This is a genomic window from Stenotrophomonas sp. STEN054, assembly GCF_056854535.1.
In genome coordinates, this window is sequence record NZ_JBXFWG010000019.1 from 1 (window position 1) to 51,607 (window position 51,607).

A 51,607-nucleotide genomic window follows, 5' to 3' on the forward strand; every position below is an offset into this window, starting at 1 on the left:
GGGTGTGAGCGGCATGGATGCCGCGACCAAGCCCCCATGGATGGGTTTACGGCGTCCCCCTCAACCGGACCCGCCCCGCCATCCCTCGGAATGCAGGCTTTTGCTTCTGAAGGTGCCGGCCAGCGGCCGGCACTACCGCTTCTGCAGGTGCAGGGCTGCAAGCCCTGCAGGAACACTCCATATCGCACTCCCGGCCGATTACTGCACTCCAGCCGCCCGATAGTGCACATCCCCTCACGCCCGTCGGGCGGATGATCCGAAGGTCTGCCCCCCACGGCACCCCAGAGTTCCTTCCATGTCCCACGTCAGCCCCGACGCACTCCCCCAGTACACCTCGGCGGAGAAACGCCACCGCGTGTTCGCCATCATGTCGGCCTCATCCGGCAACCTGGTGGAATGGTTCGACTTCTACGTCTACGCGTTCTGCGCCATCTACTTCGCCAGCGCGTTTTTCCCGGCCTCCAACCCGACCGTGCAGCTGCTCAACACGGCAGGTGTATTTGCCGCCGGCTTCCTGATGCGGCCGATCGGCGGCTGGCTGTTCGGCCGCATCGCTGATCGCCTCGGTCGCAAGAAATCGCTGCTGATCTCGGTCAGCATGATGTGCGGCGGCTCGCTGATGGTCGCCTGCCTGCCGACCTACGCCACCATCGGTGCGATGGCACCGGTCCTGCTGCTGGTTGCGCGCCTGATCCAGGGCCTGTCGGTCGGCGGCGAGTACGGCACCACCGCCACCTACATGAGCGAGGTTGCCCTGCGCGGCCAGCGCGGCTTCTTCTCTTCCTTCCAGTACGTCACCCTCATCGGCGGCCAGCTGCTGGCAGTGCTGGTCATCGTCATCATGGAAGCGCTTCTGAGCGAGGCCGAGATCCGTGCCTGGGGCTGGCGCATCCCGTTCGTGCTCGGCGCCGTCGCCGCCGTGGTCGCGCTGCTGCTGCGCCGTACCCTGCACGAAACGCAGAGCGAGGCCGTCCGCGATGACAAGGACGCCGGCAGCCTGTCCGCGCTGTTTCGTGACCACAAGGCTGCCTTCTTCACCGTGCTCGGCTATACCGCCGGCGGCTCGCTGATCTTCTACACCTTCACCACCTACATGCAGAAGTTCCTGGTCAACACGGTGCACCTGCCGATCAGGACCGCCAGCTACGTGATGACCGGCGCGCTGTTCCTGTACATGTGCATGCAGCCGCTGTTCGGCATGCTGTCCGACCGTATCGGCCGCCGCACCAGCATGATGCTGTTCGGTGCGCTGGGCGCGCTCACCACCGTGCCGATCCTGATCACCCTGCAGCACGTCAGCACCCCGTGGGCGGCGTTCGGCCTGATCGTGCTGGCGCTGGCCATCGTCAGCTTCTACACCTCCATTTCCGGCATCGTGAAGGCCGAGATGTTCCCGCCGCAGGTGCGCGCGCTCGGCGTCGGCCTGGCCTATGCCATCGGCAACGCGATCTTCGGCGGCAGCGCCGAGTACGCCGCGCTGGGCCTGAAGAGCCTGGGCCACGAGCAGCTGTTCTTCTGGTACGTCACGGTGATGATGGTGGTGGCTTTCCTGGTGAGCCTGCGCCTGCCGCGCCAGGCGCGCTACCTGCACCACGACCACTGAGGAGCAGGTGAGGACAGCGCTGCCGATCTGCGGTACAAGATGACCGTTGCTACCTCGATCCATGCCGATGTCCTTCCCCTCCGACGCCGATCTCCATGCCCAGGCCGCCGCGCTTGGGCAGCGCCTGCAGCAGGCCGCGCTGCAACTGGTCACCGCTGAAAGCTGCAGCGGTGGCTGGATCGCCAAGTGCATGACCGATATCGCCGGTTCCTCGGCGTTCTTCGACTGTGGCATGGTGGTCTACAGCTACGAAGCCAAGCAACGCCTGCTGGGCGTGCGCGCGCAGACCCTGGAACAGTTCGGCGCGGTCAGCCGTGAGGCCGTGCTGGAAATGGTATCCGGCGCGCTGATCAATTCCGGTGCCGGCATCGCGGTGGCGGTGACCGGCATCGCCGGGCCCGGCGGCGGCAGCCCGGACAAGCCGGTGGGCAGCGTCTGGATCGGCTGGAAGCGCCGCGGCGGCTACGCCCGTGCCGAGCTGTTCCAGTTCGAGGGTGACCGCGAAGCCATACGGCGGCAGACCGTGGCAGCGGCATTGCACGGCATCGACGCCCAGCTGTGACATGCTGGCCTGGTATGGAACCGGAGTAGGCACCGATGTGGGAGACGCTGGGTACCGTCCGTGACCTGGGCCGGCTGCAGGAGATCGCGGCCGTCCTGATCCGCTACGGCTTCGGCGACGTGGTCCGGCGCATCGGCCTGGCCACCGTGCTCGAGCGCGCCGGTCGCCTGCTGCACTGGAACGAGGAAAGCCAGCAGATGCTGCGCATGACCGCACCGGTGCGCGTGCGCAGCGCCCTGCAGGATCTCGGCCCGACCTTCGTCAAGCTGGGACAGGTGCTGGCCACCCGCGTCGACCTGCTGCCGCCGGAGTGGATTTCCGAGCTTTCCGAACTGCAGAACGCGGTGCCGGCGCTGCCGTACGCGGCCATCCGCGAGCAGCTGGAATCCGACCTCGGTGCATCGCCATTGCAGGTATTCGCCTTCCTCGATGAAACCCCGATGGCGGCCGCCTCGCTGGCCCAGGCTCATCGCGCGCGGCTGCATGACGGCCGCGAGGTGGTGCTGAAGGTGCGCCGTCCAGGCATCCGCGACGTGGTGGAAGCCGACCTGCGCCTGCTCGCGCGCCTGGCCGAGATCGTCGAGGCGCGGCTGCCCGACCTGCGCCGCTACCGCCCGGCCGAGGTGGTCCAGCAGTTCACCGTTTCACTGCGCCGCGAGCTGGATTTCGCCGCCGAGTGCCGCAACGCCGAGCGCATCAGCCGAAATTTCCAGGGTCGCGACGACATCCTGATTCCCGAAGTGCACTGGCAGTGGACCTGCGAGAGCCTGAACGTCCAGGATTTCGTCGACGGCATTCCCGGCCGCGATCTGGCCGGCGTGGATGCGGCTGGGCTGGACCGCCGTGAGCTGGCCCGGCGCGGTGCCGACATCGTGCTGAAGATGGTGCTGGAGGACGGCAGCTTCCACGCCGATCCGCACCCCGGCAACATCATCTACCTGCGCGACGGCCGCATCGGCGTGATCGATTTCGGCATGGTCGGCGCGCTGTCCGAAGTGCGCCGCTTCCAGGTCGCACAGTTGCTGCATGGCCTGGTCGAACAGGACCCGCAGGGCGTGGCCGACGTCCTGCTGGACTGGGCCGGTGGCGTGGATGTCGATGAGAACCGGCTGCAGCACGACATCAGCCAGTTCGTCGACCAGTACCGTGGCGTGCCGTTGAAGGACCTGCGCATCGGCCTGATGCTGGGCGATATCACCCAGCTGCTGCGCAGTTACAGCCTGACCCTGCCGGCCGACCTGGCGCTGATGATCAAGGCCTTCCTGACCCTGGAGGGCATGGGCCGCCAGCTCGACCCGGATTTCGACATGGCCAGCGCCGCCCGCCCGTTCCTGGAGCGGGTGGTGCTGCAGCGCTACGCCCCGCGAGCGCTGCTCAAGCGCGGCCGGCGCAGCCTGCTGGGCATGATCGACTTCGCCGGCGAACTGCCGCGCGACCTGCGCAGGCTGGTCCAGGCCGCGCGCCGCGGACGCCTGCAGCTGAAGGTGGAGACCAGCGCGCTGCAGGGCTTCGGCGACCAGGTGAACCGCGCCGCCAACCGCCTGGTGATGGGCATCGTCACTGCCGCGCTGATCATCGGCTCGTCCATCGTCATGCACAGCGTCGGCGGCGTCTCCAGCCGCTGGCTGCTGGCGCTGGGCGTCTGCGGCTTCGTTGGTGCCGGCTTCTGCGGCGTGTGGATCCTGTTCTCGATATGGAGAAGCGGTAAGCACGCGTAGGCAGGTGCACGAAGTGCGCCTGTCGCGGTTCCAAAGGAACCACATAATTGCGAAGCGATTCTGCTAGCGCCGGGCCATGCCCGGCGACGATTGCCCATTGGCGAGCATGGGCTCGGCACGACAGAACCCGCCCAGGCACTTGCACAGCTGCCAGTTAGTAGTAATACTACTAATCATGGACCTGACCGACACCCAGCAGGCGATCCTGCAGTTGATCGCCGAGCGTATCGAGAGCGAAGGCGCACCGCCGTCGCAGACTGAAATCGCCCGCGCTCTCGGCTTCAAGGGCGTGCGCGCGGCCCAGTACCACCTGGAGGCCCTCGAGCAGGCCGGTGCGATCCGTCGCATCCCCGGCCAGGCCCGCGGCATCCGCCTGGTGCAGGCGCCGCCGATCGAGAAGCTGGCCGAGCCGGGCCTGCCCGACAGCGTCCTGCGCCTGCCGGTGCTGGGCCGTGTCGCCGCCGGCCTGCCGATCGGCGCCGACATCGGATCGGACGACTTCGTGGTGCTGGACCGGGTGTTCTTCTCGCCGGCACCGGATTACCTGCTGAAGGTGCAGGGCGATTCGATGATCGACGAGGGCATCTTCGATGGTGATCTGATCGGCGTGCACCGCACCCGCGACGCCCACTCCGGGCAGATCGTGGTGGCCCGCATCGACGACGAGATCACCGTCAAGCTGCTGAAGATCGCCAAGGACCGGATCCGCCTGTTGCCGCGCAACCCCGACTACAAGCCGATCGAGGTCCTGCCCGACCAGGATTTCGCGATCGAGGGCCTGTACTGCGGCCTGCTGCGGCCCAACCGCTGAGCCCCTGGCAGCAGCCCTGTTCCACCAGCATTACCCCGCGGTCTTTTGTGGCGATTCTCTGGTTCCACTGAGGTTGGTACGGATGTCCGATAATTCTTTTCTGAGCGCCGGGCAGAATCTCAGCCTGTGCGATACATCCGACTTAAAGTGAACCCATGGCAAAGAAGACCCCGAAAGACAGCACCCCCAACGACATGACCTCTGCTAGGAGCAACACGATGGACGAGAACAAAAAGCGCGCATTGGCTGCTGCTCTGGGCCAGATCGAAAAGCAGTTCGGCAAGGGCTCGGTGATGCGCATGGGCGACCGCGTGGTCGAACCCGTTGAAGCCATCCCGACCGGCTCGCTGATGCTCGACATCGCACTGGGCATCGGTGGCCTGCCGAAGGGTCGTGTCGTTGAAATCTACGGTCCAGAGTCGTCGGGCAAGACCACCCTGACCCTGCAGGCCATCGCCGAATGCCAGAAGATGGGCGGCACCGCTGCCTTCATCGACGCCGAGCACGCGCTGGATCCGATCTACGCCGCCAAGCTGGGCGTGAACGTGGACGACCTGCTGCTGTCGCAGCCGGATACCGGTGAGCAGGCGCTGGAAATCGCCGACATGCTGGTCCGTTCGGGTTCGGTGGACATCCTGGTGGTCGACTCGGTCGCCGCGCTGACCCCCAAGGCCGAAATCGAAGGCGAAATGGGTGACCAGCTGCCGGGCCTGCAGGCCCGCCTGATGAGCCAGGCCCTGCGCAAGCTGACCGGCAACATCAAGCGCTCCAACACCCTGGTGGTCTTCATCAACCAGCTGCGCATGAAGATCGGCGTGATGATGCCGGGCCAGAGCCCGGAAGTGACCACCGGCGGCAACGCACTGAAGTTCTACGCCTCGGTGCGCCTGGACATCCGTCGTATCGGCGCGATCAAGAAGGGCGACGAGATCATCGGCAACCAGACCAAGATCAAGGTCGTCAAGAACAAGCTGGCGCCGCCGTTCAAGCAGGTCATCACCGAGATCCTGTACGGCGAAGGCATCAGCCGCGAAGGCGAGCTGATCGACATGGGCGTGGACGCCAAGCTCGTCGAGAAGGCCGGTGCCTGGTACAGCTACGGTGAAGAGCGCATCGGCCAGGGCAAGGACAACGCCCGCGGCTACCTGCGCGACAACCCGACCGTCGCCGCCAAGCTGGAAGCCGAGCTGCGCGAGAAATTCCAGCCGTCCGAAGCCGCCCGCGAGGAAGGCGACGACGACGGCGACGACGAGTAAGACTTGCTGTGGGGCAGGGCGGTGCCGTCAGTGACGTCGCCCTGTCCCGCAGGTTCGAACCGCCCACGGACGGGCAGGGTGCCAGGGACGGCGCCATCCTTGGAGTGAGCAATGTCCGATGCCGACGCCCCCACCGGCCGCAAGCGCCGGCCGCGCGAACAGACCCCCTTACAGCGTGCCTTGGGCCTGCTGGTACGGCGTGAGCATTCGCGCAAGGAGCTTACCCGCAAGCTGACCGCACGCGGTATTGAAGGCGAGGCCGCCGAGACTGCCGTCGCCAAGCTGACCGAGGCCGGCTGGCAGGACGACACCCGCTTTGCGGAGAATCTCGTCCGCATGCGGGCCAATACCGGCTATGGGCCCATCCACGTCCGTGCCGAGCTCGGCACCCATGGGCTGGACAGCGCGGCGATCACCGCGGCGATGGACACCTACGAAGGCGACTGGCAGGAAAATGCCCGCGATCTGGTCCGCCGCCGCTTCGGCGAGGACGGCCCGCAGGACCTGCCGCAGCGGCGCAAGGCCGCCGATCTGCTGGCCCGGCGGGGCTTCGACGGGGACAGCATCCGCCGCGCGACCCGCTTCGACCCGGATGACTGAGACTGGCGGCGCCGGGCCTGATACCCTTTAGTTTTTCGGCGGTCCATTACGACCCTGGCCAGTGAGGCCGGCGGTTCGGGGCTGCCGGCCCGCACACTGCCAGCCCCCTCAATGAACGCACCCGCCAAATTCACGACTTCCCAGATCCGTAGCGATTTCCTTGAGTTCTTCAAGGGCAAAGGCCACACCATCGTGCCGTCGGCGCCGCTGGTGCCGGGCAATGATCCGACCCTGCTGTTCACCAACTCCGGCATGGTCCAGTTCAAGGACGTGTTCCTGGGCGCGGAAAAGCGCAGCTACGTGCGCGCGGCCGACGTCCAGCGCTGCCTGCGCGCCGGTGGCAAGCACAACGATCTCGACCAGGTCGGCTACACCGCGCGTCACCACACCTTCTTCGAAATGCTGGGCAACTGGTCCTTCGGTGATTACTTCAAGAAGGACGCCATCGCCTGGGCATGGGAACTGCTGACCCAGGTCTGGAAGCTGCCGGCCGAGCGCCTGCTGGTCACCGTCTACCAGACCGACGATGAGGCCTACGCGCTCTGGCGCGACATGGTCGGCATCCCGGAAGAGCGCATCGTGCGCATCGGCGACAACAAGGGCGCCCCGTACGCGTCGGACAACTTCTGGCAGATGGCCGACACCGGCCCCTGCGGCCCGTGCACCGAGATCTTCTACGACCACGGCGACCACATCGCGGGCGGCCCCCCGGGCTCGCCGGATGAAGATGGTGACCGCTTCATCGAGATCTGGAACCTCGTGTTCATGCAGTTCGACCGCCAGAGCGACGGCACCCTGGTGCCGCTGCCGGCCCCCTGCGTGGATACCGGCATGGGCCTGGAGCGCCTGGCGGCGATCCTGCAGCACGTGCACACCAACTACGAGATCGACCTGTTCCAGGCGCTGATCCGCAAGGCGTCCGAGCTGACCGGCATGGCCGACCTGGAGAACAAGTCGCTGCGCGTGATCGCCGATCACATCCGCGCCTGCTCGTTCCTGATCGTCGACGGCGTGCTGCCGTCCAACGAAGGCCGCGGCTATGTCCTGCGCCGCATCATCCGCCGCGCCCTGCGCCACGGCTGGATGCTGGGCGTGCGCCAGCCGTTCTTCAGCAAGCTGGTGCCGACCCTGGTCGAGCTGATGGGTGAGGCTTATCCGGAACTGCCGGCCCAGGCCGATACCGTGGTCCGTGCGCTGCAGGCCGAAGAGGAGCGTTTCGCTGAAACCCTCGACGCCGGCATGAAGATCTTCGAGGACGTGGCAGCCAAGGCCAGCAACGGCGTGATCCCCGGCGTCGACGCGTTCCGCCTGTACGACACCTACGGCTTCCCGCTGGACCTGACCCAGGACATCGCCCGCGAGCGCGAGCTGACCGTTGATACCGACGGCTTCGATGCTGCGATGGAGCAGCAGCGCGAGACCGCGCGTGCCGCCGGCAAGTTCGGTGGCGGCGTGACCCTGCCGGCCGAGCTGGTGGCGACCCTGACCCCGACCCTGTTCCTGGGCTACGACCGCCTGCAGGCCGACGGCCTGACCGTGCTGGCCCTGCTCAAGGACGGCCGCCCGGCGCAGTCGGCAGACGCCGGCGACGCGGTGATCGTCATCACCAACCAGACCCCGTTCTACGCCGAATCCGGCGGCCAGGTCGGTGACACCGGCGTGCTGGCCGGCAACGGCGTGCGCTTGGTGGTCAGCGATACACAGAAGTTCGCGGGCCAGTTCCATGGCCACGTCGGCATCCTGTCCGAAGGCGGCTTGAAGGTCGGCGACGAGCTGTCCGGCCAGGTCGATGGCGAGCGCCGCAGTGCCACCATCCTCAACCACTCGGCCACCCACCTCCTGCACGCCGCCCTGCGCGAAGTGCTGGGCACCCACGTGCAGCAGAAGGGTTCGTTGGTCGCACCGGACCGCCTGCGTTTCGACTTCTCGCACTACCAGTCGATCAGTGCCGAAGAACTGGCCGTGATCGAGCGCAAGGTCAACCAGCAGGTGCGCGCCAACAACGCCGCCGAAGTGCACAACATGGGCATGCAGGAAGCGTTGGATTTCGGCGCGATGGCCCTGTTCGGCGAGAAGTACGGCGAGAACGTGCGCGTACTGAAGATGGGTGACTACTCCACCGAACTGTGTGGTGGTACCCACGTCAGCCGCACCGGCGACATCGGTCTGTTCAAGATCACTTCCGAAGGCGGTGTCTCGGCCGGCGTGCGCCGCATCGAGGCGGTCACCGGCCAGGGCGCCCTGGACTATGTGGCAGCCGAAGAGGCACGCCTGGCCGAAGCGGCAGAACTGCTGGGCGGCAGCGCCGCTGATGTGGTCGAGAAGATCCGCGCCCTGGGCCTGCGCCAGAAGCAGCTGGAGCGTGAGCTGGAAGCCGTGAAGGCCAAGGTCGCCGCCGGCGCTACCGCCGATCTCTCCAATCAGGCCGTCGAGGTTGCCGGTGTGAAGGTGCTGGCCGCCCGCCTGGAAGGCTTTGACGCCAAGGCCCTGCGTGATGCCATGGACCGCATGAAGCAGCAGCTGGGCAACGCCGTGATCGTGCTGGCCGGCACCCAGGACGGCAAGGCCGCGCTGGTCGCGGGCGTGAACGGCAGTGCAATGGGCAAGGTCAAGGCCGGGGAACTGTTGTCCCATATTGCCAGTCAGATCGGGGGCAAGGGCGGCGGACGCCCGGACCTCGCCCAGGGTGGTGGCGAGGACGGGCCCGCCCTTGCTACCGCTCTGGCCGCGGTTGTCGAATGGGTCGGCCCCCGCCTGTGATGTGAACCCCTGCCGTCCCCCTCCTTGTAGGAGCGGGACGGCTGACGGTACCATTGCGAAATCTTTTCCCTTTGTCGTGGGGACGCTTCTTGACGGAGCGTCAAGCCGGTGGGGGATACCCTTCCACACGGTTCCATGGAGACTTACTAAAATGTTGATCTTGACTCGCCGCGTCGGCGAAACCCTGATGATCGGAGACTCGGTGAGCGTCACCGTGCTCGGCGTCAAGGGCAACCAGGTGCGCATCGGTATCACCGCGCCGAAGGACGTTGCTGTGCATCGCGAAGAGATCTACCAGCGCATCCAGCGTGGTGATGAAGCCGGCAGCACCGGAAGTGAAAATTCCGGCGAATAAAAGCTTTACCTTCGCGTCTGATTAACGTTATGATTCACGCCCCGCTGAGGTGCACTGCACCAGACGCGGAGAAAACCCCGGAGCGATGCCCGAGTGGCTGAAGGGGCTCCCCTGCTAAGGGAGTATAGGGTCAAAAGCTCTATCGAGGGTTCGAATCCCTCTCGCTCCGCCAGATACTCAAAAAAGCCCCTAGAAATAGGGGCTTTTTTGTTGTCTCAGTAATTCCTACCCGCCCACCTACCCATCCACTTACAGTGGCCGATTCTGGGCGATCTGCTGCCGAACCCAGCCCTGCACCTCGGATTGTATCCACAGTGCGCGCCGGCCGATGCGGATAGAGCGGGGGAAGCGGCCAGCCTTGATCTCGCCATAGATGAAGGTCGTCCCCATGCCCGTCATCTGCCGGACGCGATCCAGCGACAGCAGTTCTTCCATTCGCTCAGCGGCGCCCATGATTGCCTTCCGCGCGCTGCCGCTGTGTCGACTGATCGACCAGGCTGAGGTTGAACTGCACCACGTTGTCGGCCACTTCCTGCGCGCCCGGCGCCCGCGCGCTGCGGGCCGGGCGGTTGATGCGCCGCCACTCGGCCAATGCCTTCTCGGGATCCTGGCTCTTGCAGGTCGCCCTGCAGGCGCATTCGACCAAATGGCCGCCGCCGGCGGCCGGCCCGCGCAGGTCGTGGATGTGGCGCGCGCGGTGGCCGGCGGCGCAGTTCGGCAGGCCTTCGGGATGGCTGATGTGTTTCTGCGTCATGGCTTCTGGCACTCCAGGATGTGGGCTTCGATCTTTTCCAGCAGGAAGGCGGCTTCCCTCGCGCGGCGCTCCCTGTCGTAGCGGCCAACCGGGTGAGGCCCTGCATCGCGAAGCCATTTCAAGGGCTCGACCAGCCAGCGCGGGTCGATAGGGAGGCGGGTGCGCGGGTCCACGGGTTTGACCATCGGATTGCAGTCGGGGCCGGCCCAGTCCTCGGGGTCGCCGCACCTGGTGCACACGCCGGCCTTGAACGCGTGGTCGCGCTCGGGCTGGATGACGCGCGGGGTTTCCCACAGGGCCCGGACGACCCAGCGGCGAACGCGGGCGTGATAGACGTGTTCCGGGGTCGCGGTCATCCAGCAGCCGGGGCGCGAGTCGCCTTGGTGCCGGTACTCCCAGCGGACGGGCGGCTGGGTATACAACTCCTGCAGCAGGGTGTCGCTCCACTCGCGTACCTGGTCGGCCGAGATCGGCGCGCCGGCGGCGCCCAGGCGACGCATGGTGGCGACGACCGCGGCGACGGGCGAGGATGCCTGGCAGGCGTCAGCGGCGGCCGCTGGGGTGGTGGGGAATGCGGTTGCGTTCAAGCTACGTCTCCAAAAGACAGGCCGGGCTGGACGGCGCGGCACCGCGCCTCGGCAATTGCTGCGTACTCGGGATCCAGCTCGATCCCGACGAACTGAAAGCCCTCTGCGATGGCTGCGCGGCCGGTACTGCCGCTGCCGGCGAATGGATCGAGGACTAGGCCTCCGGCCGGAGTGACAAGACGGCACAGGTAGCGCATCAGGTCCGTTGGCTTCACCGTGGGGTGGTGGTTTCGATTACGCGCACGCCAGTTTGCGGTCTCACGATCCCGCATCGTCGCGTTGACGGATACGGCCGGCGCCGAGGAGGAATCCAGACCGTCGTTGCGGTCCTCGCGCGTGGCCTTGGCGCAGTAGAAGAACCGGGCAGCGCTGCCGCTATCCAAGCGGCGTGCACCAGGGCGCATCTTGAAGCCGACCGATCCACGGTTGGAGCTGTTGGAGCTCGCTTCGCCGTCGCGCGGAAGCGGCCCGCCGACGTACACGGTCGCGAAGCGGGCACTATTCCCATCATTGCTCAGGTCAGCTTTCTGTCCCGGCGCTACAGGGAAGGCTGCGAGGACTTCCTCGCTACCATCGTGGATGAGGTTGGCGGGCCAGCGGCCACAATCGCTTCCGCCATCGCCCACCAGTTCACGATTGCCCAACCGCTCCGCGGATCCGAACCCGCCGCCGGGAATTCCTTTGCTCGTTAGCTTGCCCATGGGCCGGCGAGTACTTTCGACACCTACGCGGCAAGAATCGATGTTCAGTCCACCAGTGCCGTGCTGGCGCCAGTTCGCCTGGACTGTACCGGTCAGCGGCTTGCGGGCCACGGTGATGGGCTCCATTGCGGGCTTCAGGGCGGTTCCGCCCCATTCGCCGTTGTGCGACTTCGGAAAGCCCGATCCGTAGACCCAGGCGATCATGTCGCGGATCTCGAAACCGGCATCCTCGATACGAACGGCCATGCGGTGCTGCGTGCGCGTGCCCGCGAAAGCCAGCAGGTGGCCGCCCGGTTTTAGCACGCGCAGGCACTCGGCCCAGATATCGGTACTGGGCACGTCGCAATCCCAGCGCTTGCCCATGAAGGACAGGCCATAGGGGGGATCGGTCACGATGGCGTCGACCGAGTTATCGGCCATCCCGCGCATCACTTCCAGGCAGTCTCCGACGTGGATCATGCGCGTGAGCCTGTTAGGCAGGCGGCCGAGCAAGTACCAAAGCTCTCCTGACGCAGCCACCGGGCGCTGGATCCTCGTGCGCGCGCGGGGCCTGTCTCAAGGGCTGAAGGTCGTGGCAGAATCCAAATCCTTACGTGAGGAGATGACATATGGACGTGGCTTTTGCCGCTGCTGGCGCCTTTCTCAGAGGTTTGTGGGATTCCGCCTTCCCTTGCGTCCCCGGATCGGGCTGCTCCATCGAGTGGGATACGGTCGCTGCCATCGCAAGCTTCTTTGTGGGTCTGTTTGCTTGGATTACGGCGAGAAGATCGAGCCGAATCGCTGAACGTGCCGTGGAAATCGCAGCTCAGCAACATCGGGAAATGGAAATCCAGCGCGTCAAGGCGGGCGAAGTTCTTGGACATATGCTTGTCGCCGAAATCGGTGCATTGCCTATGTCGATTCACGGCATACGTGGTTTGATTCAACGCCTGATGCTCACGGCCGACAGTTCCACCTATAGCGTTATGACGATCGACGGGAAGTTGACCAGGCAGCTGAGACTGCGTGTCGCAATCGATGAGATGGCAAGCTCCGAAAACTCCATAGGTCGAATCCACAACCTTCCTGATACCGTTGCGCATCAGCTCGCCCGTTTGCTTGGCCACTACCGATTGCTGCAGTCGGCGGCAAAGCACGTGCTCGAGCGCTGCGATGACGAGGACTACGATTCCGTGACATACGAGCGCGGCATGAACGACTGGGTGGAGCTCGAGCGCATGGCTAATACGGTGTTCGATGTTGCAGTCGAATGCGCAAATGCAATTAGGCAATACGTCGGCATGCATACCGTTGAGTACAGTGCTGACGGAAGGATTGTTCTGAATTGAAGTCACTTCATCGCAGGTCCAGCACGGACCGATAGACATTCCCTTACCCATTGCGCACCGCCTGGCTGTCGATCAGGGCGCGTGCATCGGCAAACTGCTGCTTCACCGCACGGCCACTGGCGGCGACTTCCTCGCGGGAATAGCAATCGACCGACGCGCAAGCCACGGCCAAGCCTTCTGCAGCATCCAAAGCGGTGCGAACTGCTGTCAGATCCGCGGCCTGCGTAGTCGCATCGGCACGCGCCGCTTTCCAGAACGGTTCAGCCCAGTGACCAGCCGGCGGCGGCGTGTGGCCCTGCGCGCCGACCATCAACGTGCCGGTGATTGCATCGCACACGCGGGCGCGGATACCTGCCGGGTCGGCATCGAGCGAGTAGGGAAGGTCCACGGCCTGCGCGGGCGGGGCGACGAGCGCTTCGCCGTCGGTCAGCTGGTCCAGCAGCCATTCGAAGGCACCGTTAACGCTACAACCGCATTGGATCAAATCCTTGGCTTGGTCCAACAGGTCTTCGTAGTCGATGCTCGACACAGCCCCTACTGCTTGGCGGGCGGCGAGGGCGCGAGCATAGGTCAGCGCTTCGGCATGACGCAGCCTCGGCTCCGGGTAAAGGTCATGCGTCGGCTTGCTGGATTCAAGCGCGGCGATGATTACTGACAGCGCATTCCCTTGACCGTCTGGGGAGGCCTGGGCGGCGCTACCCGGCAGCGGCGTGTCGAAGTGCAGCGCGTTCTTGGCCTCCTGTTTCGCCCGGATCCGCGCTATCACCTCCGGCTGGTTGATGCGGTCCAGTTCGGCCTGCCCATCGGCCTGCATGCTCAGGCCGGCCACGATGCAGTAGGCGGCGAGGGTGACCATGACGCCGCCGACTTCCTGCGCCGGCTCGCCGACTGGGCGGCCGAACACGTAGTTGACCAGAGTGGAAACACGCGCGCTGTCGTAGCCGTGGGCCTGCAGCAGCTCTAGCACTTCTTCCAGCAGACGGTCGCCGCGCTCGGTCATGTTGCTGGAGAGCGACGGTGGGAAGCACTGGCCCATCCAGGTGGCCACGTCACCCTGGAAGCTCTGCGCAGGGTCCGTGAGCGCATTGCACGACGTGTGGCTGTCGATCAGCTGTTGCCTAACGTGCGAGCTGACCGCATCGCGCTTCCGCTGGCTCAGCGCTGGCGCGTGAACGTTCAGCGCCACATGCACTGCCTCGTTCAACTCTTCCGCGCGTCGATGCGACCACCGTTCGGGTGGCGTGGTCGGCGCAACGTGGGCGCCATGCTTGTTCGTGTTGTCGCTCATGCTCGCGGCTCCTTTGCGCCGTTGATCTGCTGGCCGCCGAGGGCGGCGCTGAATTCCCAGCGCTCTGCCTCGCGGGTGTAGTAGGCGGCGCGCTCCTGGCGCTCGCTTTCGGTGAACTGCTTGTCGGTCAGCGCGTGGTCGGCGGCTTCGCGGTTGGCCTTGGCCATGCGGACCGGGTCGTCCTTGAAAATGTCGAGCTGGTTGCGCATGCGGTTCCCTGGGATGGGTTGCCGGCGAGTGGAAGTCCGGCCGGCGGCGGAGCCCGGTTGCCCGGGCGGGCGGTTGCTCAGTGCGTGTCGTCGGTGGGCATTGCCCGCCGGCGGCGCTCGTCGGTGCGGCGCTTCATTTCGGCCCGGTAGGCTGGCCAGCAGCGTCGGATTTCGATGACGCATGCCCGGCCGAAGTAGCCGATGCCGAAGCAGGCGACGAGGAAGATCGAATCGGCGCCGGTGTAGAAGGCGCGGGCGAGGATGCCGACCAGCACGCCAACGATCACGGCGCAGTAGAAGGGCAGGGCCAGGTGGTGCATTACTCGGCCCCGCACAGGAAGCCCGGGCTCGCTTCTTCCAGCCAGACGCGCATGCTGGTCATTTCGCCGGTCGGCTGCTCGTTGTGGTCGTAGTCCGGCGTCGGCTTGTCCAGTTCGGCTTCGCTGACTTCGCGCGGGTAGCCGTCCTCGCAGGGCTCGCCAAGATCCTGCTCGTAAAGGCGGGCGGCATCCTCGATGGTCGCGGCGGCGTAGATGGTCGGCATGTCGTCGACGTAGAAGGCTTTCAGGTTGCTCACGGCTTCTGCTCCTGGGTGATTTCGTAGAACGTGCCGCCGGCGGCGCGGCCGACTTCAACGTGCATGTCGGGACCGCTGGCCAGGTCGACGCCGATCAAGATCGGCGCCGGGCCGGCGGGCGAGGGGATGTGCGGGATGCCGATCTGCATCTGCGCGAAGAAGTCCTGGTCGGTCACGGCGCACCTCCATTGGCGTGCTTAGTGAGGAACGCCTGGACCTTCGGGGCGAGGCTGTCAGGCAGATCGAAGCAGGCAGAACCAAGCCACAGACCGGCCGGGGCGTTGGTTACGGGATCGTTCGGATCCACGCGCGGCATCTGGCCAGGCTGGACGCAAGCGAAGGCGATCTGTCGAGACGCCTTTTTCTTCCCGGCGAAGGTATGGAGCGACATGCGCCAGGAGTTATCGCTGGATCTGGTGAGGACAAGGTTTGCGGTGAAGCATTTGGCGGTGAAGTCGACACGGACGCTCATGCAGCACCGCCTTGGGCGCGCAGCATGCGGCGCAGGCTCTTGCGCACGTCGGCGATGGCGCGGCCGGCGCTGGCGCGCTGATCGAGGACGGCGCGCGCTGCAACGTCGGCGGTGGCAGTGACCAGGATGGGCGAGAAGCCCATGGAGTTGGCTGCCATGGCGGCCAACTTGGCCGCGCCGGCGGCGCGCTGGGCGAGCGGGTAGGTGGCGGCGGCGATCATGCGTGCACCTGGCGGCTGAGGGCGGTGGTGTACTCCTGCGCGGTGGCGGCGCCGATTCGCAGCTGCTGCGCCTTGCGCTGCAGCTCCAGAGCCAGCTGATCGGCTTCCCACGGGGTGAGGTGCAGCTTTGCGCTGCCCATGTGGGTGATGACGCGCCCGCTGGTGTCGTCAGTGGTGACTGCGATGGCTGCCTGGCTGCAGCCGAGGACGAGGGTTGCCATGGATCAGCACTCCTGCCCGAACAGGCTCTTGCCGAAGCCGATGCCCGCGCCGACGGCGAGGGCGCCGATGGCGTAGATAGCGATGATCAGGTGCCACAGGGGCCGTTTGCGGCGCTGCATGTTGATCTCCTGCCGCCGGCCCCGGGATGGGGCTTGATGGGCGGCTCGGAGGTAAAATTACCTGCGGGTATTCTTCATGTCAATACCCATGGGTAATTTGTACCAAGGCGGGCAAAAAAAAGCCCCGCAGTCATGCGGGGCTGTCTTTCGGGCATGTGGGGGTCAGAGCTGTAGGTCGAGCCAGATCCCGAGTGATCTGCCCCTGCCGCCTCCGACAATCAGCGCACCACATTCCGTACTGCTATGCCGGTTGAGCTTCCGATAGCGGCGAGCTGCGGCGCGGGGAAGGTAGCCAACAGTTTCGCCTCTGACAGTGACGACGACGGCTTGGTCGTCGAACGGGTTGCCGTCTTCAGGCGATACCTCCGCCTTGCATTCCAGCCTAACCTCACCACGGCCGGCGGTCGATCGAAGAGCGGCCTGATAGCTCTTTTCGCCAACTACTTCCTGGTAGAAACCGCTCGGCGAGGCGCTGCTGTGCACCTTCGACCTGGTGGAACTGCGCTTCGCTTTTGACGTGGCGCGGGTGACGAAAAGAGCGGTGACCAACGCACCAATTCCCTTGATCACGAGTTTGATCAGCTGTTCGACAGCTTTGCTTTCACTGGAGGACCGTCTGCGCCTGGCCATGAATTTTCCTATTCAATACTTTCGGTACGGCGTTTAGGCCCAATCACCAGTTGTCTGACGATGCACCACGGGCGACAGACTCGCGGATCCCTTCGCCCATAAGCAGTAGCTTGGGCCGGATCTTGTCCATATCCTTCTGAGTGCGAACCACACCGTCGAAGGCCGGCTGCGTAACGCCGTTGGCAAACTTAGCCGGCCACTGGATACGAAGATCAGTGAAGGTCAGCCGAAAGCGCTCATCCTTTGCTTCAAATCGGAGAGTGAAGGGGACCTTCCAATCAGGCTTCCCCACGCACTCCCACGCGCTGGCGCAAGGGTAGGCAATGGAGCCTTTTCCGATGATCGTTCCGTCCGCCGCGCTTTCATACTCGATCACGGCCTTGGCGGAGCGGAAGTTCTCCGCAATCCACTGTCGACCTGCGCGGAACACCTCGACCTTGTCTGCGCCTGGAGCATCGAACACCTGCACAACGGTGCGCTGTTCCTCGGTTAGATCGGCTCCCTCAGCCGTTCCATTGCTCAGTGCTGCCATAACGACTGTTGCAGCGGCAATGCGCTTCCATGCACCCATTTCTAGAACCTCCGAAGTCCTGCGTGGACCAGGGCTTTCCCCTGGATGGATAGCTCGCTGGGCTCGCAACGCCACTCCTTGAATTCCGGGTTGGCGCTGACAACCCACATGCCATCGCTGCGCTTCTGCAGCATCTTGATCTGGGTCTCGCCTGCGTAGTTGATGAGGTAGTAGTCGTCGCCGTCGAAGTAGTCACAGGCGGTATCGATCCAGACGATATCGCCGTCCTCGATCTTCGGGCGCATTGAAGGGCCGCGGCCAGTGATGATCTGGATCCTCCCGGCTTTGGGCAGGAAGCCGAGTTTCCTCCGCACCTCCCACTCAGCCACTTCCATGACTTGCATTACCTCTGGGAAATCCTGATTCACCACACCACCACCCATGCCAGCCGCCCCCTCGAACAGATGCAAGCGAACGTAGCCCGGAGGCGTCTCAGTCTCTAAGACCGGCGCGACTGGGGAAGACGGGAAGCGATCCGGGTAGGCCTGCGCCAACGCCGCTAGGGTGTCTTCTCCAATGCGCTTGCGCCCGGCCTTACCGGGTTCATAGAGCATGCGCGAGACGTAACTGGCGTCTTTGCCGATCTTTGCGCCGATCTTGGCCAGGCCGCCGCGCCCGAGTTCGTCGGCGAGGCCGCGCAGGGCAAGGCGCCGTTGTTCGTACTTATCCATGCCGGTATTCCACGGGTTCCATTACCTGCAAGTAAATTGCCTGCGGGTATTGATTGAATGCTTACCTGTAGGTATCGTTATGTCCATGCAGACCCTCCGCAGCTACCTATCGACCCTGAGCCCCGCCCAACAGGCGGTCTTCGCCGAGCGCGCAGGCACCACGATTGGTTACCTACGCAAGGCGCTGAGCAAGCGACAGCGCTTCGACGGCGCCCTGGTCCGGCAGCTGAACGTCGAAAGCGCCGGCTCGGTGTCGTTGACCGATTTGCGCCCGGATATCTGGCCGGGCGACGAGCATCCGCAGCCGACGGTGGTTGAGCAGATCCGTGGCGAGGTAGACATCCGCATGAGCAAGCGCGCGCTGCGCGCTCGGCTGGGTGTGTCGAACGACAAGCAGCTGGCCAAGGTGCTGCAGCTGCCAGTGGAGCAGGTAGAGGGCTGGGCGGAGGAGGGTGCGCTGCCTGCGCACCCGAGCATCCGCCGGCTGTTGGGCGTCCAGGAAGAGAGCCAGGCGCCGAGCGCGCCGGCGGACCCGGACGAAGACCGAATCATCCCCGTGGAGGCTGCCTGATATGCGCGCGCTGTCCGATAAGTGGAATCCCCGGCTTTGGCTGCGCGCTTGGCTGGCCAAGCCTTCGAAGAATGAGCTTCTGCAGGCGGCGCGCACCCAAGCCGGGATGCGCGCCGCGATCAAGGCATGGCACGCAAGCGAGAACGCGAAAGACGCTAAGCGTCGATTAGATGCTGAGCAGCAACTCGCAGATCGTCGCCCTCCTGCGGAGGAAGAGTCGATGCGATGTGGTTCACCAAGTCGATGACCTGTCGGCGGAACTCCTTGTCGTCGTGCCTGGCACGGACCAAGACGCTTACGACCGCCTGCAATGCCGTGACTTCCGTAATTACCTGCTTCAGCGAGTTCATGTCGCCCTCCTTGCGGGCTTGGTTGTTGGCACATCCAGCGTAGCGCAAGGAGGGCGGCGCCAGTCGTCCCTGAGTAGTAGTCCATGGCGCACATGATGCGCCGCCGCAATGCCCCGAAAAACCTTGAAACACCTGTCTCCCCAAGGTGACCCATGACTTGCCGAACCTCCTCTTTGAACTGGCTGGACGTGCTTTACAACTCCGTGCGCAAGACGCCCGGCGGCGTGGCCGATGCAGCTGCCTACCTGGCCGACCGCCGCGGCAAGTCGATGCACCCGGAGACGCTGCGCGCGAAGCTGCGCGGCTTGGAGGGTGAGTCCCTGACGATCGAGCACGCCGAACTGCTGACCGAGTGGATGCAGGAGAAGGCGGGCGGCTGCGAGTACGCGCTGGAGTGGATGCAGGCGCTTGCTGGCCAGTTCGGCATGGCCGTCGACGTGGTCCCGCCGCCGCCGGAAGGCGGCTGGTCGGACGAAATCGGCGCCATCCAGACGAAGCTGCTGGAGATCACCTCGCGCGTGGGCAAGCTCTCGGGCACGGCGGTGGAGGCTATGTCCGACCGCTGCATCGACAGCGACGAGGCCGAGCTGATGGTGAGCGAGGTCCGCGCGCTGCGCACGATGGCGCACCGCCTGGAGCGCAACGTGGCGCGTGCTGCAGGCAAGGGGAGGGCGAAGCGATGAGCAGCCTCCCGGCCCGTGCCGCCGATATCGACACCAGCCACGCTGCCGCCGCGCATGTGGTCAGCAGCGGCCTGCAGGCCGCGCAGCAGGATAAGGCCGCTCGTGCGGTCACGCAGAGCCCGGGCATGACCAGCCATGAGCTGTCGCAGGCCACCGGCCTGGACCGTTACATGCTGGCCCGCCGTCTGCCTGAGCTGATGAAGGAGGGCCGGGTGTACCGCGGCCCGAACAAGCCCTGCGCGGTCAGCGGCCGCACGGCGTGCACCTGGTGGCCTGTGGCCCCGGGCGAGAACCTGCAGTTGGCGGTCTGACATGAGCGCACGAGTTACAGGCATGGTTTTCGACCGTTACCCGAGCGGCGGCGGCGAGATGCTGCTGGCGCTGGCCCTGGCCGATCACGCGCACGACGACGGCACGCACATCTTCCCGTCCATCGCGCGCTTGGCAGAGAAGACCCGGCAGTCGGAGCGTTCGGTGCAGTACCAGCTGCGGCGCATGGAGCAGTCGGGGTGGCTGGTGCTGGTCAACGCCGGAATCGGTGGCCGGCGCAGTGGGTTCGGTGAAGGCGGCCGTACCCGGCAGTACCGGATCAACCCCGAATGGATGAAGGGTGCAGAAATTGCACCCTTTGCAAAGGGTGCAAAAAAGGCCTCCGAAGGGTGCAAAACGGCGCAGGAAAGGGTGCAAAACGGCGCCGAAAAGGGTGCAACAGCTATTGCACCCGAACCAAGAGCAACCAAAAGCAACCAAGAGCAACCCTCACACCGCGAGTGTGAGCGCGAGCCGGATCCGGCTGCGCTGAGCGCCGAGCAGGTCGACCGTGAGCTGGCCGGTTTCGGCGTGGTGCCCGCGGGCATCGATCGGCAGACGCTGGCCCGGTTCGTCCGGCACCGCGCCGCGATCCGCCGGCCGCTGTCCGTCCAGGGCTGGCTGCAGGTCCGCCAGCAGCTGGCCGACCTGATGGCCGCCGGCCACGACCCGAACGAATCCCTGATGCAGACCATGGCCGCCGGCCTGTCGCTGCCCGTCACCCCTATTGCCCAGCAATCCGCCGGAGCCGCCCATGCAAACCCTCAGCACAGTTCTGCCGACCGAATCGAGCAGCTGCAGCGCCAGCACGAAGCCCAACGCCGCGGCGGTGGCCACGGTGGCGGCGCTGGCTTCGACCCAGCCGAGTTCGTCGATGCAGATTTTGCCGTCGTCGGCTGAGCCGGTGAGCGCCCAGGCCACGTCGTACCTGTGGGAGTTCTGGAAGCAGATGACGGCCATGTTCCCGGGTAAGTGGGAGCGCGAGAACGGCGCCGCCCCGGTGAAGAAGGACGGCAGCCTGACCATCGCCGGCACGACGTGGTTCCAGGTGCTGAAGGGCCGCACGGTGGCGCAGCACGCGAAGGGCATGCAGTGCTGCCTGACCGAGGGCCGCGAGTGGCCGCCGAACCCGGGCCGCTTCCTGCAGATGTGCCTCGACGTTCCGGTCATCGCGGCGGTGGAACGGGAGATGGCGCCGGGCCGGCCGCAGAGCGGCTTCACGGTGCTGGTGCGCTCGCTGCTGGACCTGCACGTCTACGCCGCGGCGGACAACGGGTTCCAGCAGCGCCGGATGCTGGAGGAGGCCTACACGCGCGCTGTGCAGCACGTCGTGGACGGGAAGCCCCTGCCGCAGCAGCTGCTGGCGGTCGAGCAGGAGAAGCACGGCGTGCACCCGGTGCGCGATCGCGAGGCAGCACGTGCGGCCATGGCGCGCGCTGCAGCAGATCTCGGGTTCGGGGAGGGTGCGTGAGCAAGCACGACACGGTGCGGCTGCTGCACGCCGAGCGCTGCAGCGTGGCGGAGATCTCCCTGGCTGTGGGCTGGATGCCGTGCAACGTGCGCTGGTTCATCCGCAACTGGATCGACGCCGATGGCGACTGACGCGGAGCTGGCGCAGTCCGAGCAGGCCGGGCGCTGGGCGCGCGATGCCTGCCGGAGCCGGGAATCGGCACCGCGCTACGAGATGGGTATGGAAGGGCTGCAGCGCCGCCGGCGCTGGCAGACCGGATGGGACAAGCGGGACCAGGAACTGAGCGCGGCACGCCGCGAGACTACGAGGAAGAAGCGCTGATGGACTTCACCAACTACAACACGCGCAGCCGGTTCGCCAAGGAGATCAACGCCGGGTACTCGGCACGGCTGAACGGCCAGCGCCTGAGCGACAACCCGCACCTGGTCTGGATCGAGTGCGACACCGAGGACGGCGCCAACCGCCGCGCCGGCCCGCTGAGCGAGAAGGCCGAAGCCTGGCAGCACGGCTGGCGTTTGGCCGACGAGGCCGCGCGCTGATGTGGTCCAAGGCACCGCCGCCGAACAAGGAAGAGTCGGCCCGCATCGAGCTGGCCAAGACCGGCCCGTGCATGGCCTGCCTGGCGCTGGTCGAGCAGCAGCTGCTGGAGCCCGCGCTGGTGGTCTACGGCTGCGACTACAACCACGCCAAGAGCGGGAACGTGCGGCGCGGCCACGCGTTCGGCTACGCGCTCTGCAAATGGCACCACATGCGCTACCCGATGGAGGGGAACACCTTCGCGACGATGCGCCAGATCTACGGCCCGAGCCTGCTGGACGGCTCGCGAACCTTCCACGAGACGTACGGCTCCGATGACGAGCTGATCGCCAACCAGACCTACATCAACGAACTGAGGGCAGCAGCATGAAGAGCATCATTGGACCGGCGCTGCCGGCCCGGGCACCGCGCGAACGCCGGATGGACAAGAACACGGTTGCCCGGCCGAGGCGGCCCAAGGCCGTGGCCTGGAGCGGCGACCCGGAGACGGTGGAGCAGTTTGAGGCGCGGGGCGGGCAGGTGCAGCGCCTGACGGCCAGCTGGGAGCAGGCAGCATGAGCGCAGTTTTCAGCGTAGGCCAGCTGGTCGTCGTGAAGGACGATCCGGACGTTTTCCCGTTCTGTGGCGAGATCGCGCGGGTATCCGTTCTCGATGTCCCCTGCATGGACGGGATCGGGATGGAGGTGATTAGCGACCACCTTGGCCGATTCAAGGGCACGTACGAGCAGTTTGAGCCGGTTCCTGAAATGGCAGGGAGGCACTGATGGACGCCATCGAGAAGCGGGCGCGGGAGCTGCTGGCCAGGGCGTATGAGGCAGATGGAATGGTCGGTCGTGCAGCGGTGATCCGTAATCCGAATCAGTACATGGAATCGCCGGACAGGCGTGCGGTGAGCTGCATCATCACCGCCCTCTGGCCACCCGAGGGCTACGTGCTGGTGCCTGTGGAGCCGACCAGTGCAATGCAGGACGCAGTAGAGAGCATGAAGCTTCCGCATGCTCTGCTTCGTACGGGTGTTCCTCTCGCAGATTTCCGTGAACGCTACGCCGCCATGCTCACCGCCCGCCCGGAGGTGCCGTGATGGCTGCGCGCAAGGCGGATTTCAGCCTGGACGCGCCGGGCTGGCCGAACTGGACCCGGCAGAACATCACCATCACGGTGGCGATTCGACTGGTCCGGAAGTACGGTGACAGGCTCCCGTCGGTCAAGGCTCTACGCGATGACTTCGGGGTAAGCCGGGCCACGGCTTTCCGGTGGCGGGCGGCTTTCCGCGACGGCCTAGCCCAAGAAGGGGACCAGCATGCAGGCTGACCGCGCGCTGGATCTGGTGCTTCCCTGGCCGAGCAAGGATCTGTCGCCGAACGCGCGCGTGCACTTCCGGGTAAAGGCCCGGGCCACGAAGCTGGCCCGGCAGACGGCGGCGGTGCTGGCGAACGAGGCGGGCTGGCGCGGGATGGTGCTGCCGCCGGGGCGGCTGCATCTCTGGATCGATTGCTACCAGGCGCCGGGCAAGAAGCTGCCTGACGACGACAACATGACCGGCCGCTGCAAGGCGTACCGGGACGGTATCGCCCAGCTACTGGGGATCGATGACGGCCGCTTCCAGGCGCACCTGTTCGTAAAGGACGAGCGGCGGCCGGGCGGCCAGGTGGTGGTGCGGATTACGGGCGGGCCGGCAGCGGCCGGCCACTCAACGACAGGGGAAGGGGCATGAATCCACGTGAGGCGATGGGGCGGCTGGGGCCGACGACGGTGAAGTTCGATATCGGCCGGGGCGGCGGGAATCCGGACCTGACGAACCAGGACATTGCCGCGGCGCTGGGCATGGTGCCGGCCGGGCTGGGCCGGGAGCTGCTGGAGGCGTGCTGGTGGCCGGACGGCGCCGCGCTGCGCCGGCACAAGCTGCGGGATGCGGTCATTGCGCTGGTCACCCCTGAGCTGCAGCGGCAGCAACGTCGGCTGGCCGAGGCGCGCACGGACTTGGGACTGGCCGAGGTGTGCATCGGCTGGGGCGGCGCGGCGACGGCGGAGCAGCGGGCGAACCGCGATGCGGCCCAGCAGCGGTTGGGCCGGGTGAAGGCGCAGTGCTGGCCGATCAGCACCCTGGAGTCGCTGCCGACGCTGGCCATGGCGGTGATCAGCGAGATTGCGCAGCGGCCGCACTGCGCCAGCTGCGAGGGCAGGGGCCAGGCGGTGTTGGGCGAGCTACTGATGACGTGCAAGGTGTGCGGTGGGTCTGGTCTGGGTCAAGTCAGCGACCGACGGCGCGCGGCTGCAATCGGCCGGGATGAGGCATCCTACCGGCGGACGTGGAAGCCGGTGTACGAGTGGCTGTTGACCAAGATGGTTGAGGCAGAGCAGGAGGCGGCCTGGCATATGCGATCCGCACTTACCCAGGCCGCCTGACCCTCAGACCATATCTGCAGCGTTGATAGCCTGTTCTCTCGCCTGTATAGCCGCATCTGCAGCGGCCTTAACCTCAAGCGTCTGACCGCCAATTAGATACACGTCGAACTTACGCAGGGCCGGTTGGTTGGGCGCGGCCATGATCGGGCCAACACCTGAAATGTGATCGGGCCTGACGACATACTGATTGAGGATGTTGATCATCTGCAGCCTGTCCTTGAGTGCGGAGGTGACACCTCCGCACTTTTACCAGTAAATTCCTACCATCGCACGCGACCCTGCCCGGCCACTGAGCCGGGCTTTCTGTTTTCGGACCCGTCATGATCCTGACCGCCTCGACAATCCAGCAGGCGGTTGGCTGCAGTGCCGCCGTCGCCGCCCAGTGGGCGCAGCCCCTGTCCGAAGCCTGCACGGCGTTCGGCATCAGCACCCCGAAGCGCGCGGCCGCATTCCTGGCGCAGGTGGGGCATGAGTCCGGCAGCCTTAGCAGGACCGTCGAGAACCTGAACTACGGCGCGCAGGGCATGGCCGATACCTGGCCCAGCCGCTACGCCGTGGATCCCAAGGCCAAGCCGAGGAAGCCGAACGATCTGGCGCGCGCGCTGGAGCGGAAGCCGGTAGCGATCGGCAACAACGCATACGCCAACCGCCTGGGCAACGGCTCCGAGGCGAGCGGCGACGGCTACCGATTCCGTGGCCGTGGCCCGATCCAGAACACTGGCCGCGCCAACTATGCCGCGATCCGGGATGCCCTGCGTGCCAAGGGTATCAAGGGCGTGCCCGACTTCGAGGCCCAGCCGGAAGCGCTGGAGCAGCCCAAGTGGGGCGCGCTGGCGGCTGGTGCCTTCTGGGATGCCCGATCCCTGAACAAGCTGGCTGACGCCGGCCGATTCGACGAGATCACTGAACGAGTGAACGGCGGGCAGACCGGTGCCGCTGATCGCAGGTCGCGCTATGCGCGCGCGCTGAAGGTGCTGGCCGCGTGACCGAGCCCGTGAGCACTCTCAAGACCATCGTCGGCACGTTCACTGCGGCGGTCGTGGCGCCGGCCACCGCTGACGCATTGCGGGCAGCAGAGCGCATCATCCTGGGCGTGCCCCAATCGGTGCTTCTGGTGGCCATGGCGGGCGCACTGATCGGCGTGCTGCTGCTGCCGGAAAAGGATGCGGAACGGGTGGCGGCGGATGCGAACCGCCGTCGTGGCCATCGCCTTCTGCAGACGGCCGCCCGCTGGGCGGCCTTGGCCGTAGCGGTCCTGGCATACGCCATCGTCGCAGCTTGGGTCATCGCTGTGGCCGCATCGATCTGGCCGACCCTCGCTGGCGCGCCGCAGCTGCCGCTGGCTGGCCTGTCCGGCGTCCTGATCCGCCGGCTGCTGCCCGGCTACGTGCGTCTGGTCGAGAAGGCCACTGGCGCAATCGGAGGCGACAAGCCATGAGCGTGCTTCTGATGTTTCTCCGTTCGGTGTGGGAGCTGGTCATCGGCGCTGCAGCTGATGCGTTCCAGTGGCTGCGAAAGCCGGGCAGCAAGATCAAGCTCGTCTGCGCGGTGCTGGCCTTCGGCTGCCTGGTCTCTGGCCTCTCCGCGTATGAGAAGGAGCAGCGCATCCGCGATCTGAGCGCGCAGGTGGTCAAGGTCAAGGCCGACTGGAAGGCAGATGCTGAGCGTCTGCAGGCCGATGTGGACAGCCGCGACCAGCGACTGGCCGAGGTCGCTGCCGCTCTTCGCGCCGAGGCTATGAAGCTGGAGGCCCTGAAGGCTGAGAGCGCTGCCGCCCTGCAGACCTTGGCCGGACGGATCGAAACGTCCGAGAAGGATGCAGCTACCTGGCGGGGCCGCTACGAGCAGCGGCCTGATACATGCAAGGCCGCGCTGGAACTGCTCGACTCTGCCTGCCCAGCCTTGAAGGGGTACTGACGTGCGACTGATCGTCCTGGCTGCGGCCTTCTGTCTGGCGTCCTGCCAGTCGTCGGCACCCAAGCCCAACCCGCCAGCACCCGCTGTCATCCGTGTCCCCGTTGCCACGTTCGTTCCGATCGATGCGGCGCTGACGAAGCGCTGCACCTGGGCGCGTGCCGGAAAGCCGTCTACTGTGTTCGAGGTGAGCAACGGCCGCAAGCGCTGCCTCGATCTGTACGAGGCGCAGTTCGATGCCATCGAGCAGGTGCAGGGGAAGCCGATCCCGTCGGACGGCAGCTGATGCCGCGGCGGGCACCGAAGCACAACGCCATGCCACGGCAGGCGGCGGTGCACGTACCGCCGGCGGCAGTGAGGCAGACGACGGCCGAGCGTGGCTACGGCAGCCGATGGCAGCGCGCTCGCGCGACATTCCTGCTCAGGCACCCACTCTGCGCAGAGTGCCAGCGGTCGGGGCACGTCACGGCCGCGACGGTGGTCGACCACATCACCCCGCACAAGGGCAGCCAGGCGCTGTTCTGGGACACCGACAACTGGCAGCCCCTCTGCAAGCCCTGCCACGACCGCAAGACCGCGACCCAGGACGGCGGGTTCGGCAACTGGCACCGAGGCGCCAAGGCGACCCCGAAACGCGGGCGCAGACGAGAATGAATCGCAACAAAGGCAGATAGGGCGGGGGGAGGGTCAAAAGTTGGGGCGGTTCGCCTCCCTGACCGTGCGCCCAAACGTTTTATCGCACCGTCAAAATTGAGATTTCAAAAATGAGAGGACGGAAGCCGACCGCTCCGGCCCTCAAGGTGATTGCCGGAACTGCCCGGCCGGACCGTGAGGCGCCTGACGCTCCCGAGTTCGACCTGATCGACGTATTCCCCGACCCACCGCAGCACCTGAACGTCAACGGGGCTGCAATGTGGAATGACCTCGGCCCCCAGCTGGTGGCAGCCAAGGTTCTCCAGACGGTGGACCTGTATGCACTGCAGCAGCTCTGCTACGCCTGGCAGGTCCAGGTGGCCAAGCAGATGGCAGGGGTGGATATCACAGCCGCTGAACAGACCGCGCTGAAAGCGCTGATGTCCGAGTTCGGTATGACGCCGGCGAGCAGACGCAAGGTGAGTTCTGGTGGCGCCGAGAAAAAGCCCGGCAACAAGTTCGGCGCCCTTCCGGCGCTCGCCAAGTAGCAAGAGGCCAGCGAAGCCAAAGACCGCAGCGCGGCCCCGGCGCCGGCCCCGCCCGGATCCCGCCGACTACGTGGCTGTGGCCATCGACTACGCGCAGGAGGCGGTGGAGGATCGGAAGGGAAAGGCCTTCGGCTTGCTGATTCGCCAGGCGGCCAAGCGCTTCCTGGACGACCTGGCCCGCGCGAAGAAGAGAGGGTCAGCGTTCACGTTTTCACCCACGCATGCAGCACACGCTTGCGGCTTCATTGAGCTGCTTCCGCACGTTGAGGGCGCTTGGGAGACTCCCGAGATCCGCTTGCACCGGTCCCACGTCTTTTTCGTGGTGCAGCTGTTTGGGTTCCGGAAGCTCGATGGCACCCGCCGCTTCACATCGGCGCTGTTTGCCGTGGCACGCAAGAACGCCAAGTCGACCCTGGCCTCGGCGATCCTTCTGTACTGCCAGTGCTGCGAGAACGAGGAAGGCGCCCAGGTCATTTCGGCGGCCACCACCTTCCCGCAGGCTTCGATCATCTTCAACGTCGCAAAGCGGATGGTGGAGAAGACGCCGGACCTTCGGGAGGCGTACGGGCTTGAGACCTGGGCCAAGTCGATCAGCCGCATGGAGATCGGCGCCAGCTTCAAGCCCATTCACGCGAAGGCAAGCACTCAAGACGGTTTGAACCCGTCGCACGTGGGGCTTGATGAGATCCACGCGCACAAGAGCCCTGATCTGCTGAACGTCCTGCAGTCCGCTGCGGGTGCCCGCCGCAACCCTCTCTGGTTGTTCACCACAACCGAGGGATACACCAACCCCGGCCCCTGGGCCGAGATTCGGCAGTTCGTGAAACAGCTGCTGGCCGGCGTGTTTAAGCACACGGCCGACCACTACCTGGCCGTGTTCTACGCGGTCGACGAAGAGGACGAGGATTTCGACGAGGCGAGTTGGCGGAAGGCCAACCCTCTGATGGAAGTAAACCCTCACCTTCTGGGGGCCATCCGAAAGGAGGCGGTCGAGGCCAAGGCCATGCCGTCCAAGCTGGCTGAGTTCCAGATCAAGAGGCTGAACCGGCCGGCTTCGGCGGCAAACGGTTGGGTCGCGCTACGCAAGTGGGCTGCCTGCTCCGGGGTGGTCGACCTTGAGGCGCTGAAGGACGTTCCCTGCTGGGGTGGGCTGGATCTGGCCAGCACTAGCGACCTGACGTCGTTCCGGCTTGTGTGGCGGGTGGACGGGAAGATCATCACCTGGGGCCGACGCTGGGTTCCAGAAGAGGCAGTAAAGCAGCGGACCGAGCGCGGCACGGTGCCGTACGCAGGCTGGGTAGCGTCTGGCCACCTCGAAACCACGGAGGGCGAGGTAACCGACTACGCCCATATCGAGAGGTCGATTCTGGACGTCGTCTCTCGGTTCAACGTTCAGTCGATCGCATTCGATAGCTGGAACGCCACGGAGGTTGTGGGTCGGCTTCTTGCCGCCGGCGTTCCGATGGTGCAGTTCATCCAGGGGCCGAAGTCGTATCACCCGGCTATGCAGGATCTTGAGCGCGCCTACGTGGGCAAGCGCTTCGTCCATGACGGAGATCCGGTGCTGACCTGGTGCGCTTCCAACTTGGTGGCGCGGCGAGACCAGAACCTGAACATGGCGCCCGACAAGAAACGATCGAGCGAGAAGATCGACGACATGACCGCGCTGCTGATGGCTGTTGGTATCAGCATCCCCGTTGCTGAAGAAAAGAGTGACAAGAAGCTTGTCCTCATGACCCTGGGATAGCCCATGAAGAACGACAACCGCGCCTACAGCCTGCTGGAGGTCAAGAACTACGACGACGACGAGCAGGTGATCACCGGCTGGGCGACAACGCCCGAGCCTGACCGCTACGGCGATGTGGTCGAGCCTCTGGGCGCGAAGTTCGCTGCAGAGCTTCCGCTGCTCTGGCAGCACCGGCACGACAGCCCGGTGGGCATCGTCAAGTTCGGCAAGCCGACGAAAGATGGAATTCCCTTCACCGCTAGCGTGGCGAGGATCGCCACCCCGGGCGCGCTCAAGGACATGTGCGATCTGGCCTGGCAGTCGGTCAAGGAAAAGCTGGTGCGTGGCGTGTCGATCGGCTTCCGGGCCCTCGAGTACAGCTACATGGATGGCGGTGGAATTCGATTCACCGAGTGCGAGATCTACGAGCTCTCTCTGGTGACGATCCCGGCCAACGCCGCCGCAACGATCCAGAGCATCAAGGCCATGGATACCAGTGGAACGCGCCGCCGCAGCAGCTACGGCGTGCCCCTGATTCAGTGCCAGAAGGCGGTGGTAGCGCGGCCTCCTGGCGGCGCAGTGAAGTTGCTGGACTGAAGTAACGGCCCGCTGGGCCATGCGGGGTGGAACCCGCTTCCCTACATTTTGCAGGCACCGCCCGGGGTGGAACTCGGGCCGAAGGGCTGCGCCAATCTCAGAGAGATCAAGATGACCATTCAGGAACAGCTGGAGAAGCTCCGCGCCACGCGTGACGCCCAGCAGAAGAAGCTCAACGAAGTCGCCCAGAAGTCCATGGACGAAAGCCGTTCGATGGACACCGGCGAAAAAGAAGAGTTCGACAGCATCGAAGACCAGATCAAGTCCCTGGACGATGACATCGACCGCCTGACCCGACTGCTCGCCGTGCAGGCGAAGTCCGCTGTGCCGGCCGCGCAGATCGTCCAGGAAAACGGCTCCGCGACCGATCCGAAGCGCGCCGCCGGCGCCGCCAGTGGCAAGGGCCCGGCTCTGATCCACAGCCGCAGGAACGAAGAGCAGGGCATCGGCTTTGCCCGATTCGCCATGGCGATGTACGCGGGCAAGGGCGACGTTTCCAGCGCCAAGGCCTTCGCGGACAACACCTTCCGCGACGATGTGCGGCTGAACGAAATCATGAAAGCGGCAGTTGCCGCTGGCAACACCACCGATCCGTCTTGGGCCGGCAACCTGGTCCAGTATCAGAACCTGTCGAGCGAGTTCGTCGATTTCCTGCGGCCGCGCACCATCATCGGCCAGCTCGGCCAGGGTAACGTGCCGGGCCTGCGCCGCGTCCCGTTCAACGTCCGCATCCCAGGCAAGACCGCCAAGGGCCGTGCACAGTGGGTGGGGGAGGGCTTCCGCAAGCCGGTGACCAAGTCGGGCTACGACGCGACGGAGCTGAAGTGGGCCAAGATTGCCGGCATTTCGGTGATCACCGAGGAGCTGGCGCGCTTCTCCGACCCGTCGATCCAGATCCTGGTGCGCGACGACCTGTCCGACGCGGTCATCGAGCGCATGGACGAGGACTTCGTCGATCCGGCGAAGGCCGCTGCCACTGGCGCTGGTCTGTCGCCGGCCTCGATCACCAATGGCGTGACCGCGATCCCTTCCACGGGCGACGTGTACGCCGATATCCAGGCTCTGTGGGCCACGGCCGACGATACCAATCTGCCGGTGTCGAGTGCGGTCTACATCACCGACAGCGCTACCGCACGTCGCCTGTCCGGCCTGCGCAATCCGCTGATGGCCCGTGAGTTCCCCAACGTCTCGATGACCGGTGGCGACATCGATGGCGTGCCGCTGGTCGTGTCCAACTACGTCCCGTCGGGCATGTTCATCCTGGCCTTCGCCAGCGAGATCTACCTGGCGGACGACGGAGTGGTCACCATCGATGTCAGCCGCGAGGCCACGATCATCATGGACGATGACGCGACCGCCACTCCGACGATCGCGCAGATCCAGAGCATGTTCCAGACGAACCAGCTGGCCATCCGTGCCGAGCGCTTCGTGAACTGGAAGAAGCGTCGGCCGCAGGCGGTCTCGTACTTGACCGGTGTCGAGTGGGGCAATCCGGTCGACGCCGGCGGTGGTGGCGGCTGATTTCTGTAGTTCTCGGCGGGGGCTTCGGCCCCCGCCTTCTTTTCCCCGGGAGAAAGGTATGGCGAAGATCGAGATGATCCGGCGGAACCGCGTTTTCAGTGTGGACGCCAGGCTGGCCCGCCTCCTGGAAGCTCATGGTGGCTACCAGCGGCGCGACATGCAGGCGCAGTCGGCAGCCGCCCCAGTAGCGCCGCCGCAGCCGGCAGCTCCGGAAGTGTTGAAGCAACCGGCAAAGGTTGACGACGGGAAACCCGCGCGCACGGCCGCCAAGAAGGGAAAAGGTTCTGCCGTGCCGAAGACGGCGCCGGCGAAGGACGAATTCTGATGGCTGGATTCTCGCCCCGTGAATTGGCCACCGAGGCCGGTGTGCGCAGGTACGGGACTGACTACCTCAAGTCGCTGCACCCCGTGCATGCGTCCGTCGGAATGGGGGGCTGGCATTCCCTGGTGCGAGAGCCCTTCACCGGCGCCTGGCAGCGGAACTTGGAAGAGCGGCATGAGTCGGTGCTCACCTATCCGACTCTGTATGCGTGCCTGAACCGCATCGCGTCGGATGTCGGAAAGCTTCCTTTCGTGCTTAAGGCAGAGGATTCCAGCGGTATCTGGCGCGTAGATAGGAACAACACCGCCTACTGGCCCGTGCTGCGGAAGCAGAACAGTTACCAGACGTCGCAACAGTTCCGCTCAGCCTGGATGCTGTCGAAGCTCGCCCAGGGCAACACCTATGTCCTGAAGGGTCGGGACGAGAGGAACGTGGTCAACAAGCTGTGGATCTTGGACCCGTGCAGTGTTCAGCCGATGGTGTCCGATAGTGGCGACGTGTTCTACCAGCTGAACTACAGCGCCGGGACCAATCTTCTGCCCGAGAACTATCCCGGTGAGCAGCTGGTTGTTCCGGCGAGCGAGATCATCCACGATCGGATGAACTGCTTCCACCATCAGCTCATCGGTGTCCCGCCCCTGTGCGCTGCACAGTGGCCGGCGGTGAAGAACCTGAAGATCCTCAAGGATTCCACCAACTTCTTCTCCAACGGAGCGAATCCGGGCGGCATTCTGACCGCGCCCGCCGGCATGTCCGACGAGGATGCCCAAGCCGTTAAGGAATACTGGAACACCAGCTTCCAGGGATCCAACGCGGGCAAGGTGGCGGTGATCGGTGCGGACATGAAGTTCACACCCTTCGCATTCAAGGCTGCCGACTCCCAGCTGGTTGAGCAGATGCGGTACTCCGACGAGCAGGTATGCCAGCCGTTCGGCATCCCTCCTTTCAAGATCGGCATTGGGTCGATTCCTGCTGGGATGAAGGTCGATGACATCAACCAGCTGTACTACTCGGATGCCCTCCAGGCGCACATCGAGGCCATGGAGGAGCTGCTGGACGAGGGTCTGGGTATTTCCCGCCCGATGGGCGTCGAGCTTGATTTGGAGCCGCTTCTGCGGATGGATGTTGGCAAGCAGGCCGAGGTGCACAACACCCTGACCGGCGGCGGCATTGAAACCCCGAACGAGGCGCGGTTGGTGTTCAACCTTCCCCCTCTGGAGGGTGGCGATACGGTCTATATGCAGCAGCAGGACTTCCCGCTGGATCAGGTCAGGCAGAACAGGATCGTGGCTCCGACCGAACCGGGCCCTGACGCTGAATATCCGGAAGACGACCAGCCTGCTGCTGACGACGAGCTGAGGTCTCTGCAGCAGTCGAACTTCATCTTGATGGCCCTGCGCGCCGCACGGGCCGAGGTATTCCGCAATGACTGATCCCATCGACTTCGGCACGGAGATCGGCGCCCTGATCCGTGAGGCGGTCGCACCCCTCAAGCGAGAGCTGGAGGAGCTGCGACAGCGCGCTCCGGAGAAAGGTGATCCCGGAAGGAATGCTGATCCTGTCGATGTGGAGGCTCTGGCCGACCTGGTCGTGGCCAAGTTGCTGGACTCGCCGCGACTGCTGACTCTCGTGGACGTTGCCACGGTAGACGCCGTGTCCAAGCACTTCGAAGCCAACCCGGTTCAGAACGGCCGCGATGCCGATCCGGCAGTGATTCTGGCAACGGTGAAGGCTGCGGTTGAGGCACTTCCGGTCCCGAAAGATGGGCTTGATGCGGAGCCTGTCACCGAGCAGCAGATTGCAGCGGCAGTGGCAAAGCACCTCGCGGCGCACCCGCCGCAGGCTGGCGCTGATGGTGTGGGCCTGGCCGGCGCCATGATCGATCGCAGGGGGGAGCTGATCATTACGACCACGAAGGGTGAGGCCATCCGTCTTGGTGTCGTGGTTGGCCGGGACGGTGAGGACGGCCAGCACGGCATCAGCTTCGACACTGCCTCCGGCGAGTACGACAGCGAGCGCGGGTTCGTCATCACTCTTGGCTCAGGCGAGCGCAGGACGGAGCTGGTTCTGCCGTACATGGTGCACAGGGGCTTCCACCGGGACGGACTCGGCATGAAGGCGGGCCAGTCGGTGACCCATGACGGTGCGCTCTGGATCGCAAAGCGCGCGACCGCGTCCAGGCCATGCCTGGAGAACACCGACGATTGGATCTTGGCCGCCCGGAAGGGCCGCGACGGCAAGGACGGCCGGAGCGTGCGGGTTCCAGCTGGGCCTGTGAGCCTGGGAGACGGCGATGGTTGAGTTCGTGACCAAGGCGCAGGCCCAGGAGCAGCTCCGGCTTGATCCTGGTGCCGACGACCTCTGGTTGGCGTTTGCCATACCGGCCGTGAGCGCGGCGGTGGATAGCTGGCTGAAGTCACCATGGCGGCGCTATGAAATTCAGCGGGACGGCGCTGGCGCGCCGATCATCGGCCGTGACGGGTTCCCCGTGCCGGTTGTGGACGATGAAGGGGAACCGGTGCTCGCTTCGCAGGTGGTGCTTGCCACGCTGGTGGAGCTGGCAAGCCACTACCGGTTCCGGGAGGGCGAGGGCGACAACACGGTGCCCGCCGATGCCGGGCATGGTTACGTTCTGTCTCGCGCTGCAACTGCCCTGCTGGCGCCGCTACGGCGCTCCACGGTGGCGTAAGTGGCCTGCTCCGGCTGCGCGCGCCGGCGCGCCTGGCTCATGAAATGGATGCGAGAAGCGAATGAACGAGCAAAGCGAATTGCTGGCCGCCCTGCGCGCCCAGACCGAGGCGACGCACCAGCTGGTGGCGGCGCTGCAGGAAAAGACGAAGGCCGACCTGGAGAACGCCAAGGCGGTTAACCGTCTGGTGGACTACCTCTGCGACAGTGAAGGCGGCGAGGCGGAGGCGGCCGGGGCCGGCAACTACCTGAGCGGGAAGCCGCGATGATCGCCGCCGGCCGTCTGCGCCACCGGGTGCAGCTGCAACGGCAGGTGCACGGCCAGTCGCCTGAAACCGGCGCGCAGACGGTCAGCTGGGAGCCGCTGGCCGATGTGTGGGCCGAGGTGGCCGCGCTGTCGGCCCGCGAGCTGGTCGCTGCCAAGGCGGTGGACAGCGAGGTCACCATGCGGGTGACCATCCGCCAGCGCGACGACGTGACCGACAAGTGCCGGTTGATCCACCGCGGCAAGATCCTGAACATCCAGGGCGTGCTGCCCGATCCGGTCAGCGGCCTCGAATACCTCACGCTCCCCTGCAGCGAGGGTGTCAACGATGGCTGATGGCATCCGATTCGATGTGAGCGGCCTGGACGGAATCCGCAACAAGATGGCGCAGGTGAAGCGCGAGGTGAACTACAAGGGCGGGCGGGCCGCCTTGCGCCGGGCGGCCAACGTGCTGCGTGACCAGGCGCAGAGCAACGCCCGCCGGGTGGATGACCACGAAACCGAGACCGCCATCTGGAAGAACGTTGCGGTGCGCTGGAATGGCCGCGCCTTCAAGCAGGATGGCGTGCTGGCCTTCCGCGTCGGTGTGCTGGGCGGCGCCCAGGCCGGCCGCGCGGCGCAGCTCGGAACCAGCAACCCGGGCGGCATCACCTGGTACTGGCGCCTGCTGGAGTTCGGCACTTCGAAGATGGCCGCCCAGCCGATCTTCCGGCCCGTGCCGGATCAGGCCGGCCAGAAGGCCGTCGACGTGTTCGCGCGCAGCTTCAACCAGGCGCTGGACCGCGTGCTGGCAAAACAGGGGGCTGCATGATCCCCCCGATCTTCCAGCTGTGCCTGGCCTCGCCGTCGGTCCTGCAGGCCTTCGGTGCCAATCCCACCCGCGTCTACCCGTTCGGCCTGATCGAGAATCCGCCAGCGCTGCCCTACGCGGTCTGGCAGACGGTGTTGGGCATGCCCGAGAACTACTTGGCCCAGAGGCCCGACGTTGACGCACTGACTACGCAGATCGACGTCTATGCGAAGGACGAGGCACCGCTGATCCAGGGTGCGAAGGCCCTGCGTGATGCCTTCGAACCCCGTGGGTACATCACCCGCTGGGGAGGCCAGATGCTCGACCCCGAGACGAAGCTGCTGCGCCTGTCGTTCGATGTGGACTGGCTGGTCCCCCGGTAACGCCCGCTACAACCCCACCCACGCCCCGCACTGCGGGGTTTTTTATGCCCGCAGGAGAAACGATGAGCATCCTGACCCAAGGAACCCAGCTGTACGGCCTGATCAACGGCGTTGTCCGCGAGATCGAGTGCATCACGGCCTTCAACCCCGGCACCGCGCCGGCGGACCAGATCGACGACACCTGCCTTTCCGAGACCAAGGCGCGTACCTACAAGAAAGGCCTGCGCACGCCCGGCCAGGCTTCGGTGACCATCAACGCTGACCCGAAGAACGACAGCCACTACCTGATGTGGCAGCTGGGTGAGCAGGAGGAAGACGGCGATCCGATCCCGTGGGCCATCGGCTGGTCCGACGGTGTGGATATTGAGCCCACCGTGCAGCAGGTCGGCAGCCTGTCGAGTATCGAGGTTACCAACGGCGGCTCCGGCTACACCTCGGCACCGACCGTGACCATCACCGGTGGCGGCGGCAGCGGTGCCACCGCCACGGCCATCGTTGATTCCGGCTCGGTGATCGGCGTCAACATCACCAACCCGGGCACCGGCTACACGACCCCGCCGACCGTTGCCTTCAGTGGCGGTGCTGGCACCGGAGCCGCTGCGACGGCGGAACTCTCCACCGTCGCAGAGCTGGTGCTGCCGAACACCCGCACCTGGTACACCTTCCAGGCTTACGTCAGCGACTTCCCGTTCGACTTCCAGGGCAACACCGTCGTCACCACCGCGGCCACCATGCAGCGCAGCGGCCCGGGCGTCTGGCTGCGTAAGGCGGCCACGCCGTGAGCCGGGCTTCCAAGAAGACGGCCACCGCGCGTGTGGTGAACCTGAGCGTTGCCGACCTGCAGAAGGCCGGCGCGTTCACTGGCCGGCCAGTGGAAAAGGAGATCCGCTGGAAGCGGGGCGACGAGGAGCTGACCGCCACGGTCTACGTGCGGCCGCTGGGCTTCCAGACGGCGGTGTCCGACGTGCTGTCTGCCACGAACAAGCACGACGGCGTTGCCGGCCGCATCGCGGCCAGCATCTGCGACGAGAGCGGCAAGCCCGTGTTCACCGTCGCGGATATAACCGGTGAGGCCGATCCAGAGCGAGGTGCCCTGGACGGCAACCTGTCCGTGGCGCTGCTGATGGCCATCGGCGAGGTAAACAACCTGGGAAAAGCTACGAGCTGACCCCGGAGGACGAGCTGTGGTGCGAGCTGGTCCTGAACGGGATTGGCGGCCGCAGCATCGCCGAGGCAAAGGAGTGCCTCGGCATCCGGGAGTTCCAGCTCTGGAGCCTGTACCGCGCCCGGCGCGGCAGCTTGAACCTGGGTGGCCGGCTGGACGCAGCAGCAGGGATGCTGGCCGCGATGTTCGCCAACTCGAACCGCAAGCCAGGTAGCGCTGCGTTCACGGCCACCGACTTCATGCCCTACGTGGATGCCGAGCCCATCAGCCTCGAGGAGGCGATGAAGCAGTGGTAGCCGGGACGTAGTGCGCGCATTAACCCGGCTGGCCACCGGCCAGCCCCTGCAGCAGAGAGAGCTATGTCCCGGTCCCTTGGTACGCTGACCATCGACGTTATCGCCGAGGTCGGCGGCTTCGCGTCCGGCCTGGACAAGTCCGAGCGCCGGGCGGAGCAGTGGCGAAAGAAGGTCGAGGCCGAGGCAAAGCTGGCCGGCATTGCTCTGGGCACCGCCATCGCCGCCGCGGTGGTAATGATCGGGCGCAACACCATCGCGGCAGAGCGCGAGGTTGCCCAGCTGGATGCCATCATCCGCTCCACCGGTGGCGCGGCCGGTTACACCCGGCAGCAGCTGCTGGACATGGCCGACACCCTGTCGAGCAAGTCAACGTTCAGCGGCGGCGAGATCGTCGAGGCCCAGACCCGCCTGCTTTCGTACTCGGGCATCCTGGCGTCCAACATTCCCAGGGCCATGCAGGCGGTCATCGACCAGTCGGCGCGTCTGGGCATCAGTGTCAGCCAGTCGGCGGAGACTATCGGCCGTGCGCTGGAATCGCCCAGCAAGGCGGCCGCCGCGCTCGCACAGCAGGGCTTCGGTGCAGCCTTCACCAAGGAAGTGCGGGGCACGATCGACGAGCTGGTCAAGGCCGGCAAGGAAGGCGAGGCCCAAATGATGATCCTGGAGATCCTTGAAGAGTCGTACGCCGGCGCGGCGCAGGCGGCGCGTGACACCTTCGGCGGAGCGCTGCAGGCCCTGGGCAACACCCTCAATGACATCACCACCGCCAAGGACGGGAGCCTGAAGGGCGCCACGGACGCGGTCAATACGCTGATCGAGACGCTGAACGATCCGGCCACGAGAGAGGGCTTCAACAACCTGATCTCGGGCGCGGTTGAAGCCATCGGCACGATGGCCAAGTTCGCATCCACCGCGGCCAACGTGACCAAGTTCGTGGCAGAGAGCCTGGCTGCACGCGTCAGCGGACCTGACATGGCCGACGTGGTGCGCGTGGAAGACCGCATCGAGCGCCTGCAGAAGACGCTGGCGGCTGTGAAGAACTCGAAGGGCACGCTGGGCTTCTCCATGCTCAACGCCAGCGAGCTGATTCCGTCCGATCTGATTTCCAGCCCGGATAAGGTAATGCAGCGCCTGCGTGGCGAGCTCGCCAACGAGCAGCGAAAGCTGGAAGAGGGCCGGCGCATGCTGGAGCTGGCAGCCAAGGCGGCAAGTGCAGCGAAGGTCGAGCCGACAGGAGTCACCGGCGATGCTGCTGCGCGCGAAGCCGCAGCTGCAGCCGCAGCTGATGCCGAGAATGCCAAGAAGCGCTTGGCCGGGCAGCAGCAGCTGCAGCGTGCCTATGAGTCCTCCTCGCTGCAGCTGCAACGCCAGATCGCGCTGTTCGACACCAGTTCTGATCGTTCGGGCCGGGCGACGGAGTTGCAGCGGCTGAACTTTGAAATGACGTACGGGAGCCTGCAGGGGCTGAACGCTGCGCACCAGGAGCGACTGCGCGCGCTGGCCACCGAAATTGATCGATTGGCTGGGGTGAAGTCGGCCAACGAAGAGGCGGCCAAGGCCACCGAAGCTTTCGTCAAGCTGAAGGACGAACTCAACAAAAAAGATTCGCTGGGTGTCGACCTGGCCCGGGATCGTTTGAAGGTGCTGCAGGCCGCCGCGGCCGTGGGCGCAGCCAATGATGCTGACTACGTTGCAACCGCTGGAAAAGTGATCGACCAGGTCGGCGGAAATGGATCGTCCGACTACAAGGGGCCGGACGCTCTTTTCGGTGGTTCCCGAGGCGAATTCTCCAAGATCGATGAAGCGGAGGAGGCCGAGAAGAAGAAGCTGCAGTCCCAGCTTGAGGCGCTGGAGGAGCAGAGGCAGGCGCGCCTCGATCTGGAAACGGACTGGAACGCCAAGGAGCTGAAGCTCCGCGAGGAACATCAGGCGAACCTCGACCGGCTTGACCGGGCTCGCTGGCAGGTGGCCGCGACGGAGGCTCAGTCCGCATTGGGGAGCATCACCGATGTGATGCGCACCAGCTTCGGCGAGCAGTCCGCCCTCTACAAGGCGGCGTTTGTGGTCCAGAAGGCCGCAGCGATCGCTCAGTCGGTCATTGCCATTCAGCAGGGTATGGCGATGGCGGCGGCAAACCCTTGGCCGACCAACCTTGCCGCCATTGCTTCGGTGGCTGCGGCGACCGCCGGCATCGTCTCCAACATCGCCGCGGTCGGCATGGCCCACGACGGCATCGACAGCGTTCCCGAGACGGGCACGTGGTTGCTTCAAAAGGGCGAGCGGGTCACCACGGCGGCGACCAGCGCAAAGCTGGATGCAACCCTGGACCGCGTCTCACGCGACACCGACGGTGGCGGCAGGGGCGATACCAACGAGTTCAACTTCAACGTCAACGGATCCATCAGCGAGCGCGAGCGGCTGATGTTGCAGGAGACGGTCACCCGTGCCGTGACGCTGGCGCGGCAGGACAGGGTTGCGGACACCACCTCCGGGACCGGCCCCCAATCGCGCGCGATGCGGTCTAACTGGAATGTCAGAAGGAAGGTCGGGTAATGGCGCTGATCATGCAGCCGAAGTGGTTGCCCGAGCCGCTGCGGGAGGGCTACGGACTGCGCCACGTGTCGCCGCTGGCGCGGTCCACCTTCGTGAGTGGTCGGTCGCTGCCGCGGCGGGCCTATACCGCCACACCCAGCCAGACGGAGGTGCGCTGGCTGCTCAATGACCAGCAGGCTGCGCTGTTCGAGAAGTGGTTCCAGGAACGGCTGATTGACGGTGTCGCCTGGTTCGCATGCCGCCTGCGCAGCCCGTTGGGCATGGACTACTACAAGGCGCGGTTCACCGACATCTACGACGGCCCGACGCTGACCAACTCAAACCTGTGGATGTTCACCGCGCAGCTGGAGCTGTATCTGCGGCCTCTGCTTGCCGATGGCTGGTCGGAATACCCGGAGGGAATCCTGCAGGCCAACGTGATTGACCTGGCAGCCAACAGGGAGTGGCCACAGCCATGAGCATCCTCGAACGGCTCTACGCCTCCGGCGGAAGCGAGATCGAGCACGAGACGCTGGCCATCACCGTCGGCAGCGAGACCCACTACCTCATCAGGGGCTGGGAGGATCTGCGGGCGGTGCTGGAAACGGGCGAGCAGGTCACCTTCAAGGCCTGCGGGATGGACGTGGCGAAGCCGGCGCGCAACGCCGACGGCGTGCAAGATCTGCGCTTCGCCCTGACCAACATCGACGGCGTGGTCAGCACCAAGATCCGCGCCGCGCTGGCTGCGCGCCAGAAAATGACCGTGACCCTGCGTGTGTACCTCAGCAGCGATCTGCTGGCACCCATCAAGCGCCCGCTCTCGATGGACATCAAGGGCGGACAGTGGTCCGCCACTGAGGTCCAGGTCACGGCCGGCTTCATGAACATCCTCGACACGGCCTGGCCGCGCGATCGCTTCAACCTCTCCAAGCACCCCGGGCTGCGCTACATCTCATGAAGATCGATCTGGAAAAGTACCTGGACGTGGTCTGGGTCAGTGGCGGCCGCGTGTTCCCCGAGCTGGACTGCTACGGCGTGGTCAACGAGGTCCGCCGGGATCTGGGCTTGCCTGCCTGGGACGAGCATCCCGGCGCCACCCGTGAGGAATTGCCCGAGCTGGCGCAGCAGGCCGTCCTGCAGCACGCCGGCAGCGACCTCGTGCAGGGTGCTGTGGCGTTTTGCTACGAGGGCAGCATGGTGACGCACGTGGCCGTGCTGGTGGAGGTGGAGGGCCGCATGTGCACGTTGGAGTGCAACGACGGCCGGAATGTGACCGTCCTTCCGGTGTCTCGGTTCGAGCGCCGGTTTAACCGCGTGGAGTATTACGCGTGATCCGGGTGTTTCCGTCGCGTATGCCCGGCGAGGCACTGGAAACGCATCGGCACGGCAGGACCACTGTGGACGGATGGTTGCGGTCCAACGTGGCTGGCTACACCGGCCAGGGTGAGCAGCCGATCGAACTGGATGTGGACGGCCTGGCCGTGCACTCTTCGGCGTGGGCAGACACGTGGATCGACGGCGATTCCGACGTGTGCATCTACCCGGTGCCCCATTACGAGGGTGCGGCTGCGGTGGTTTACTGGGTGGTCGTTGCCGTCGTGGCTGCCTATGCCATCTACATGGCGTCGAACCTTCCCTCTGGCAGCCGGTACGGCCAGGGCGACACCCTCAGTCTGGACACGGCGCGGGCGAACACCGCGCGCCTCGGCAGCCCCGTGCGCGAGGTTCTGGGGCGATGCCGGGTGTGGGCCGACTACCTGGTGCAGCCGGTGTCGCGGTTCGTCGGTGGCAAGACCTACCGCACCCAGATGTTCGTGTGCGTGGGGAAGGGCCGGCACGTCATCCCGCTGGGATCCGCGCGCCTGGGCAACACGCCCATCAGCTCCTTCGGCAGCGACGTGGATATCACCATCTACCCGCCGGGCGCGGACGTGGGCGGTGACGTGCGTTCCGAGAACTGGGTGAATTCGACTGAGGTGGGCGCCACGGCCTCCGGCACCGCTGGCCTGGACCTGAGCGACACGGCGGACGTGGCCACCGGCATCAATGCGGACGCGGTTACGGTATCTGGAAACGTCATCACCCTGAACAACGCCACCATCACCGATGCCAATGGCAAGGAGCGGCCGGCCACGTCGGTGCCCAGCAGCTGGGTGGTGGGGGCAGTGCTGACGTTGAAGGTCGCGGCGACGTTCACTGCCACGACCAGCGGCCTGTACTCGATCATTGCCGGCAGCGCCGTGGCTGAGCTGGCGCCCTTCGTTGGCATGCCGGTGCTGCTGACCTACAACGGCGCCGACTATGCGCTGTACGTGGCCAGCTACACCCCCGGCTCTCCGGCCGTGCCGGGTCATGGCGGCAGCCCTGCGAAGCTGGTGGGCTCGGCCGCTGCCAGCAACTTCGATTTCAGCAGTTCTCCGGTCACCTTTGGCATCAGTTGGCGCGGCACCACGTACAGCGTGGCATTGGTTGCCAACTACATCACCCTTGGCGTGCTGCTTACTGCCATCAATGACCAGCTGGTGGACAGTGGGCTGGTGGCCACACAGTCGGGCGGGGTTGTAACCATCGCAGAAGCGGAGAGCCCCTACGCCGGCGGCATCATCACGTTCAGTGGCCTGCCGTCCACTGTGTTCGGCAGCAGCCCGACCACCACAGCCGGCGACGCCACGACCGGTGGAACGCCGGCGACCCAGCCGCGCGTCACCCTGGCCTATGACAGCGCGACCGGAACGGCCTTTGGCGGCTTGCCGCCGGGGTCTATCTCGCTGTCCATGTCGCGTGGACAGAGCGAGTACCGTATCAGCTCGGTATCCGGCCTGACCCTGACCGTGCAGCGCCTTACCGAGGGCGGAGTGGTCGACACCAGCTGGCCAGGCTGGACCGCCCGGACGGCCACTGACTACCGGGCCACCGGGTTCCAGGAGGGCGAGGAGTGGCTGGGGCCGTTCCTGGTATGCCCCAGTGGCGAGACGACGGACGCGTTCGAGTACGACTTCAACTTCCCAGGCGGCCTGATCTGGTACACCGACAAGGGCAACAAGCGCACCTTCACGGTGACCGTGCGCGTGGGCTACCGCGTGTTCGGATCGGGCGATGCCTGGTCCGTGCGCACGCACACCTACACGGCCACTTCCGAGGACGCGCTGGGCTTCACCGAGCGCATCAACCTGACCACACCAGGGCAGCTGGAGGTGCGCGTGCGTCGGGTGACTGAGCGCGGCGGCAACTCGGCGCGGGACGCCTGTTTCTGGCAGGGCCTGCGCGCGCGCCTGCCGCAGCGGCCGACCCGCTACGACGACCTGACCACCATCGGCCTGACGGTCACCACCGGCACGAAGCTGGCCGCCCAGACCGACCGCCGGTTCAACGTGGAGGCCACGCGCCTGTACGACGATGGCGCGGCGCGCAGCATCAGCGGGGCGATGGTCCATGTGATGCGCTCGCTGGGCCTGCCGTTCGACCAGATCGACACGGAGACGCTGCAGCACCTGGAGGACATTTACTGGACGCCGCGCGGGGAGTTCTTCGACTTCAGCGCGGAGAAGTCCGGCACCAGCGCGCTGGACCTGCTGCAGATGGCCGCCCAGGCCGGCATGGGTTACTTCCTGCTGATCGATTCGATGTGCTCGGCGGGCAGGGAAGGGGTGAAGGCCTGGCGCGGCGGTATCTCGCCCCAGCGCCAGCTGGAGCCCCTTAGCACGTCGTTCATCTCGCCCGGGCCGGACGACTACGACGGCGTGGACGTGACCTACATCGACGAGGTGACGTGGGCGGCCGAGACGGTGGAATGCCGGCTGCCGGGCGTGACCGAGCCATGGAAGGTGGAGACCTACGAGCTGCAGGGTGTCGGCACGCGCGATCGCGCGTACCGCATCGGCATGCGCCGGCTGATGAAGCATCAAGGCCAGCGCCTGACCTACAAGACCAAGACCGAGATGATGGGCCTGGTCTACCAATACGGGGACCGGGTGAAGCTGTTCGACGACATTCCCGGGTCGAGCACCACCAGCACCATGATCGAGTCGGCGCGGCTGGATGGCACGCGGCTGCTGATCGAGGTGGGCGAGTACCTGGACTGGAGTCTGCCGGCGCCGCGGTGCCTGGTGCGGTTCCAGGACGGAACGCTGTCGAACGTGATCGTGCCCACGAAGGTGGACGACCACCGGCTGACCATCGCGGCCTCGGCGTTGCCGGGTGAGCACGCCTTCAACACCTGGATCATGGACGACCCGACGATTGACCCGCCGGAGCTGATCTTCTGCGACAGCACGCGCGCTGGGTATGACGCTGTGCTGGCCGACCTCACGCCAGGCGAAGACGGCTCGGTCGAGCTGACCGCCCTGCAGTACGACCCCGCCTTCTACCAATACGACGACGCCAACGCGCCGTAGCACCACTGGAGACGCACCCAGATGACCAAATTCAACACCGGCAACCCGGTGGGCTCGAACTCGCCCCTGGATTTGTACGACAACGCCGAAAACCTCGATGCTGCCATCAACGGTACTGGCCTGAGCTGGACCGATCGCCTGGGTGTCATCAGACAGAGCTGGGCGGGCTTTAAAGTTGCTTTTGACCAGTTCATTGCAGCCGGCAGTACCATCGAGTTTCCGACTTGGGCCGCGGCCAGCGCTGCGGCCGGGGCAGGGCAGATCCCACAGAACCGCCAGGTGGCGGTGATCGGGGATACCGGCACGCACACCGATCCCGTATCGGGGGGCAGCGTGCCCAACAGCGGCCGGTACGTGATGGTTACTGCTGGGCTGCAGTTCCGCAGCGCTGACGTTCTCAGCCAGAAGGCGGATCTCACGACGGTGGCACTGCAGCGAGCCAGGACGGAAGGCATCACCGATATCGAGCGCAGCCCCAATCTGTTCCTTGACTCGTTTTACGCGCGGCTCGTATCCGGGGCAGGTGAAAGTTCCAACGATGGCATCTTCGGCGGTACTGTTGGCGGCGCCACCGCCGTAGTCGACCCGCAAGGCAGGCCCTCAGTCAGGATCGCTGTGGCCAGCGCCCAGCGCTACTGGCGGATTCCCTTGGCCTATCTCGGCGTGGTGGCAGGCGACAAGGTGAGCGCAGCCATTCGGGTTTTTGATCGGCAGGGTTCTGGTGCTAGCGCTCGCCTGATCGTGAAGAATTTGACCGCCGCTTTCGCGGAGATCAATCGCCTGGAGGCCGCGATTCCTGGGCTCGCCGCTGGGCAGGAGTACGTTGCTCAAATCCCAGGCTTTGTAGTTGACGCCTCTGCAGCGTTCATCGAGGTCGCGGTTCTCAATGCCGGATCGACGAACGCGCTGTCGTTCACCGATATTCTGGTTGCGAAAGGACTCAACCCCGACTTTCGACCATCCGTCACCTACGCGAAGCAGGCAGCTCTGGCCACCCTGAACAGGGCGGTAGACCTCACTTTCAGCGCTCCCAACCTGATCGACAACAACTGGGCGAAGACTGTAGCGCTGGGTGCCGGTGACGCTGTGCGCGTGCCTGAAGTCCGCAACGGCTACAGTGCGGTCCGCGTGGACCGTACCAGCGGCGCCGAATGGAGACTGCAGATCCCACGCGACCGCTTCGGCGGCACTTTCTCCGTTGCTGGAACGCTGGTCGATGCGACCAATACGTCGGCCAGACGACTGATGGTGATGCAGCGCAATGCTGGTGCCGAGATCGCCGGAACCCGCGTGACCCTGCAGCCGGCCAACAACAACGGCTTGCCGCTGCGAGTCTCGCAGGACAACGTCACCATTCATCCGGATTGCACTGTGGTGGAGCTGTATATCAGCGGTGGCAGCGCGGGCAGCGGGTCGTCTGCCTGGTGGGCTGATGTGGTTTTGGCCAGTGGAGACTCTTCGCTTTACCGGCCCTACAGCGGCATCCCGGCCAACCCGAATGGCGGGTTGGTGTTCGTGGGCCCGGCGGGCAGCGATGGAAACGCGGGCACGCGCCTGCTGCCTTTCGCTACACCGAATGCAGCCATCGCAGCTCTCGGTGGTGTCGGAACGGTCGTCGTGCTCCCCGGAACCTACGGGCCGTCGTTCAAGATCAACCCGGCCATCGTGAAGGACGTTCAGGTCCTGGGGCTGTGGTCTGCTGGTGCCGTCCCGTTGGTCCGCTGCGTGAACAAGCTGACCGGCATCACCAAGACCGCCGGACGCGGGAAGGTCTACCAAGCAACAGTGCCCGGGCTGGTTTTGGCTTCGCTCAACTGGGTTTGGCAGGGTGGCGTTGCCGATGCCAGGACGTCGATCGCCGCTGCTGATCGTAAGCCGTGGCACCGTGGCAGGACGAACAGGCTGCCCAACACCAAGATCGTGAAAGCCACCGACACCAGCAGCATCGAGGCAGCGCTCGCTGAGCTGGATGCGGCTGCCGATCCCCGCTGCTATTACCAGGACGGAGTGCTGTATTTCACCGTTGCAGCCGGCGGGGATGGCACCGCTGCCGACATCTACGTTTCGGGCGCGGGCGTGGTTCCGACTGCGAACATCGGAACGGCGGGCAAGCTTGATGTGGTCGGCTTGGAGATCCACTACGGCGGCATCAACCTGCGCCCGTTCCTTCGTTCGCACCTGGACGAAGTGTTCGTGTACGGCGCCGTGGAGAACTGCGTCGACTACGCCGGTTACCAGAGCTTTGGCACGCTGGAGGTCGGGGGTGCTGGTGACCAATCTGGAACCATCGGCGATGGTCTGAACGGTCACAGCTGGGCCGTATGTGTGGGGCAGGACTTCTACGGCCACGATTGCCGTGACGAGGGTGAGTCCACTCACGAGTACGGCACAGTGCGGATCGCGCGCAGCTATGTCGAGTTCAACGGCAACTCGGGCATCGCCGTTGCGAACGGCTGCGATGCGGTCTATGGCAACGTGCAGTCGAGGGGCAACGGAAAGTGTGCGGTGGAGGCCACCAATGCACCTACGGACAACGGGGTTGATACCCGCGTGCTGGTCCTTGGCGGTGTCTCCATCGGCGACGCTGGCGGGATCAGGGGCAATCCGGCCCAGAGCTGCTTCGCAGAGGCGGTGGACTTCAGGGTGTACGACTGCACCGGAAATGCCTACGAGCAGATGACCATCTACGATTGCAAGCACGTTGGCACTGGCACGCCGAAGGGTCCGGGCGTGACTGTGCGCAATGCAACGACAGTTACCTGACGGCAACTGAGGAATCGCTCAGCCTCAGCACAATCGTTCAGCCACGTGTCCGTCGCGTTCGCAGGATATGCGACGGGCAGCCGTATGCTCCCCGGCATGCTCCCGTCCTCCAACTACCAGGGTTTCCGCGTTGCACCTATCCCCTCGGGGTGGGTGCAGTCGGGCGAGCGCTGGTCTCTTTGGTACAACGGCCGGGAGACGGCCAGCCTTGTGCCTGATGGCAAGCCGGGGCTGCGCCTGTGGATGCAGGGCCAGAAGATGTGGCAGGTGAAGCAGACGCGGGTGGCCAGTGTGCGCCAGGGCAGGCGGTTCGCCGAGCGCTGGTGCGCGGCCAGGCTCTACCCCGGCGTGCCACTGCGCGAGGCCGTTGCCCGGCTGACCGATAGCCGGCCCATCATGCCGGCGGAACCGCTACCGGCACTGCCCCCGACCCGCGAGCAACATCAGCAGGCCCAACGATTGGACGAGGCGGCTTCGGCTGCGTCCGCCCGGGTGATGGCGGCGCTCCAGCCGGTCCGGCCCCCGGCGGAGACTAAGCCCAGGGCGAAGGATCCGAGGAAGGGGCGGCTGCGCCGCGGTTGGGAGCCACCCGTTCGCGTCTGATTTCCTCGGTCAGGCCTCCTTCTTTGGCCCCTCGCCGGTCAGGCAGTAGGTCGCCCAGCTCTGCATCATCACCCGCCGCTTTTCCAGCATCGTGCCTCGCTTGTAGGCCGCCTTTGCTTTGTCCCGAATTTTGTGAGCCAAGGCGGCCTCCGACAGGTCATCGGGATAGTCGGTGGTTTCGCTGGCCCAGTCTTTGAACGTCGACCTGAACCCGTGGACGGTGATGTGGCCAAACCCCATGCGTTTCAGCAGAGCCAGCATGGCGTTCTCGCTCAGCGGGTCGGATGTAAGGTCGTTGGGGAACAGTAGACGCCGGTCCATACGGTGCCGCGCCAGTGCCAATGCCGGCGTCGAAAGGGGAATGGTGTGCTCCACCTTGCCCTTCATCCTGTCCCATGGGACTGTCCAGGTGCCGGCCGCAAGATCCACCTCCGCGGGAGCCGCTCCGAGTGTCATCCCGGTCCGGGCTGCAGTGTAGATCGTGAACTCCAAGGCGCGCGCTGCCTCGCCATGGCGGGATTTGAGCGCGGTCATAAAGCTGGGAAGCTCGGCGTACGGTAGGGCAGCGAAGTTTTCGACCTTCGTGACTGCGGTGGGCTTTGGAAGGATCACGGCCAGGTGCCCCCGCCAGCGGGCAGGGTTATCGCCCGTGCGCTTCTTCTGGACGGTGGCCGAGTCCAGTACGGCTTCCACCCGCTGGCGCACGCGGCTGGCCGTCTCTGTCTTGCTCGCCCAGATCGGCCTCAGTACGGCCAGGACGTGATCGGTTTCGATGCGATCGACCCGAAGGTCACCCAGCACCGGCTTGGCGTAAGTCTCCAGTGTGCTCGTCCACTGCCCGGCGTGCTTCGGGTTGGTCCAGCCAGCTTGCCGCTCGGCGATGTAGGCCACAGCCGCCTCCCAGAAGGTCGGGATGGAGGACGTGGCCACAGCTGCCGCACGCCTCCCGGCGAGCGGATCCTGGCCAGCCTGAATCAACTTCCTCGCGGCATCCGCCGCCACCCGCGCATCGGCCAAGCCGACCACATGTAGCGGCCCAAGTCCCATTTCTGGGCGCCTCCCCTCAAAGCGATACCGGAACACCCAGCTCTTTGCTCCTGACGCGGTAACCTGTAGGTACAGGCCGCCGCCGTCTGCGTGATAGCCAGACTCGGTCACCGTAGCTACCCGTCTCGCCGTCAGACGGTTGATCTTCAAACCCATTTCCTACCCATCCATGTACCCGCCCATGTGACGCGGATTCCCGCGAAGGCGTGCGAACCAGTCCGGATTGTGAAACGTAGCTGGCGCAATAGGTGAGACTGGTTCCACGAAGGCGCACGAAGGCTAGGGAACTCCCTAAATTCGGACTCTCGCTCCGCCAGATACAAGAAAGCGCCCGCAGATGTCGAATCTGCGGGCGTTTTTCGTTATGTGCGGCATGGGCGGCTACTTGGCGATCAGTCGCAGCTGCTGAGATATCGCGGACGGATACTACGCGGACCTCCCTCAGGAACCGCTGTCATGGGTTTCACCGTCGACAACGTGCATCTGCTGGAAAAAATTCGCGACTTTCGCGTGGCGCTGGCGTTGCTGGCGTTCGCTGCCCTGCTGGATGTCGCAGTGGTGGCAACCACAGGCTCCAACCTTTGGAATGTCGAGTGGAGCAAGGTAAGTCGCCCCGGCTTCTGGGTACTGCTGGTGCTCGCTTACAGTCTGACGATGACGGTGGGCGCTGGAACGGTCTTCTCCGTCGCGACGGTCGTGCTGGCGTGGGTGGTGCCTATGCTCCACCGGTGGCTGGATGTGTCTGCCTTTCCGCAGAATCCGGACCCGCAGCGCTATGTCACGTGCATGGAGGCTGAGAAGGCGCTTGCGGGACGAGCCGATGCCGAGCGCCCGGGATCGGTGGTGAAGCAACTCGCGGAACGCGCGGAGGAGACGGAGAGATGGCTTGCTACGGTAGCAGCGGGCTGGGCGTGCGTTGCCTTGCTGGTGATTGATTGGTGCCTTGCCGGTTCCGGCACCGCGCTTCTTGCGCAATGGCAGCCCTGGGCCCCGTGGTTGCTTCTGGCGATAGCGGGCCTGCCGTGCGTTCATCAGGCATGGACAGGCGTTCCGGGGAGCGACTACATCGATTGGCCCCAGTTGGCCCAGGCCCAGTTTGCGTACAGGGCGGGTGCATTCGTGCCGATGCCCGCTGCGGGAACATGATCGTGATGGCATCGCCCTTGGGTGCCATTGCATCCAACAGGTGTGTGCTGGAGCGGGTGCCTGCAGAGCAACTTCCGCAGGCGCCGTACCGCGGATCTACCTCAGAGCCGCACACTCACCCCCACCTGGAAGCCACGCCCCGGCAGTGGCGCGATGTATTTGAGCGGCGAGTTGTGCGGGCGCGCCTCTTCATTGAGCAGGTTGCTGCCATTGATGAAGACCTCCATGCCGGCCACGGCGGTCGTGCGCAGGGGAATCTCCCGGCTCAGCTGCAGGTCGACCAGGGTGAACGCATCCAGTGGCACTTCCTCGCTGACGTTGCGGCCGAGGTACTTCTGCGTGGCGTAGCAGGTGCCCGACAGTTGCGCCTTCCAGCCCTCGCGCTGCCATTGCACGGTGGCACCGTAGCGGTTGGTCGGCATATTGGGCAGGTACTCGCCATCGTTATGGGCACGCAGCGCATCGGGATGGTCGGCCTTGTTCTTCACCAGGTCGGCAAAGGCGGACAGCTCCAGGCTGCCGAAGCGACCGAGCGCCAGTGACTGCGAGGCATCGATCTCGAAACCCTTCACCGTGGTGTCGGTCTGCTTCCAGTACTTCAGCGGCAGGCGGTTGGCGGTCTGCAGGCCGGAGTAGCCCAGGTACAGGTAGTTCTCGTAGCGCATGCGGTAGGCGGTGGCCGACAGCTGGAAGCCGCCCTTGTGGACCTGCCCGGTCAGCTCGAGGTTCCTCGCACGTTCCGGCTCCAGATTCTGGTTGCCTTCCTCCTGGGTCATCACCGAGTAATGCGCATTGCTGGCGTAGAGCTCATTGATCCCCGGTGCGCGCTGCGATGAGGAGTAACGCAGCTTGGTGGCGAACAGCGGGCCGAGTTCAACGTAGGCGCCGATGCTGTAGCTGTTGAGCCGGAAGTCGCGGTCCTGCATCGTGGTGTTGGCGGAATTGCGCGCGGTCTTGAAACTGCTCGGCCGCAATGTGTGGCCCACGCGTTCGTGGCGCACGCCGGCATCGAAGGAGGCCCAGTCGAAGTCCAGTGTTTCCTTCAGGAACACCGCCTGGTTGCGCGTATCGACGTTGGGCAGGTAGCGCAGCGACCCGCTGCCGGTGACCTCGCGCGACTGCTGGCTGAGGCCAAGCAGGCCGCTCAGCGGGCCTACGCGGCGATGGGCCAGCAGCAGTTCGGCCTGGGTGCTTTCAAAGTCGTAATCGTTGGCCTTTCTGGTACCCAGCCGTTCGCCCGAGGTGTTGTCCAGCTGCGAGACGCGCAGCTCGGCGCGCTCGATGCCCGGCACCGGGTCGCGCAGCAGGGCTTCCAGCGCATAGCGCTCCTGCTTGATGACCACGCCCACCGGCAGGCCGTCGGCGTAGTTGGAACCGAAGGACAGGTTCTGCATCGAAAAGCCCGGCACGCCGTACTCGCTGTCCTTGGCATCAACGCTGACACCCACGTAGCCGCGGTCGAAGAACAGGGTCGAGCCGAGTGCCACCTGCGAACTGCGTGAGTAGCTGTTGCCCAGACGGTGGTGGTAGTCCGGGGTGACGTCGTTGTTGATCCGCTTCTGCACGTAGGACGGCGTGCCGGCGACGTAGTCTGGATTGACCGGATTGACGTAGGTCTGGCGCTTCCACACCGAGGTCGGGCTGTTGGTGTAGAAGGAGAACTCGCCATCGGCCCAGTCCGGGTTCTCGGTCATGAACTGGTCGATGTAGGGCTGCGAGGCCTTGTTGTAGACCTGCTGCACCCGGGCATCCTTCTGGCAGGCATCGGCCAGTGCCGAGTTGACGCCGCCGGCGGCCGGGAACAACTGCGTGTTGCAGGCCGCCGCCTTGCTGTTGCCGGGAATGTCGTAGTGCGAGATGCGCTGCCGCGAGACCTGCAGGTTGGTGGAGACGTTGCGCTGGTTGTTGAAATTCATGCGGAAGCCCTGCGCA

71 protein-coding genes and 1 tRNA gene (1 of these 72 cut by a window edge) are annotated in these 51,607 nt (G+C 65.4%); 53 read left to right on the forward strand and 19 right to left on the reverse strand.

From position 1 onward, the window contains the following. Positions 1-295 precede the first annotated feature (295 nt). From AC1VXD_RS09640 to AC1VXD_RS09680, 9 genes are all read left to right on the forward strand, one after another. Positions 296-1,603: an MFS family transporter gene (locus tag AC1VXD_RS09640; RefSeq protein WP_482991868.1), complete on the forward strand. Its 1,308-nt coding sequence runs from the start codon at positions 296-298 to the stop codon at positions 1,601-1,603. A gap of 67 nt (positions 1,604-1,670) precedes the next feature. After that, positions 1,671-2,165: a CinA family protein gene (locus tag AC1VXD_RS09645; protein ID WP_420883704.1), complete on the forward strand. Its 495-nt coding sequence runs from the start codon at positions 1,671-1,673 to the stop codon at positions 2,163-2,165. 35 nt (positions 2,166-2,200) lie between these two features. Further along, complete coding sequence (ubiB, locus tag AC1VXD_RS09650) at positions 2,201-3,883, forward strand: 2-polyprenylphenol 6-hydroxylase (RefSeq protein WP_482991869.1); 1,683 nt, start codon at positions 2,201-2,203, stop codon at positions 3,881-3,883. Positions 3,884-4,058: 175 nt separating this feature from the next. Beyond that, complete coding sequence (gene lexA, locus AC1VXD_RS09655; RefSeq protein WP_482991870.1) at positions 4,059-4,694, forward strand: transcriptional repressor LexA; 636 nt, start codon at positions 4,059-4,061, stop codon at positions 4,692-4,694. A gap of 218 nt (positions 4,695-4,912) precedes the next feature. Continuing rightward, positions 4,913-5,950, forward strand: a complete 1,038-nt coding sequence (recA, locus tag AC1VXD_RS09660; protein ID WP_079221456.1) for a recombinase RecA — start codon at positions 4,913-4,915, stop codon at positions 5,948-5,950. Positions 5,951-6,061: 111 nt separating this feature from the next. Beyond that, entirely contained in the window at positions 6,062-6,550 is a 489-nt protein-coding gene (gene recX / locus AC1VXD_RS09665) for a recombination regulator RecX (RefSeq protein WP_482991871.1), read from the forward strand. A gap of 111 nt (positions 6,551-6,661) precedes the next feature. Then, positions 6,662-9,310 (forward strand): alanine--tRNA ligase, encoded by a 2,649-nt coding sequence (alaS, locus tag AC1VXD_RS09670; protein WP_482991872.1) that lies wholly within the window; start codon positions 6,662-6,664, stop codon positions 9,308-9,310. A gap of 151 nt (positions 9,311-9,461) precedes the next feature. Beyond that, positions 9,462-9,665 (forward strand): carbon storage regulator CsrA, encoded by a 204-nt coding sequence (csrA, locus tag AC1VXD_RS09675; RefSeq protein ID WP_079221459.1) that lies wholly within the window; start codon positions 9,462-9,464, stop codon positions 9,663-9,665. Between the two features lie 79 nt (positions 9,666-9,744). After that, a tRNA-Ser gene (locus AC1VXD_RS09680) sits at positions 9,745-9,837 on the forward strand. A 77-nt stretch (positions 9,838-9,914) separates the two neighbouring features. Here AC1VXD_RS09680 and AC1VXD_RS09685 read toward each other — a convergent pair. Genes AC1VXD_RS09685 through AC1VXD_RS09700 form a run of 4 tightly spaced genes read right to left on the reverse strand, consistent with a single transcriptional unit; the run spans position 9,915 to position 12,166 of the window. Next, positions 9,915-10,100, reverse strand: a complete 186-nt coding sequence (locus tag AC1VXD_RS09685) for a helix-turn-helix transcriptional regulator (protein WP_482991873.1) — start codon at positions 10,098-10,100, stop codon at positions 9,915-9,917. 4 nt (positions 10,101-10,104) lie between these two features. Then, the gene (locus AC1VXD_RS09690) at positions 10,105-10,419 is read right to left on the reverse strand and encodes a hypothetical protein (protein WP_482991874.1); all 315 of its coding nucleotides are present in this window, start codon (positions 10,417-10,419) and stop codon (positions 10,105-10,107) included. Beyond that, entirely contained in the window at positions 10,416-11,006 is a 591-nt protein-coding gene (locus AC1VXD_RS09695; RefSeq protein WP_482991875.1) for a hypothetical protein, read from the reverse strand. Before AC1VXD_RS09695 ends, AC1VXD_RS09690 begins: the two co-directional genes overlap by 4 nt. Further along, complete coding sequence (locus AC1VXD_RS09700) at positions 11,003-12,166, reverse strand: DNA-methyltransferase (protein WP_482991876.1); 1,164 nt, start codon at positions 12,164-12,166, stop codon at positions 11,003-11,005. The genes AC1VXD_RS09695 and AC1VXD_RS09700 overlap by 4 nt, the downstream gene beginning before the upstream one ends. 149 nt (positions 12,167-12,315) lie before the next feature. On the opposite strand from AC1VXD_RS09700, the gene AC1VXD_RS09705 reads away from it, so the two are divergent. Then, positions 12,316-13,035, forward strand: a complete 720-nt coding sequence (locus AC1VXD_RS09705; RefSeq protein WP_482991877.1) for a hypothetical protein — start codon at positions 12,316-12,318, stop codon at positions 13,033-13,035. 43 nt (positions 13,036-13,078) lie between these two features. Here AC1VXD_RS09705 and AC1VXD_RS09710 read toward each other — a convergent pair whose 3' ends face one another. The 11 genes from AC1VXD_RS09710 to AC1VXD_RS09760 form a co-directional block, all read right to left on the reverse strand. Continuing rightward, positions 13,079-14,323 carry a hypothetical protein gene (locus AC1VXD_RS09710; RefSeq protein WP_482991878.1) on the reverse strand — a complete coding sequence of 415 codons (1,245 nt, stop codon included), beginning with the start codon at positions 14,321-14,323 and terminating at the stop codon, positions 13,079-13,081. Continuing rightward, positions 14,320-14,532 carry a hypothetical protein gene (locus tag AC1VXD_RS09715; RefSeq protein WP_482991879.1) on the reverse strand — a complete coding sequence of 71 codons (213 nt, stop codon included), beginning with the start codon at positions 14,530-14,532 and terminating at the stop codon, positions 14,320-14,322. The genes AC1VXD_RS09710 and AC1VXD_RS09715 overlap by 4 nt, the downstream gene beginning before the upstream one ends. A 77-nt stretch (positions 14,533-14,609) precedes the next feature. Continuing rightward, positions 14,610-14,852 (reverse strand): hypothetical protein, encoded by a 243-nt coding sequence (locus tag AC1VXD_RS09720; protein ID WP_482991880.1) that lies wholly within the window; start codon positions 14,850-14,852, stop codon positions 14,610-14,612. Next, positions 14,852-15,109 (reverse strand): hypothetical protein, encoded by a 258-nt coding sequence (locus AC1VXD_RS09725; protein ID WP_482991881.1) that lies wholly within the window; start codon positions 15,107-15,109, stop codon positions 14,852-14,854. Before AC1VXD_RS09725 ends, AC1VXD_RS09720 begins: the two co-directional genes overlap by 1 nt. After that, the gene (locus tag AC1VXD_RS09730; RefSeq protein ID WP_482991882.1) at positions 15,106-15,285 is read right to left on the reverse strand and encodes a hypothetical protein; all 180 of its coding nucleotides are present in this window, start codon (positions 15,283-15,285) and stop codon (positions 15,106-15,108) included. Before AC1VXD_RS09730 ends, AC1VXD_RS09725 begins: the two co-directional genes overlap by 4 nt. After that, entirely contained in the window at positions 15,282-15,581 is a 300-nt protein-coding gene (locus AC1VXD_RS09735) for a hypothetical protein (protein WP_482991883.1), read from the reverse strand. Before AC1VXD_RS09735 ends, AC1VXD_RS09730 begins: the two co-directional genes overlap by 4 nt. Continuing rightward, positions 15,578-15,802 carry a hypothetical protein gene (locus AC1VXD_RS09740; protein ID WP_482991884.1) on the reverse strand — a complete coding sequence of 75 codons (225 nt, stop codon included), beginning with the start codon at positions 15,800-15,802 and terminating at the stop codon, positions 15,578-15,580. The genes AC1VXD_RS09735 and AC1VXD_RS09740 overlap by 4 nt, the downstream gene beginning before the upstream one ends. Then, positions 15,799-16,023: a hypothetical protein gene (locus AC1VXD_RS09745; protein ID WP_482991885.1), complete on the reverse strand. Its 225-nt coding sequence runs from the start codon at positions 16,021-16,023 to the stop codon at positions 15,799-15,801. The genes AC1VXD_RS09740 and AC1VXD_RS09745 overlap by 4 nt, the downstream gene beginning before the upstream one ends. A gap of 282 nt (positions 16,024-16,305) precedes the next feature. After that, entirely contained in the window at positions 16,306-16,773 is a 468-nt protein-coding gene (locus AC1VXD_RS09750) for a hypothetical protein (protein ID WP_482991886.1), read from the reverse strand. 43 nt (positions 16,774-16,816) lie between these two features. Next, positions 16,817-17,344 (reverse strand): DUF4468 domain-containing protein, encoded by a 528-nt coding sequence (locus tag AC1VXD_RS09755; RefSeq protein WP_482991887.1) that lies wholly within the window; start codon positions 17,342-17,344, stop codon positions 16,817-16,819. Positions 17,345-17,346: 2 nt separating this feature from the next. Then, positions 17,347-18,015: a S24 family peptidase gene (locus tag AC1VXD_RS09760; protein ID WP_482991888.1), complete on the reverse strand. Its 669-nt coding sequence runs from the start codon at positions 18,013-18,015 to the stop codon at positions 17,347-17,349. A 79-nt stretch (positions 18,016-18,094) separates the two neighbouring features. On the opposite strand from AC1VXD_RS09760, the gene AC1VXD_RS09765 reads away from it, so the two are divergent. After that, on the forward strand, positions 18,095-18,586 hold the full coding sequence (locus tag AC1VXD_RS09765; protein ID WP_482991889.1) for a helix-turn-helix domain-containing protein: 492 nt from the start codon (positions 18,095-18,097) through the stop codon (positions 18,584-18,586). A 155-nt stretch (positions 18,587-18,741) separates the two neighbouring features. On the opposite strand, the gene AC1VXD_RS09770 is transcribed toward AC1VXD_RS09765, so the two are convergent. After that, entirely contained in the window at positions 18,742-18,936 is a 195-nt protein-coding gene (locus AC1VXD_RS09770) for a hypothetical protein (RefSeq protein ID WP_482991890.1), read from the reverse strand. A gap of 152 nt (positions 18,937-19,088) precedes the next feature. Between AC1VXD_RS09770 and AC1VXD_RS09775 the strand changes: the two genes are divergently transcribed. Genes AC1VXD_RS09775 through AC1VXD_RS09840 form a run of 14 tightly spaced genes read left to right on the forward strand, consistent with a single transcriptional unit; the run spans position 19,089 to position 24,342 of the window. Next, positions 19,089-19,619 carry a phage regulatory CII family protein gene (locus tag AC1VXD_RS09775; protein ID WP_099559427.1) on the forward strand — a complete coding sequence of 177 codons (531 nt, stop codon included), beginning with the start codon at positions 19,089-19,091 and terminating at the stop codon, positions 19,617-19,619. Next, positions 19,616-19,930 (forward strand): winged helix-turn-helix domain-containing protein, encoded by a 315-nt coding sequence (locus tag AC1VXD_RS09780; protein ID WP_482991891.1) that lies wholly within the window; start codon positions 19,616-19,618, stop codon positions 19,928-19,930. The genes AC1VXD_RS09775 and AC1VXD_RS09780 overlap by 4 nt, the downstream gene beginning before the upstream one ends. A 22-nt stretch (positions 19,931-19,952) precedes the next feature. Beyond that, positions 19,953-20,828 (forward strand): helix-turn-helix domain-containing protein, encoded by an 876-nt coding sequence (locus AC1VXD_RS09785; protein WP_482991892.1) that lies wholly within the window; start codon positions 19,953-19,955, stop codon positions 20,826-20,828. Further along, a complete protein-coding gene (locus AC1VXD_RS09790) occupies positions 20,803-21,399 on the forward strand; it encodes a hypothetical protein (RefSeq protein WP_482991893.1) in 597 nt (198 codons plus the stop codon). The genes AC1VXD_RS09785 and AC1VXD_RS09790 overlap by 26 nt, the downstream gene beginning before the upstream one ends. Continuing rightward, entirely contained in the window at positions 21,396-21,530 is a 135-nt protein-coding gene (locus tag AC1VXD_RS09795; RefSeq protein ID WP_482991894.1) for a hypothetical protein, read from the forward strand. The genes AC1VXD_RS09790 and AC1VXD_RS09795 overlap by 4 nt, the downstream gene beginning before the upstream one ends. Then, on the forward strand, positions 21,520-21,720 hold the full coding sequence (locus tag AC1VXD_RS09800) for a hypothetical protein (RefSeq protein ID WP_482991895.1): 201 nt from the start codon (positions 21,520-21,522) through the stop codon (positions 21,718-21,720). Before AC1VXD_RS09795 ends, AC1VXD_RS09800 begins: the two co-directional genes overlap by 11 nt. Further along, positions 21,720-21,938 (forward strand): hypothetical protein, encoded by a 219-nt coding sequence (locus AC1VXD_RS09805; RefSeq protein ID WP_482991896.1) that lies wholly within the window; start codon positions 21,720-21,722, stop codon positions 21,936-21,938. The genes AC1VXD_RS09800 and AC1VXD_RS09805 overlap by 1 nt, the downstream gene beginning before the upstream one ends. Next, complete coding sequence (locus AC1VXD_RS09810) at positions 21,938-22,306, forward strand: Ref family recombination enhancement nuclease (RefSeq protein WP_482991897.1); 369 nt, start codon at positions 21,938-21,940, stop codon at positions 22,304-22,306. Before AC1VXD_RS09805 ends, AC1VXD_RS09810 begins: the two co-directional genes overlap by 1 nt. After that, a complete protein-coding gene (locus AC1VXD_RS09815; RefSeq protein ID WP_482991898.1) occupies positions 22,303-22,494 on the forward strand; it encodes a hypothetical protein in 192 nt (63 codons plus the stop codon). The genes AC1VXD_RS09810 and AC1VXD_RS09815 overlap by 4 nt, the downstream gene beginning before the upstream one ends. Further along, on the forward strand, positions 22,491-22,700 hold the full coding sequence (locus AC1VXD_RS09820; protein WP_482991899.1) for a hypothetical protein: 210 nt from the start codon (positions 22,491-22,493) through the stop codon (positions 22,698-22,700). Before AC1VXD_RS09815 ends, AC1VXD_RS09820 begins: the two co-directional genes overlap by 4 nt. Further along, a complete protein-coding gene (locus AC1VXD_RS09825; protein WP_482991900.1) occupies positions 22,700-23,017 on the forward strand; it encodes a hypothetical protein in 318 nt (105 codons plus the stop codon). Before AC1VXD_RS09820 ends, AC1VXD_RS09825 begins: the two co-directional genes overlap by 1 nt. Further along, positions 23,017-23,247, forward strand: coding sequence for a hypothetical protein (locus AC1VXD_RS09830; protein WP_482991901.1), 231 nt, complete (start codon positions 23,017-23,019; stop codon positions 23,245-23,247). The genes AC1VXD_RS09825 and AC1VXD_RS09830 overlap by 1 nt, the downstream gene beginning before the upstream one ends. Further along, positions 23,237-23,650 (forward strand): hypothetical protein, encoded by a 414-nt coding sequence (locus tag AC1VXD_RS09835; RefSeq protein WP_482991902.1) that lies wholly within the window; start codon positions 23,237-23,239, stop codon positions 23,648-23,650. The genes AC1VXD_RS09830 and AC1VXD_RS09835 overlap by 11 nt, the downstream gene beginning before the upstream one ends. Next, positions 23,647-24,342 carry a hypothetical protein gene (locus AC1VXD_RS09840; RefSeq protein ID WP_482991903.1) on the forward strand — a complete coding sequence of 232 codons (696 nt, stop codon included), beginning with the start codon at positions 23,647-23,649 and terminating at the stop codon, positions 24,340-24,342. Before AC1VXD_RS09835 ends, AC1VXD_RS09840 begins: the two co-directional genes overlap by 4 nt. Before the next feature lie 3 nt (positions 24,343-24,345). Here AC1VXD_RS09840 and AC1VXD_RS09845 read toward each other — a convergent pair whose 3' ends face one another. Next, positions 24,346-24,546, reverse strand: coding sequence for a hypothetical protein (locus tag AC1VXD_RS09845; RefSeq protein WP_482991904.1), 201 nt, complete (start codon positions 24,544-24,546; stop codon positions 24,346-24,348). Between the two features lie 116 nt (positions 24,547-24,662). Here AC1VXD_RS09845 and AC1VXD_RS09850 point away from each other — a divergent pair, with 116 nt between their 5' ends. The 27 genes from AC1VXD_RS09850 (at position 24,663) to AC1VXD_RS09980 (ending at position 47,482) form a co-directional block, all read left to right on the forward strand. Then, complete coding sequence (locus AC1VXD_RS09850) at positions 24,663-25,328, forward strand: glycoside hydrolase family 19 protein (protein ID WP_482991905.1); 666 nt, start codon at positions 24,663-24,665, stop codon at positions 25,326-25,328. Next, a complete protein-coding gene (locus AC1VXD_RS09855; RefSeq protein WP_482991906.1) occupies positions 25,325-25,780 on the forward strand; it encodes a hypothetical protein in 456 nt (151 codons plus the stop codon). The genes AC1VXD_RS09850 and AC1VXD_RS09855 overlap by 4 nt, the downstream gene beginning before the upstream one ends. After that, positions 25,777-26,259 (forward strand): hypothetical protein, encoded by a 483-nt coding sequence (locus AC1VXD_RS09860; protein WP_482991907.1) that lies wholly within the window; start codon positions 25,777-25,779, stop codon positions 26,257-26,259. Before AC1VXD_RS09855 ends, AC1VXD_RS09860 begins: the two co-directional genes overlap by 4 nt. A 1-nt stretch (position 26,260) precedes the next feature. Further along, positions 26,261-26,542, forward strand: coding sequence for a hypothetical protein (locus tag AC1VXD_RS09865; RefSeq protein WP_482991908.1), 282 nt, complete (start codon positions 26,261-26,263; stop codon positions 26,540-26,542). Between the two features lie 29 nt (positions 26,543-26,571). After that, positions 26,572-26,910 carry an HNH endonuclease gene (locus tag AC1VXD_RS09870; protein WP_482991909.1) on the forward strand — a complete coding sequence of 113 codons (339 nt, stop codon included), beginning with the start codon at positions 26,572-26,574 and terminating at the stop codon, positions 26,908-26,910. A 110-nt stretch (positions 26,911-27,020) separates the two neighbouring features. Beyond that, positions 27,021-27,437: a terminase gene (locus AC1VXD_RS09875; RefSeq protein WP_099559413.1), complete on the forward strand. Its 417-nt coding sequence runs from the start codon at positions 27,021-27,023 to the stop codon at positions 27,435-27,437. Positions 27,438-27,507: 70 nt separating this feature from the next. After that, positions 27,508-29,184, forward strand: coding sequence for a terminase large subunit (locus AC1VXD_RS09880; RefSeq protein ID WP_482991910.1), 1,677 nt, complete (start codon positions 27,508-27,510; stop codon positions 29,182-29,184). Positions 29,185-29,187: 3 nt separating this feature from the next. Next, positions 29,188-29,760 (forward strand): HK97 family phage prohead protease, encoded by a 573-nt coding sequence (locus AC1VXD_RS09885; protein ID WP_482991911.1) that lies wholly within the window; start codon positions 29,188-29,190, stop codon positions 29,758-29,760. Positions 29,761-29,871: 111 nt separating this feature from the next. Further along, complete coding sequence (locus tag AC1VXD_RS09890) at positions 29,872-31,281, forward strand: phage major capsid protein (protein WP_329894343.1); 1,410 nt, start codon at positions 29,872-29,874, stop codon at positions 31,279-31,281. A 58-nt stretch (positions 31,282-31,339) separates the two neighbouring features. Beyond that, on the forward strand, positions 31,340-31,606 hold the full coding sequence (locus AC1VXD_RS09895; RefSeq protein ID WP_482991912.1) for a hypothetical protein: 267 nt from the start codon (positions 31,340-31,342) through the stop codon (positions 31,604-31,606). Next, on the forward strand, positions 31,606-33,036 hold the full coding sequence (locus tag AC1VXD_RS09900; RefSeq protein WP_482991913.1) for a phage portal protein: 1,431 nt from the start codon (positions 31,606-31,608) through the stop codon (positions 33,034-33,036). The genes AC1VXD_RS09895 and AC1VXD_RS09900 overlap by 1 nt, the downstream gene beginning before the upstream one ends. Continuing rightward, positions 33,029-33,904 (forward strand): hypothetical protein, encoded by an 876-nt coding sequence (locus AC1VXD_RS09905; RefSeq protein ID WP_482991914.1) that lies wholly within the window; start codon positions 33,029-33,031, stop codon positions 33,902-33,904. Before AC1VXD_RS09900 ends, AC1VXD_RS09905 begins: the two co-directional genes overlap by 8 nt. Next, entirely contained in the window at positions 33,897-34,292 is a 396-nt protein-coding gene (locus tag AC1VXD_RS09910; RefSeq protein WP_482991915.1) for a head-tail connector protein, read from the forward strand. The genes AC1VXD_RS09905 and AC1VXD_RS09910 overlap by 8 nt, the downstream gene beginning before the upstream one ends. A gap of 61 nt (positions 34,293-34,353) precedes the next feature. After that, positions 34,354-34,560 carry a hypothetical protein gene (locus AC1VXD_RS09915; RefSeq protein ID WP_482991916.1) on the forward strand — a complete coding sequence of 69 codons (207 nt, stop codon included), beginning with the start codon at positions 34,354-34,356 and terminating at the stop codon, positions 34,558-34,560. Further along, entirely contained in the window at positions 34,557-34,892 is a 336-nt protein-coding gene (locus AC1VXD_RS09920; RefSeq protein ID WP_482991917.1) for a phage head closure protein, read from the forward strand. Before AC1VXD_RS09915 ends, AC1VXD_RS09920 begins: the two co-directional genes overlap by 4 nt. Beyond that, the gene (locus AC1VXD_RS09925; protein ID WP_180836782.1) at positions 34,885-35,367 is read left to right on the forward strand and encodes an HK97-gp10 family putative phage morphogenesis protein; all 483 of its coding nucleotides are present in this window, start codon (positions 34,885-34,887) and stop codon (positions 35,365-35,367) included. Before AC1VXD_RS09920 ends, AC1VXD_RS09925 begins: the two co-directional genes overlap by 8 nt. Next, entirely contained in the window at positions 35,364-35,729 is a 366-nt protein-coding gene (gene gp17, locus AC1VXD_RS09930; RefSeq protein ID WP_482991918.1) for a tail completion protein gp17, read from the forward strand. The genes AC1VXD_RS09925 and gp17 overlap by 4 nt, the downstream gene beginning before the upstream one ends. Before the next feature lie 62 nt (positions 35,730-35,791). Further along, a complete protein-coding gene (locus tag AC1VXD_RS09935) occupies positions 35,792-36,511 on the forward strand; it encodes a phage tail tube protein (protein ID WP_482991919.1) in 720 nt (239 codons plus the stop codon). Further along, positions 36,508-36,897 carry a phage tail assembly chaperone family protein, TAC gene (locus AC1VXD_RS09940; protein WP_482991920.1) on the forward strand — a complete coding sequence of 130 codons (390 nt, stop codon included), beginning with the start codon at positions 36,508-36,510 and terminating at the stop codon, positions 36,895-36,897. The genes AC1VXD_RS09935 and AC1VXD_RS09940 overlap by 4 nt, the downstream gene beginning before the upstream one ends. 83 nt (positions 36,898-36,980) lie before the next feature. Further along, on the forward strand, positions 36,981-37,190 hold the full coding sequence (locus AC1VXD_RS09945; RefSeq protein WP_482991944.1) for a phage tail assembly protein T: 210 nt from the start codon (positions 36,981-36,983) through the stop codon (positions 37,188-37,190). A gap of 63 nt (positions 37,191-37,253) precedes the next feature. Continuing rightward, the gene (locus AC1VXD_RS09950; RefSeq protein WP_482991921.1) at positions 37,254-39,743 is read left to right on the forward strand and encodes a phage tail length tape measure family protein; all 2,490 of its coding nucleotides are present in this window, start codon (positions 37,254-37,256) and stop codon (positions 39,741-39,743) included. Continuing rightward, the gene (locus tag AC1VXD_RS09955; protein WP_482991922.1) at positions 39,743-40,201 is read left to right on the forward strand and encodes a hypothetical protein; all 459 of its coding nucleotides are present in this window, start codon (positions 39,743-39,745) and stop codon (positions 40,199-40,201) included. The genes AC1VXD_RS09950 and AC1VXD_RS09955 overlap by 1 nt, the downstream gene beginning before the upstream one ends. Beyond that, positions 40,198-40,680 carry a DUF1833 family protein gene (locus AC1VXD_RS09960; RefSeq protein WP_482991923.1) on the forward strand — a complete coding sequence of 161 codons (483 nt, stop codon included), beginning with the start codon at positions 40,198-40,200 and terminating at the stop codon, positions 40,678-40,680. The genes AC1VXD_RS09955 and AC1VXD_RS09960 overlap by 4 nt, the downstream gene beginning before the upstream one ends. Then, positions 40,677-41,054: a hypothetical protein gene (locus tag AC1VXD_RS09965; RefSeq protein ID WP_482991924.1), complete on the forward strand. Its 378-nt coding sequence runs from the start codon at positions 40,677-40,679 to the stop codon at positions 41,052-41,054. Before AC1VXD_RS09960 ends, AC1VXD_RS09965 begins: the two co-directional genes overlap by 4 nt. Positions 41,055-41,143: 89 nt before the next feature. Next, a complete protein-coding gene (locus AC1VXD_RS09970) occupies positions 41,144-44,116 on the forward strand; it encodes a host specificity factor TipJ family phage tail protein (RefSeq protein WP_482991925.1) in 2,973 nt (990 codons plus the stop codon). A 21-nt stretch (positions 44,117-44,137) separates the two neighbouring features. After that, positions 44,138-46,879, forward strand: coding sequence for a hypothetical protein (locus AC1VXD_RS09975; RefSeq protein ID WP_482991926.1), 2,742 nt, complete (start codon positions 44,138-44,140; stop codon positions 46,877-46,879). 96 nt (positions 46,880-46,975) lie between these two features. Next, the gene (locus tag AC1VXD_RS09980) at positions 46,976-47,482 is read left to right on the forward strand and encodes a hypothetical protein (RefSeq protein ID WP_482991945.1); all 507 of its coding nucleotides are present in this window, start codon (positions 46,976-46,978) and stop codon (positions 47,480-47,482) included. Between the two features lie 9 nt (positions 47,483-47,491). Here the strand turns inward: AC1VXD_RS09980 and AC1VXD_RS09985 are convergent, their stop codons facing one another. After that, positions 47,492-48,685, reverse strand: coding sequence for a tyrosine-type recombinase/integrase (locus AC1VXD_RS09985; protein ID WP_482991927.1), 1,194 nt, complete (start codon positions 48,683-48,685; stop codon positions 47,492-47,494). Positions 48,686-48,985: 300 nt separating this feature from the next. Between AC1VXD_RS09985 and AC1VXD_RS09990 the strand changes: the two genes are divergently transcribed. Continuing rightward, positions 48,986-49,675 carry a hypothetical protein gene (locus tag AC1VXD_RS09990; protein WP_482991928.1) on the forward strand — a complete coding sequence of 230 codons (690 nt, stop codon included), beginning with the start codon at positions 48,986-48,988 and terminating at the stop codon, positions 49,673-49,675. 101 nt (positions 49,676-49,776) lie between these two features. Here the strand turns inward: AC1VXD_RS09990 and AC1VXD_RS09995 are convergent, their stop codons facing one another. After that, positions 49,777-51,607: the 3' portion of a TonB-dependent receptor gene (locus AC1VXD_RS09995; RefSeq protein ID WP_482991929.1), read on the reverse strand. Its footprint extends 515 nt past the window's final position; only the last 1,831 of its 2,346 coding nucleotides appear in the window; its start codon lies off the right edge, out of view — the gene reads right to left on this strand; the stop codon is at positions 49,777-49,779.

What these genes read in the sequence shown, in the direction of transcription:
- AC1VXD_RS09640 (WP_482991868.1), top strand. Translation starts at nt 296, where the DNA reads ATGTCCCACGTCAGCCCCGACGCACTCCCCCAGTACACCTCGGCGGAG.
- AC1VXD_RS09645 (WP_420883704.1), top strand. Translation starts at nt 1,671, where the DNA reads ATGTCCTTCCCCTCCGACGCCGATCTCCATGCCCAGGCCGCCGCGCTT.
- ubiB (WP_482991869.1), top strand. Translation starts at nt 2,201, where the DNA reads ATGTGGGAGACGCTGGGTACCGTCCGTGACCTGGGCCGGCTGCAGGAG.
- lexA (WP_482991870.1), top strand. Translation starts at nt 4,059, where the DNA reads ATGGACCTGACCGACACCCAGCAGGCGATCCTGCAGTTGATCGCCGAG.
- recA (WP_079221456.1), top strand. Translation starts at nt 4,913, where the DNA reads ATGGACGAGAACAAAAAGCGCGCATTGGCTGCTGCTCTGGGCCAGATC.
- recX (WP_482991871.1), top strand. Translation starts at nt 6,062, where the DNA reads ATGTCCGATGCCGACGCCCCCACCGGCCGCAAGCGCCGGCCGCGCGAA.
- alaS (WP_482991872.1), top strand. Translation starts at nt 6,662, where the DNA reads ATGAACGCACCCGCCAAATTCACGACTTCCCAGATCCGTAGCGATTTC.
- csrA (WP_079221459.1), top strand. Translation starts at nt 9,462, where the DNA reads ATGTTGATCTTGACTCGCCGCGTCGGCGAAACCCTGATGATCGGAGAC.
- AC1VXD_RS09685 (WP_482991873.1), bottom strand. Translation starts at nt 10,100, where the DNA reads ATGGAAGAACTGCTGTCGCTGGATCGCGTCCGGCAGATGACGGGCATG.
- AC1VXD_RS09690 (WP_482991874.1), bottom strand. Translation starts at nt 10,419, where the DNA reads ATGACGCAGAAACACATCAGCCATCCCGAAGGCCTGCCGAACTGCGCC.
- AC1VXD_RS09700 (WP_482991876.1), bottom strand. Translation starts at nt 12,166, where the DNA reads ATGATCCACGTCGGAGACTGCCTGGAAGTGATGCGCGGGATGGCCGAT.
- AC1VXD_RS09705 (WP_482991877.1), top strand. Translation starts at nt 12,316, where the DNA reads ATGGACGTGGCTTTTGCCGCTGCTGGCGCCTTTCTCAGAGGTTTGTGG.
- AC1VXD_RS09710 (WP_482991878.1), bottom strand. Translation starts at nt 14,323, where the DNA reads ATGAGCGACAACACGAACAAGCATGGCGCCCACGTTGCGCCGACCACG.
- AC1VXD_RS09715 (WP_482991879.1), bottom strand. Translation starts at nt 14,532, where the DNA reads ATGCGCAACCAGCTCGACATTTTCAAGGACGACCCGGTCCGCATGGCC.
- AC1VXD_RS09720 (WP_482991880.1), bottom strand. Translation starts at nt 14,852, where the DNA reads ATGCACCACCTGGCCCTGCCCTTCTACTGCGCCGTGATCGTTGGCGTG.
- AC1VXD_RS09735 (WP_482991883.1), bottom strand. Translation starts at nt 15,581, where the DNA reads ATGAGCGTCCGTGTCGACTTCACCGCCAAATGCTTCACCGCAAACCTT.
- AC1VXD_RS09740 (WP_482991884.1), bottom strand. Translation starts at nt 15,802, where the DNA reads ATGATCGCCGCCGCCACCTACCCGCTCGCCCAGCGCGCCGCCGGCGCG.
- AC1VXD_RS09745 (WP_482991885.1), bottom strand. Translation starts at nt 16,023, where the DNA reads ATGGCAACCCTCGTCCTCGGCTGCAGCCAGGCAGCCATCGCAGTCACC.
- AC1VXD_RS09750 (WP_482991886.1), bottom strand. Translation starts at nt 16,773, where the DNA reads ATGGCCAGGCGCAGACGGTCCTCCAGTGAAAGCAAAGCTGTCGAACAG.
- AC1VXD_RS09755 (WP_482991887.1), bottom strand. Translation starts at nt 17,344, where the DNA reads ATGGGTGCATGGAAGCGCATTGCCGCTGCAACAGTCGTTATGGCAGCA.
- AC1VXD_RS09760 (WP_482991888.1), bottom strand. Translation starts at nt 18,015, where the DNA reads ATGGATAAGTACGAACAACGGCGCCTTGCCCTGCGCGGCCTCGCCGAC.
- AC1VXD_RS09765 (WP_482991889.1), top strand. Translation starts at nt 18,095, where the DNA reads ATGTCCATGCAGACCCTCCGCAGCTACCTATCGACCCTGAGCCCCGCC.
- AC1VXD_RS09770 (WP_482991890.1), bottom strand. Translation starts at nt 18,936, where the DNA reads ATGAACTCGCTGAAGCAGGTAATTACGGAAGTCACGGCATTGCAGGCG.
- AC1VXD_RS09775 (WP_099559427.1), top strand. Translation starts at nt 19,089, where the DNA reads ATGACTTGCCGAACCTCCTCTTTGAACTGGCTGGACGTGCTTTACAAC.
- AC1VXD_RS09780 (WP_482991891.1), top strand. Translation starts at nt 19,616, where the DNA reads ATGAGCAGCCTCCCGGCCCGTGCCGCCGATATCGACACCAGCCACGCT.
- AC1VXD_RS09785 (WP_482991892.1), top strand. Translation starts at nt 19,953, where the DNA reads ATGGTTTTCGACCGTTACCCGAGCGGCGGCGGCGAGATGCTGCTGGCG.
- AC1VXD_RS09790 (WP_482991893.1), top strand. Translation starts at nt 20,803, where the DNA reads ATGCAGATTTTGCCGTCGTCGGCTGAGCCGGTGAGCGCCCAGGCCACG.
- AC1VXD_RS09800 (WP_482991895.1), top strand. Translation starts at nt 21,520, where the DNA reads ATGGCGACTGACGCGGAGCTGGCGCAGTCCGAGCAGGCCGGGCGCTGG.
- AC1VXD_RS09805 (WP_482991896.1), top strand. Translation starts at nt 21,720, where the DNA reads ATGGACTTCACCAACTACAACACGCGCAGCCGGTTCGCCAAGGAGATC.
- AC1VXD_RS09810 (WP_482991897.1), top strand. Translation starts at nt 21,938, where the DNA reads ATGTGGTCCAAGGCACCGCCGCCGAACAAGGAAGAGTCGGCCCGCATC.
- AC1VXD_RS09815 (WP_482991898.1), top strand. Translation starts at nt 22,303, where the DNA reads ATGAAGAGCATCATTGGACCGGCGCTGCCGGCCCGGGCACCGCGCGAA.
- AC1VXD_RS09820 (WP_482991899.1), top strand. Translation starts at nt 22,491, where the DNA reads ATGAGCGCAGTTTTCAGCGTAGGCCAGCTGGTCGTCGTGAAGGACGAT.
- AC1VXD_RS09825 (WP_482991900.1), top strand. Translation starts at nt 22,700, where the DNA reads ATGGACGCCATCGAGAAGCGGGCGCGGGAGCTGCTGGCCAGGGCGTAT.
- AC1VXD_RS09830 (WP_482991901.1), top strand. Translation starts at nt 23,017, where the DNA reads ATGGCTGCGCGCAAGGCGGATTTCAGCCTGGACGCGCCGGGCTGGCCG.
- AC1VXD_RS09835 (WP_482991902.1), top strand. Translation starts at nt 23,237, where the DNA reads ATGCAGGCTGACCGCGCGCTGGATCTGGTGCTTCCCTGGCCGAGCAAG.
- AC1VXD_RS09840 (WP_482991903.1), top strand. Translation starts at nt 23,647, where the DNA reads ATGAATCCACGTGAGGCGATGGGGCGGCTGGGGCCGACGACGGTGAAG.
- AC1VXD_RS09845 (WP_482991904.1), bottom strand. Translation starts at nt 24,546, where the DNA reads ATGATCAACATCCTCAATCAGTATGTCGTCAGGCCCGATCACATTTCA.
- AC1VXD_RS09850 (WP_482991905.1), top strand. Translation starts at nt 24,663, where the DNA reads ATGATCCTGACCGCCTCGACAATCCAGCAGGCGGTTGGCTGCAGTGCC.
- AC1VXD_RS09860 (WP_482991907.1), top strand. Translation starts at nt 25,777, where the DNA reads ATGAGCGTGCTTCTGATGTTTCTCCGTTCGGTGTGGGAGCTGGTCATC.
- AC1VXD_RS09870 (WP_482991909.1), top strand. Translation starts at nt 26,572, where the DNA reads ATGCCACGGCAGGCGGCGGTGCACGTACCGCCGGCGGCAGTGAGGCAG.
- AC1VXD_RS09875 (WP_099559413.1), top strand. Translation starts at nt 27,021, where the DNA reads ATGAGAGGACGGAAGCCGACCGCTCCGGCCCTCAAGGTGATTGCCGGA.
- AC1VXD_RS09885 (WP_482991911.1), top strand. Translation starts at nt 29,188, where the DNA reads ATGAAGAACGACAACCGCGCCTACAGCCTGCTGGAGGTCAAGAACTAC.
- AC1VXD_RS09890 (WP_329894343.1), top strand. Translation starts at nt 29,872, where the DNA reads ATGACCATTCAGGAACAGCTGGAGAAGCTCCGCGCCACGCGTGACGCC.
- AC1VXD_RS09895 (WP_482991912.1), top strand. Translation starts at nt 31,340, where the DNA reads ATGGCGAAGATCGAGATGATCCGGCGGAACCGCGTTTTCAGTGTGGAC.
- AC1VXD_RS09900 (WP_482991913.1), top strand. Translation starts at nt 31,606, where the DNA reads ATGGCTGGATTCTCGCCCCGTGAATTGGCCACCGAGGCCGGTGTGCGC.
- AC1VXD_RS09905 (WP_482991914.1), top strand. Translation starts at nt 33,029, where the DNA reads ATGACTGATCCCATCGACTTCGGCACGGAGATCGGCGCCCTGATCCGT.
- AC1VXD_RS09910 (WP_482991915.1), top strand. Translation starts at nt 33,897, where the DNA reads ATGGTTGAGTTCGTGACCAAGGCGCAGGCCCAGGAGCAGCTCCGGCTT.
- AC1VXD_RS09915 (WP_482991916.1), top strand. Translation starts at nt 34,354, where the DNA reads ATGAACGAGCAAAGCGAATTGCTGGCCGCCCTGCGCGCCCAGACCGAG.
- AC1VXD_RS09920 (WP_482991917.1), top strand. Translation starts at nt 34,557, where the DNA reads ATGATCGCCGCCGGCCGTCTGCGCCACCGGGTGCAGCTGCAACGGCAG.
- AC1VXD_RS09925 (WP_180836782.1), top strand. Translation starts at nt 34,885, where the DNA reads ATGGCTGATGGCATCCGATTCGATGTGAGCGGCCTGGACGGAATCCGC.
- gp17 (WP_482991918.1), top strand. Translation starts at nt 35,364, where the DNA reads ATGATCCCCCCGATCTTCCAGCTGTGCCTGGCCTCGCCGTCGGTCCTG.
- AC1VXD_RS09935 (WP_482991919.1), top strand. Translation starts at nt 35,792, where the DNA reads ATGAGCATCCTGACCCAAGGAACCCAGCTGTACGGCCTGATCAACGGC.
- AC1VXD_RS09950 (WP_482991921.1), top strand. Translation starts at nt 37,254, where the DNA reads ATGTCCCGGTCCCTTGGTACGCTGACCATCGACGTTATCGCCGAGGTC.
- AC1VXD_RS09955 (WP_482991922.1), top strand. Translation starts at nt 39,743, where the DNA reads ATGGCGCTGATCATGCAGCCGAAGTGGTTGCCCGAGCCGCTGCGGGAG.
- AC1VXD_RS09960 (WP_482991923.1), top strand. Translation starts at nt 40,198, where the DNA reads ATGAGCATCCTCGAACGGCTCTACGCCTCCGGCGGAAGCGAGATCGAG.
- AC1VXD_RS09965 (WP_482991924.1), top strand. Translation starts at nt 40,677, where the DNA reads ATGAAGATCGATCTGGAAAAGTACCTGGACGTGGTCTGGGTCAGTGGC.
- AC1VXD_RS09975 (WP_482991926.1), top strand. Translation starts at nt 44,138, where the DNA reads ATGACCAAATTCAACACCGGCAACCCGGTGGGCTCGAACTCGCCCCTG.
- AC1VXD_RS09980 (WP_482991945.1), top strand. Translation starts at nt 46,976, where the DNA reads ATGCTCCCGTCCTCCAACTACCAGGGTTTCCGCGTTGCACCTATCCCC.
- AC1VXD_RS09985 (WP_482991927.1), bottom strand. Translation starts at nt 48,685, where the DNA reads ATGGGTTTGAAGATCAACCGTCTGACGGCGAGACGGGTAGCTACGGTG.
- AC1VXD_RS09990 (WP_482991928.1), top strand. Translation starts at nt 48,986, where the DNA reads ATGGGTTTCACCGTCGACAACGTGCATCTGCTGGAAAAAATTCGCGAC.